This is a genomic window from Paenibacillus filicis (genome assembly GCF_038070315.1).
Taxonomy (GTDB): Bacteria; Bacillota; Bacilli; order Paenibacillales; family NBRC-103111; genus Paenibacillus_G; species Paenibacillus_G filicis.
Window position 1 is genome coordinate 115,344 of record NZ_JBBPCC010000011.1, and the last position, 56,679, is coordinate 172,022.

At 52.9% G+C, this 56,679-nt stretch carries 55 protein-coding genes, 4 tRNA genes, 1 pseudogene, 1 riboswitch and 1 other annotated feature (2 of these 62 running past the window's edge); of the genes and pseudogenes, 45 read left to right on the top strand and 15 right to left on the bottom strand.

Annotated elements, in window-relative coordinates:
• The 4 genes in view from WMW72_RS17810 to proB are tightly spaced (at most 40 nt apart) and all read right to left on the bottom strand, a layout consistent with a single transcriptional unit that may run on beyond the window.
• Positions 1-1,217 carry the 5' portion of a 2,3-diketo-5-methylthiopentyl-1-phosphate enolase gene (locus WMW72_RS17810; protein WP_341416878.1) on the bottom strand. It extends 64 nt beyond the left edge of the window, so only the first 1,217 of its 1,281 coding nucleotides appear in the window; the start codon lies at positions 1,215-1,217; its stop codon lies beyond the left edge, outside the window.
• Positions 1,218-1,242: 25 nt separating this feature from the next.
• Positions 1,243-2,112, bottom strand: a complete 870-nt coding sequence (proC, locus tag WMW72_RS17815; RefSeq protein WP_341416879.1) for a pyrroline-5-carboxylate reductase — start codon at positions 2,110-2,112, stop codon at positions 1,243-1,245.
• Positions 2,113-2,152: 40 nt separating this feature from the next.
• Positions 2,153-3,445: a glutamate-5-semialdehyde dehydrogenase gene (locus WMW72_RS17820; protein WP_341416880.1), complete on the bottom strand. Its 1,293-nt coding sequence runs from the start codon at positions 3,443-3,445 to the stop codon at positions 2,153-2,155.
• 38 nt (positions 3,446-3,483) lie between these two features.
• Positions 3,484-4,617 (bottom strand): glutamate 5-kinase, encoded by a 1,134-nt coding sequence (gene proB / locus WMW72_RS17825; RefSeq protein ID WP_341416881.1) that lies wholly within the window; start codon positions 4,615-4,617, stop codon positions 3,484-3,486.
• An 80-nt stretch (positions 4,618-4,697) separates the two neighbouring features.
• Positions 4,698-4,914: a binding site (T-box leader), on the bottom strand.
• A 296-nt stretch (positions 4,915-5,210) separates the two neighbouring features.
• Between proB and WMW72_RS17830 the strand changes: the two genes are divergently transcribed.
• A complete protein-coding gene (locus WMW72_RS17830; protein WP_341416882.1) occupies positions 5,211-5,477 on the top strand; it encodes a hypothetical protein in 267 nt (88 codons plus the stop codon).
• A gap of 156 nt (positions 5,478-5,633) precedes the next feature.
• Here the strand turns inward: WMW72_RS17830 and WMW72_RS17835 are convergent, their stop codons facing one another.
• On the bottom strand, positions 5,634-6,836 hold the full coding sequence (locus WMW72_RS17835; protein WP_341416883.1) for a pyridoxal phosphate-dependent aminotransferase: 1,203 nt from the start codon (positions 6,834-6,836) through the stop codon (positions 5,634-5,636).
• Between the two features lie 202 nt (positions 6,837-7,038).
• On the opposite strand from WMW72_RS17835, the gene WMW72_RS17840 reads away from it, so the two are divergent.
• Positions 7,039-7,839: a carbon-nitrogen family hydrolase gene (locus WMW72_RS17840; RefSeq protein WP_341416884.1), complete on the top strand. Its 801-nt coding sequence runs from the start codon at positions 7,039-7,041 to the stop codon at positions 7,837-7,839.
• Between the two features lie 126 nt (positions 7,840-7,965).
• Here the strand turns inward: WMW72_RS17840 and WMW72_RS17845 are convergent, their stop codons facing one another.
• Positions 7,966-8,907 (bottom strand): LysR family transcriptional regulator, encoded by a 942-nt coding sequence (locus WMW72_RS17845; protein ID WP_341416885.1) that lies wholly within the window; start codon positions 8,905-8,907, stop codon positions 7,966-7,968.
• Positions 8,908-9,040: 133 nt separating this feature from the next.
• On the opposite strand from WMW72_RS17845, the gene WMW72_RS17850 reads away from it, so the two are divergent.
• The 17 genes from WMW72_RS17850 (at position 9,041) to WMW72_RS17930 (ending at position 33,564) form a co-directional block, all read left to right on the top strand.
• A complete protein-coding gene (locus tag WMW72_RS17850; protein WP_341416886.1) occupies positions 9,041-9,907 on the top strand; it encodes a YitT family protein in 867 nt (288 codons plus the stop codon).
• Positions 9,908-10,111: 204 nt separating this feature from the next.
• Positions 10,112-11,530, top strand: a complete 1,419-nt coding sequence (gene leuC / locus WMW72_RS17855; RefSeq protein ID WP_341416887.1) for a 3-isopropylmalate dehydratase large subunit — start codon at positions 10,112-10,114, stop codon at positions 11,528-11,530.
• A gap of 56 nt (positions 11,531-11,586) precedes the next feature.
• A complete protein-coding gene (gene leuD, locus WMW72_RS17860) occupies positions 11,587-12,186 on the top strand; it encodes a 3-isopropylmalate dehydratase small subunit (protein ID WP_341416888.1) in 600 nt (199 codons plus the stop codon).
• Positions 12,187-12,495: 309 nt separating this feature from the next.
• Positions 12,496-13,368 carry a 3-hydroxyacyl-CoA dehydrogenase family protein gene (locus WMW72_RS17865; protein WP_341416889.1) on the top strand — a complete coding sequence of 291 codons (873 nt, stop codon included), beginning with the start codon at positions 12,496-12,498 and terminating at the stop codon, positions 13,366-13,368.
• A complete protein-coding gene (locus WMW72_RS17870) occupies positions 13,365-14,579 on the top strand; it encodes an acetate kinase (protein WP_341416890.1) in 1,215 nt (404 codons plus the stop codon). Before WMW72_RS17865 ends, WMW72_RS17870 begins: the two co-directional genes overlap by 4 nt.
• 89 nt (positions 14,580-14,668) lie before the next feature.
• Entirely contained in the window at positions 14,669-15,967 is a 1,299-nt protein-coding gene (gene asnS / locus WMW72_RS17875; RefSeq protein ID WP_341416891.1) for an asparagine--tRNA ligase, read from the top strand.
• A gap of 69 nt (positions 15,968-16,036) precedes the next feature.
• Complete coding sequence (locus WMW72_RS17880; RefSeq protein ID WP_341416892.1) at positions 16,037-16,714, top strand: DnaD domain-containing protein; 678 nt, start codon at positions 16,037-16,039, stop codon at positions 16,712-16,714.
• A gap of 285 nt (positions 16,715-16,999) precedes the next feature.
• Positions 17,000-17,854: an ABC transporter ATP-binding protein gene (locus WMW72_RS17885; protein WP_341416893.1), complete on the top strand. Its 855-nt coding sequence runs from the start codon at positions 17,000-17,002 to the stop codon at positions 17,852-17,854.
• Positions 17,832-18,926 carry an efflux RND transporter periplasmic adaptor subunit gene (locus tag WMW72_RS17890; protein ID WP_341417001.1) on the top strand — a complete coding sequence of 365 codons (1,095 nt, stop codon included), beginning with the start codon at positions 17,832-17,834 and terminating at the stop codon, positions 18,924-18,926. The genes WMW72_RS17885 and WMW72_RS17890 overlap by 23 nt, the downstream gene beginning before the upstream one ends.
• On the top strand, positions 18,926-21,865 hold the full coding sequence (locus tag WMW72_RS17895) for an ABC transporter permease (protein ID WP_341416894.1): 2,940 nt from the start codon (positions 18,926-18,928) through the stop codon (positions 21,863-21,865). Before WMW72_RS17890 ends, WMW72_RS17895 begins: the two co-directional genes overlap by 1 nt.
• A 7-nt stretch (positions 21,866-21,872) precedes the next feature.
• On the top strand, positions 21,873-22,766 hold the full coding sequence (locus tag WMW72_RS17900) for an ABC transporter ATP-binding protein (protein WP_341416895.1): 894 nt from the start codon (positions 21,873-21,875) through the stop codon (positions 22,764-22,766).
• Positions 22,767-22,807: 41 nt separating this feature from the next.
• Positions 22,808-24,286, top strand: a complete 1,479-nt coding sequence (locus WMW72_RS17905; protein ID WP_341416896.1) for an ABC transporter substrate-binding protein — start codon at positions 22,808-22,810, stop codon at positions 24,284-24,286.
• A gap of 55 nt (positions 24,287-24,341) precedes the next feature.
• Complete coding sequence (locus WMW72_RS17910) at positions 24,342-26,558, top strand: hypothetical protein (RefSeq protein ID WP_341416897.1); 2,217 nt, start codon at positions 24,342-24,344, stop codon at positions 26,556-26,558.
• 191 nt (positions 26,559-26,749) lie between these two features.
• Entirely contained in the window at positions 26,750-27,289 is a 540-nt protein-coding gene (locus WMW72_RS17915) for a GbsR/MarR family transcriptional regulator (RefSeq protein ID WP_341416898.1), read from the top strand.
• Positions 27,290-27,385: 96 nt separating this feature from the next.
• Positions 27,386-30,493 (top strand): efflux RND transporter permease subunit, encoded by a 3,108-nt coding sequence (locus WMW72_RS17920; RefSeq protein WP_341416899.1) that lies wholly within the window; start codon positions 27,386-27,388, stop codon positions 30,491-30,493.
• Between the two features lie 53 nt (positions 30,494-30,546).
• Positions 30,547-31,800, top strand: a complete 1,254-nt coding sequence (locus tag WMW72_RS17925) for an efflux RND transporter periplasmic adaptor subunit (protein ID WP_341416901.1) — start codon at positions 30,547-30,549, stop codon at positions 31,798-31,800.
• 30 nt (positions 31,801-31,830) lie between these two features.
• Positions 31,831-33,564: a hypothetical protein gene (locus WMW72_RS17930; protein ID WP_341416902.1), complete on the top strand. Its 1,734-nt coding sequence runs from the start codon at positions 31,831-31,833 to the stop codon at positions 33,562-33,564.
• 116 nt (positions 33,565-33,680) lie between these two features.
• Here the strand turns inward: WMW72_RS17930 and WMW72_RS17935 are convergent, their stop codons facing one another.
• Entirely contained in the window at positions 33,681-34,700 is a 1,020-nt protein-coding gene (locus WMW72_RS17935) for a phosphatidylinositol-specific phospholipase C/glycerophosphodiester phosphodiesterase family protein (RefSeq protein WP_341416903.1), read from the bottom strand.
• Between the two features lie 179 nt (positions 34,701-34,879).
• On the opposite strand from WMW72_RS17935, the gene WMW72_RS17940 reads away from it, so the two are divergent.
• From WMW72_RS17940 to WMW72_RS17955, 4 genes are all read left to right on the top strand, one after another.
• On the top strand, positions 34,880-35,440 hold the full coding sequence (locus tag WMW72_RS17940) for a phosphatidylglycerophosphatase A family protein (RefSeq protein ID WP_341416904.1): 561 nt from the start codon (positions 34,880-34,882) through the stop codon (positions 35,438-35,440).
• 140 nt (positions 35,441-35,580) lie between these two features.
• Positions 35,581-35,748: a hypothetical protein gene (locus WMW72_RS17945; protein WP_341417008.1), complete on the top strand. Its 168-nt coding sequence runs from the start codon at positions 35,581-35,583 to the stop codon at positions 35,746-35,748.
• A 75-nt stretch (positions 35,749-35,823) separates the two neighbouring features.
• Positions 35,824-35,897 (top strand) — tRNA-Met (locus tag WMW72_RS17950).
• 11 nt (positions 35,898-35,908) lie between these two features.
• A tRNA-Ile gene (locus tag WMW72_RS17955) sits at positions 35,909-35,982 on the top strand.
• 661 nt (positions 35,983-36,643) lie between these two features.
• A riboswitch (cyclic di-GMP riboswitch) is annotated at positions 36,644-36,725 on the bottom strand.
• A gap of 573 nt (positions 36,726-37,298) precedes the next feature.
• Here WMW72_RS17955 and WMW72_RS17960 read toward each other — a convergent pair.
• Entirely contained in the window at positions 37,299-37,532 is a 234-nt protein-coding gene (locus WMW72_RS17960) for an alpha/beta-type small acid-soluble spore protein (protein WP_341416905.1), read from the bottom strand.
• 215 nt (positions 37,533-37,747) lie between these two features.
• Here WMW72_RS17960 and WMW72_RS17965 point away from each other — a divergent pair.
• Together WMW72_RS17965 and WMW72_RS17970 are read left to right on the top strand one after the other, a co-directional pair.
• Positions 37,748-37,832 (top strand) — tRNA-Leu (locus WMW72_RS17965).
• Between the two features lie 196 nt (positions 37,833-38,028).
• The gene (locus WMW72_RS17970; RefSeq protein WP_341416906.1) at positions 38,029-38,247 is read left to right on the top strand and encodes a spore germination protein; all 219 of its coding nucleotides are present in this window, start codon (positions 38,029-38,031) and stop codon (positions 38,245-38,247) included.
• Positions 38,248-38,336: 89 nt separating this feature from the next.
• Here WMW72_RS17970 and WMW72_RS17975 read toward each other — a convergent pair whose 3' ends face one another.
• The gene (locus WMW72_RS17975) at positions 38,337-38,813 is read right to left on the bottom strand and encodes an Hsp20/alpha crystallin family protein (protein WP_341416907.1); all 477 of its coding nucleotides are present in this window, start codon (positions 38,811-38,813) and stop codon (positions 38,337-38,339) included.
• Between the two features lie 130 nt (positions 38,814-38,943).
• On the opposite strand from WMW72_RS17975, the gene WMW72_RS17980 reads away from it, so the two are divergent.
• The 7 genes and pseudogenes from WMW72_RS17980 (at position 38,944) to WMW72_RS18010 (ending at position 41,631) form a co-directional block, all read left to right on the top strand.
• Positions 38,944-39,165 carry a spore germination protein gene (locus WMW72_RS17980; RefSeq protein ID WP_341416908.1) on the top strand — a complete coding sequence of 74 codons (222 nt, stop codon included), beginning with the start codon at positions 38,944-38,946 and terminating at the stop codon, positions 39,163-39,165.
• A gap of 15 nt (positions 39,166-39,180) precedes the next feature.
• A complete protein-coding gene (locus WMW72_RS17985; RefSeq protein ID WP_341416909.1) occupies positions 39,181-39,408 on the top strand; it encodes a spore germination protein GerPB in 228 nt (75 codons plus the stop codon).
• A 22-nt stretch (positions 39,409-39,430) separates the two neighbouring features.
• The gene (gene gerPC, locus WMW72_RS17990) at positions 39,431-40,084 is read left to right on the top strand and encodes a spore germination protein GerPC (RefSeq protein ID WP_341416910.1); all 654 of its coding nucleotides are present in this window, start codon (positions 39,431-39,433) and stop codon (positions 40,082-40,084) included.
• Positions 40,038-40,244: a spore gernimation protein GerPD gene (locus tag WMW72_RS17995; protein ID WP_423227563.1), complete on the top strand. Its 207-nt coding sequence runs from the start codon at positions 40,038-40,040 to the stop codon at positions 40,242-40,244. Before gerPC ends, WMW72_RS17995 begins: the two co-directional genes overlap by 47 nt.
• Positions 40,245-40,637: a spore germination protein GerPE gene (locus tag WMW72_RS18000; protein ID WP_341416911.1), complete on the top strand. Its 393-nt coding sequence runs from the start codon at positions 40,245-40,247 to the stop codon at positions 40,635-40,637.
• A 145-nt stretch (positions 40,638-40,782) separates the two neighbouring features.
• Positions 40,783-41,176, top strand: a pseudogene (locus tag WMW72_RS18005) (VOC family protein).
• Between the two features lie 257 nt (positions 41,177-41,433).
• Positions 41,434-41,631, top strand: coding sequence for a hypothetical protein (locus tag WMW72_RS18010; RefSeq protein WP_341416912.1), 198 nt, complete (start codon positions 41,434-41,436; stop codon positions 41,629-41,631).
• Positions 41,632-41,835: 204 nt separating this feature from the next.
• Here WMW72_RS18010 and WMW72_RS18015 read toward each other — a convergent pair whose 3' ends face one another.
• Positions 41,836-42,114, bottom strand: coding sequence for a DUF3973 domain-containing protein (locus WMW72_RS18015; RefSeq protein ID WP_341416913.1), 279 nt, complete (start codon positions 42,112-42,114; stop codon positions 41,836-41,838).
• 105 nt (positions 42,115-42,219) lie between these two features.
• Here WMW72_RS18015 and WMW72_RS18020 point away from each other — a divergent pair, with 105 nt between their 5' ends.
• Entirely contained in the window at positions 42,220-42,435 is a 216-nt protein-coding gene (locus WMW72_RS18020) for a hypothetical protein (RefSeq protein WP_341416914.1), read from the top strand.
• 148 nt (positions 42,436-42,583) lie between these two features.
• Positions 42,584-42,787: a hypothetical protein gene (locus WMW72_RS18025; RefSeq protein ID WP_341416915.1), complete on the top strand. Its 204-nt coding sequence runs from the start codon at positions 42,584-42,586 to the stop codon at positions 42,785-42,787.
• Positions 42,788-42,870: 83 nt separating this feature from the next.
• Here WMW72_RS18025 and sda read toward each other — a convergent pair whose 3' ends face one another.
• Positions 42,871-43,035: a sporulation histidine kinase inhibitor Sda gene (gene sda / locus WMW72_RS35615; RefSeq protein ID WP_423227564.1), complete on the bottom strand. Its 165-nt coding sequence runs from the start codon at positions 43,033-43,035 to the stop codon at positions 42,871-42,873.
• 202 nt (positions 43,036-43,237) lie between these two features.
• Between sda and WMW72_RS18030 the strand changes: the two genes are divergently transcribed.
• Positions 43,238-43,468, top strand: coding sequence for a hypothetical protein (locus WMW72_RS18030; RefSeq protein WP_341416916.1), 231 nt, complete (start codon positions 43,238-43,240; stop codon positions 43,466-43,468).
• 209 nt (positions 43,469-43,677) lie between these two features.
• On the opposite strand, the gene WMW72_RS18035 is transcribed toward WMW72_RS18030, so the two are convergent.
• Positions 43,678-44,127, bottom strand: a complete 450-nt coding sequence (locus WMW72_RS18035) for a hypothetical protein (RefSeq protein WP_341416917.1) — start codon at positions 44,125-44,127, stop codon at positions 43,678-43,680.
• Positions 44,128-44,354: 227 nt separating this feature from the next.
• Here WMW72_RS18035 and WMW72_RS18040 point away from each other — a divergent pair, with 227 nt between their 5' ends.
• A complete protein-coding gene (locus tag WMW72_RS18040; RefSeq protein ID WP_341416918.1) occupies positions 44,355-44,999 on the top strand; it encodes a glycosyltransferase in 645 nt (214 codons plus the stop codon).
• 99 nt (positions 45,000-45,098) lie between these two features.
• Here the strand turns inward: WMW72_RS18040 and WMW72_RS18045 are convergent, their stop codons facing one another.
• Both WMW72_RS18045 and WMW72_RS18050 read right to left on the bottom strand, forming a co-directional pair.
• Positions 45,099-45,812, bottom strand: coding sequence for a DUF421 domain-containing protein (locus tag WMW72_RS18045; protein ID WP_341416919.1), 714 nt, complete (start codon positions 45,810-45,812; stop codon positions 45,099-45,101).
• A gap of 300 nt (positions 45,813-46,112) precedes the next feature.
• Positions 46,113-46,385: a hypothetical protein gene (locus tag WMW72_RS18050; RefSeq protein ID WP_341416920.1), complete on the bottom strand. Its 273-nt coding sequence runs from the start codon at positions 46,383-46,385 to the stop codon at positions 46,113-46,115.
• A 234-nt stretch (positions 46,386-46,619) separates the two neighbouring features.
• Here WMW72_RS18050 and WMW72_RS18055 point away from each other — a divergent pair, with 234 nt between their 5' ends.
• Positions 46,620-47,057, top strand: a complete 438-nt coding sequence (locus WMW72_RS18055; protein WP_341416921.1) for a hypothetical protein — start codon at positions 46,620-46,622, stop codon at positions 47,055-47,057.
• A 493-nt stretch (positions 47,058-47,550) separates the two neighbouring features.
• Positions 47,551-47,623: transfer RNA gene (locus WMW72_RS18060), tRNA-Val, on the top strand.
• Between the two features lie 24 nt (positions 47,624-47,647).
• On the opposite strand, the gene WMW72_RS18065 is transcribed toward WMW72_RS18060, so the two are convergent.
• Positions 47,648-47,857 carry a hypothetical protein gene (locus tag WMW72_RS18065; protein ID WP_341416922.1) on the bottom strand — a complete coding sequence of 70 codons (210 nt, stop codon included), beginning with the start codon at positions 47,855-47,857 and terminating at the stop codon, positions 47,648-47,650.
• Between the two features lie 307 nt (positions 47,858-48,164).
• Between WMW72_RS18065 and WMW72_RS18070 the strand changes: the two genes are divergently transcribed.
• From WMW72_RS18070 to WMW72_RS18100, 7 genes are all read left to right on the top strand, one after another.
• The gene (locus tag WMW72_RS18070) at positions 48,165-49,385 is read left to right on the top strand and encodes an MFS transporter (protein WP_341417003.1); all 1,221 of its coding nucleotides are present in this window, start codon (positions 48,165-48,167) and stop codon (positions 49,383-49,385) included.
• A gap of 43 nt (positions 49,386-49,428) precedes the next feature.
• On the top strand, positions 49,429-50,367 hold the full coding sequence (locus WMW72_RS18075) for a carbohydrate ABC transporter permease (RefSeq protein WP_341416923.1): 939 nt from the start codon (positions 49,429-49,431) through the stop codon (positions 50,365-50,367).
• 60 nt (positions 50,368-50,427) lie between these two features.
• Positions 50,428-51,216: a carbohydrate ABC transporter permease gene (locus tag WMW72_RS18080; RefSeq protein WP_341417004.1), complete on the top strand. Its 789-nt coding sequence runs from the start codon at positions 50,428-50,430 to the stop codon at positions 51,214-51,216.
• A gap of 142 nt (positions 51,217-51,358) precedes the next feature.
• Positions 51,359-52,711: an ABC transporter substrate-binding protein gene (locus WMW72_RS18085; RefSeq protein WP_423227565.1), complete on the top strand. Its 1,353-nt coding sequence runs from the start codon at positions 51,359-51,361 to the stop codon at positions 52,709-52,711.
• A gap of 78 nt (positions 52,712-52,789) precedes the next feature.
• Entirely contained in the window at positions 52,790-54,619 is a 1,830-nt protein-coding gene (locus tag WMW72_RS18090; protein ID WP_341416924.1) for a cache domain-containing sensor histidine kinase, read from the top strand.
• Positions 54,612-56,234: a response regulator transcription factor gene (locus WMW72_RS18095; RefSeq protein WP_341416925.1), complete on the top strand. Its 1,623-nt coding sequence runs from the start codon at positions 54,612-54,614 to the stop codon at positions 56,232-56,234. The genes WMW72_RS18090 and WMW72_RS18095 overlap by 8 nt, the downstream gene beginning before the upstream one ends.
• A gap of 30 nt (positions 56,235-56,264) precedes the next feature.
• A protein-coding gene (locus WMW72_RS18100) for an SDR family NAD(P)-dependent oxidoreductase (RefSeq protein ID WP_341416926.1) crosses the window boundary here: on the top strand, positions 56,265-56,679 show its 5' portion. The gene runs 311 nt beyond the window's last position; the window shows 415 of its 726 coding nt (coding positions 1-415); it begins with the start codon at positions 56,265-56,267; the stop codon falls past the right edge of the window.

Genomic DNA, 56,679 nt, shown 5'->3' on the forward strand with positions numbered 1-56,679 from the left:
GCACGCAGCGGAGCACCGGCCAGGCAAGCGTCGATGGCCTGACGGAAGGCACGTCCTCCTGCGGCCGCTCCCTTCGGGTGACCGTGTACGCCGCCTCCGGCATTCACGACCACATCATGGCCGAAGTCGCGCAGAATCCAGGGGACGAGTCCCGGATGGATGCCTGCCGATGGAACGGGGAAGCTTGTGGCCAGCGAGAGCGGCTGCTCCTGCACAGCGCCGAATGAATAGTCGGCCGCCTGCCGGGTGAGCAGCGCGTCCTTGATAGCCATATTTTCGGCTAGAGGCATGACCACGGAGCCGTAAGGCGACGGGAAGAGCACCAGATCCGCACCGGCGAGCCGCATCAGCTTACCGAGCAGCACATTGGCCGATATCCCGTGGTAGGTTGACGGATAGAAGGCGCCGGCGAGTGACGGATGCGCCATGATCGGCACGTTCACCTCGGGATGGCGGCTCAGCTCGCTGAGCGCATCAAAGCCGTAAGCGAGTACATTGAACAGGAGCGCGTTGGCACCTGCTCCGATGGCCCGCTTAGCCTGATCGACCAGACTGAAGGTGGGACCGGTCAGGTTGGCGGCATACAACAGCTTCTGTCCGGTCTCTCGCTCCGCCTGTGCGGCCGCTTCCATGCAGACTTCGACCCGGCGTTCAATCGGCGTCAGCGGATTTTCGAACAAGATCTCATCGTCCTTGATCAGATCGACGCCGCCTAGCGCTTGTTGGTAGAATTGCTCGCGAAGGGCAGGAAGGTCGTGGCCGATAACGGACTTGAAAATACTCATCAATAGAGGACGGTTCTGAACGCCGAGCAGATCGCGGACCCCTTGAAGCCCGAAGCGGGGGCCGGGAAAAGCGGCCAGGAAGGCATCCGAGAACGAAAGATCGATCAGCTTGATCTTGCCGTCCATGGACAGCTTGCCGAATACGGTGACCAGCAGCGCAGGAATATCCCGGCTGAAGTTAGCGTCGGGATACGCGATCTGAATGTCCGCGTAACGCTCTCCAGGCTGGCCGACGTCAGGTTCATGTACCGTTACATCCACAACGCGGCCCAGATGCTTCTCCATCTCCGCCTTGCGGGCTTCAGGCAGATCCGTCCAGCTGCCGACCGTCAAGCCCACGGCGATGCCGAGCGCTTTCTTCTGAAAATCAGCTTTATCGTCATAAGCGCGGTATGTCGCTACGCAATACGATTGATAGGTTGTTGAACTCAAAGCGGGCCCACCTTTGCTTGTCATCTTATTTATTGGGAGAGGCAGCCGATTGGCTCAACGCGGCGCCGATTTCCCCAGCCCGGCTGGACGAACGGAGGACTGCCTGCGCCACAGCCTCAGGAAATCCGCGGCTTGCGAGCAGATCCAGTGCGGCCTGGGTTGTGCCGTTAGGCGATGTTACCTTGCGACGCAGATCAGCCGGCTCCTCGCCAGTCGTCTCGACCATCCGGGCAGCGCCCAGCACGGTTTGCACGGTCAGACGGCGTGCTTCGTCGCGGTCCAGACCGCCTTGCACGCCGCCTTCGATCATCGCTTCCATCATATAGTAGATATAGGCAGGACCGCTGCCGGATAAGCCGGTAATGGAGTCAAGCAAGGGCTCCTCCACGATGCTGACGATCCCGGTGGAGCGGAACATCTGCTCCGCGATGCTGCGCTGCTCTTGGCTAGCTGTTGCGGAGAAGCTCAGCCCCGTTGCTCCAAGTCCGATTGTGCTGGACGTATTCGGCATCGTACGGGCTACCGGAATGGCAGGGTTGCCGAGCAGTCCGGTGATCGTGTCGATGGAGAGGCCGGCGATTACCGATACGAGCAGCTGGCGCTCAGTCAGCTGCCCCTGGAGCGCACGTATGCCTTCGATTGCGTCCTTGGGCTTGAAGGCGATCACGACGACATCCGCGTCGCGGACCGCCTGTTCCTTCTCGGCGTCCTGCAGAGAGTGGCGAACGCCGTAGGCTTGCTCCAGCTCCTGCAGACGCTCGGCATTGGAGCGGTTCGTCACGAAGATTTGCTCAGGATGAACCCCGCCGGCTTGAACGAGACCGCGAATGATCGCTTCCGCCATGGAGCCTGCTCCGACGAAGGCTATGTTCAGAGAAGACCAGGTAGTTGACACTAGGAACAGCTCCTTTGATTAGACTTTATTCTTGCTTGTGTTAACCCCGGATTTGACCCGATCCGACGATGATGTACTTGGTGGACGTCAGCGAAGGGAGGCCCATCGGTCCGCGGACGTGAAGCTTCTGTGTGCTGATGCCGATCTCAGCGCCGAAGCCGAATTCGAAGCCGTCCGTAAACCGGGTAGATGCATTATGATAAACCGCAGCGGCATCAATTTCATTGAGGAATCGGACGGCGTTAGCCTCGTCTTCCGTCACGATACACTCGGAATGCTGAGTCCCATGCGCTGTGATGTGTTCAATCGCTTGGTCGAGGTGATCCACGATCCGGATATTCAGAATATAGTCGCTGTACTCCGTATCCCAGTCTTGCTCGCTGGCTTCCTTGATGGCAGGGAATAGCTCGCGGGAAGCCGCGTCGCCGCGGAGCTCGACCTTCTGCTGAACGAACTGCTCGGCGATCGCCGCGAGATGCTTTGCCGCGAAATCGCGGTGGACCAGCATCGTCTCCATCGAGTTGCAGACGGAAGGGCGCTGAACCTTGGCATTGATGGCGATCTTCAGCGCCATATCCGGATCTGCACTGGCATCCACATACGTATGGCAGATGCCGGCTCCCGTTTCGATCACCGGTACGGACGCGTTCTTCACGACATTCTGGATGAGCGAGGCGCCGCCGCGCGGAATCAGCACGTCCAGCAGCCCGTTCAGCTTCAGCATTTCATCCGCGGAGGAACGGCTTGGGTCGAGGATGAGCTGCAACGCGTCGGCAGGCATCACGGTTTGGGCCATCGTCTCATGCAGCACCTCGACGATGCGGCGGTTCGATTCCAGCGCCGCAGAGCCGCCGCGCAGGACGACGGCATTGCCTGTCTTCAGACATAGTCCCGCTGCATCGACGGTTACATTAGGACGGGCTTCATAGATCATGCCGATGACGCCCAGCGGTACCCGCACCTTACGGATGGAAAGCCCATTGGGACGCTCGAAGCTTTCCAGCTCTTCCCCGACAGGATCGGGAAGCAGGACGACCTGGCGGAGGCCTTCAGCCATCGCGGCGATCCGGGTTTCGTTCAGCGCGATCCTGTCGAGCAGGGATGCGCTAGTACCGTTCTCGCGTCCGCGGTGCAGGTCAAGCGCATTGGCCTCGATAATGGAGGCCGCCTGTTCGACGAGAGCGTCTGCGATCCGCAGCAGAACGTTATTCTTCTGCTCAGTTGTAAGTAGGGCCAGCTTAGGAGCGGCTGCTTTGGCCAGCTGGGCTTTGCGGACAACCTCGGATAGCTGTCCGGCTTGGGAAGATTGAGTTTCAATGACATGCTGTGACATGGAAAGGACCTCCTTGGAAGTGGGCAATCGGCTCATAGTCAGGACGTTGCGGTGTCCTTGACCTTGCCGGCCGTAGATAATGTAATCCATTCGTCGCGGTGGATGACTTCCATCCGCTGTACCTCGATCCGCTTCTGCACCTCATCGGTGCTTAGGCCTGCGACAGCTTGAAGCTGCCAGGAGGCGTAATTCACGACACCGCGGCCGATCGTCCGATGCGAGACGTTGACGACCTCGATCACATCACCCGGATGGAATTCTCCGGTAACTTCGCGGACGCCCGCCGGCAGGAGACTGCGGCCTCCGGCGACGAGCGCCTTCTCCGCGCCCTCGTCCACGGTGACTGTGCCTTGCGGCTGGGAGTGAAAGCCGAGCCATTGCTTCTTCATCGGCAGACTGTTAGCCGTCGTATCGAAATAAGTCCCTTTGCCCGTGCCGTCGACGGCAAGCAAGGTGTCGCCCGGCTCGACGACGCGGCCGATGAAGAGCGGGATGCCGCCGCGCATGGAGATGCGGGCCGCTTCGAGCTTGGAGCGCATACCGCCTGTACCGACTGCGGATCCGGAGCCTCCGGCTAGCTGATATAAGTCCTCGTCGATCTCGGTAACCCGGTCGATTCGCCGGGCATTCGCGTCATTGCGCGGATCTCCGGTATACAGACCGTCGACATCGGTGATGATGACGAGCCGCTGGGCGCGGACGAGGTTGGCGACGAGCGCGGACAGCGTGTCGTTATCGCCGAATTTGAGCTCATCGACCGAGACGGTGTCATTTTCGTTGATGATGGGTACCATGCCGCGCCGGAGCAGTTCCTCCAGCGTCATCTGGGCATTATGGATTCGCTTGCGGCTGACGAAGTCGGAGCGCGTAAGCAGAATCTGTCCGACACCGATGCCATGGCGGGCGAAGGCTTCGTGGTAAGCCTGCATCAGCAGTGCCTGGCCGACAGAGGCCGAAGCTTGCTTCTCATGCAGCTGCTTAGGTCGGGACGGATAGCCGAGCTCCCGAAATCCTGCGGCTACGGCACCTGATGTGACGAGCAGTACAGGACAGCCGCGGAGGTGCAGGGAGGCGAGCTCGCTGGCGAAAAATTCGATCCTTTCCCGGTTCAGGCCGCCTTCACTGGAGGTCAGCGAGCTGCTGCCGATTTTGATCACGATCGCTTGCTGCATAGGGAATCACTCTTCTCTTCCTTATGAAATGGGAACGGGTCTGGAGGGATGGCCGTGAAAAATCAAAAAGGCCCCGTCCTATGAAGGACGGAAGCCTGTAACTTCCGCGGTACCACCTTGCTTGATGGCATACGCCACCCATCTCGGATCCCTCGTAACGGCGGGGAAACGCCGTCCAGCTCGTCGCTGGCCGTTCCGGGGCGGGTTCGGATAGTCTTCACGGTAAATTCTCGCAGCCATGGAATTTACTCTCTGAGCGTGCAGGGGCTTTCCTACTATTCCCTTCAATACGTTTTCTATCTTCTAAGAATATCATGTGCTGAAGCGGTTTGTAAAGGCAGACGGGTTATCTGCGCGGAAGTGCTGCTCTTCATAAAGATTTAAGGAAAACGTAAGATTAGCTTTGGGAAGATTTAAAGTTAATCCTCTACAATAGAAGTCGTATGGGCTGCAAGGTGTATCCAGTCATTGGACTTTCACGCTTGACGAGGCTGCAAGGCCAACTAACGGAATGGCCGTAATGAAGGAAGGAACATTTGCCGACACGGGAATTAAACAAAAAGCCGTTGGCAGATTTGGCAGAGAGGACGATCATGAACAGACAGAAGCTGCTCGATAAGGCAGAGGTATTAAAGCAGTATGAACCGTATAGCTATCAGGTCGCCTACGCCCTGCTTCGAAACGAATCGCTCGCTGTGCAAGCGGCGAAGCGGGTATTTATAGGGTTATTCGAGGACGATTTATTCTATCATCAGCTTCCGTCCGTACAGCGACTTCAAGTCAAGCAAGCTTCGATGAAGCAGGCTTTGTTAAGTTACAAGCATTCTGCCATAAACGGAGTTCATCAAGCCTCAAGCTGACGCTAGGCCAGGTGGCTGGCTCCCATCTTGGAGCTCCCGGGGGAGGTCGTCAGATGAGGGGGCTTGAGATGAAAGGCCCTCCCTAATGAAAAGACGCCGGAGTGCAGCGATGGGGAGAAGGCCTCCTTCATCACTTGCAGCCCCGGCGTTTTCTGCCTAGAACAAATTCAATGCTTCCACCCGGCGCACAGCTTCGCGCAGCCGGTCTTCCGAGCTGAGCAGGCCGAGCCGGACATAGCCTTCGCCATGCTCGCCGAAGCCGACGCCTGGAGCCACGACAATCTTGGCCTCGTTCAGCAGGCGGTCGGCGAATGATTCCGACGTGTAGCCAGTCGGTACCGGCAGCCAGGTGAAGAAGGAGCCCTTCGAGCGCTTGGCCTGCCAGCCGATACGGTCCAGCTCGGTGTACAGGGCATCGCGTCTCGAGGCGTAGACGCCGACCAGCTCGCTGACGCAATCCTGAGGTCCGGTGAGCGCCGTGGCAGCCGCCTCTTGGATGCCGCCGAACAGGCTGCAGTAATAATGATCCTGGATGAGATTGATCATCCGGACAATCTCGGGGTTGCCGAGGCAGAAGCCAACGCGCCAGCCGGCCATATTGTAAGACTTGGACAGCGTATAGAACTCGATGCCGACTTCCTTGGCACCCGGCACCTGCAGGAAGCTGACGGGTTTATGGTCTTCGAAGCCGATGGCGCCGTAAGCGAAATCGCTGGCGACGACGACGCCGTGCTGAGCAGCGAAACGGACCGTCTCCTCATAGAACGCATAGGAAGCCGTAGCGCCTGTCGGATTGTTCGGATAGTTGATAAACATGAGCTTCGCTTTATCGACGTCGTTTGGCGAAAGGGAGCCGTAGTCCGGCAGGAAGTCGTTCGACTCCTTCAGCGGCATGAAGGCCATCCGAGCTCCCGCGAGAGCGACACCCGACCAATAGTCCGGATAACCCGGATCGGGCACGAGACAAACATCGCCGGGGTTCAACAGGCATTGGGCGATTTCGACCAGGCCGGTTTTGCCGCCGAACAGAATAGCGACTTCCGTTTCAGGGTCCAGCTCGACCCCATAATCCTCACGGTAACGCTGGGCCACAGCCTGCTTCAAGAACGGGTAGCCGCTGAATGGCGGATATTTATGATACAGCGGATTTTCGGCTGCCCCCTGCAGCGCCTTGACGATATGAGGGGGAGTCGGACGGTCCGGGTTGCCTTGGCCCAGATTGATCACGTCATGTCCGGCTGCGATCTGTTCGTTTGCTTTGCGCACAAGCTTGGCGAAAAACTGGGTCGGCAGCCCTTGCAGGCGATCTGCCGGCTGCATCGGAAACGCGCTGACGACGCGTCCAGAGGTTGGATTCATAGGAATATTCACTCCATTGCTAATTTCAGTATACCTTGCAAATCCCTTATGTCGGATAGCTTTAATGTATCATGAAACCGGGGCAGTGTACACCGGGCCCGTATGGTACCTCAGACGGGAGGTTGCCTGTCTAAATGAGCATTGAAGTTGCCTTCCGCTTCCTCTATAGTTAAGAGATCATGGGATGAAGAGGATGAGAAGAATGGCTCAATCGACATGGAATGTCGCGCTGCTGCAGATGGATATCGCCATCGGAGAGCCGGAGCGCAATTACAGCAAGCTGGAGTCTTTGCTGCAGCAGGCTGTCAGCGAGGAAGGGAAGCCGGATGTCATCGTGATTCCCGAGATGTGGAATACGGGCTATGCGCTCGACCGGATTCATGAGCTTGCCGACCCTGCCGGAGAGAGAACGAAAACGCTGCTGTCAGCATTTAGCCGGGAGCATGGCGTGAACATCGTCGGAGGCTCCATCGCCGAGAAGCGGGAGGGCGGTATCTATAACACGACCTACATCTTCGATAGGGAAGGCAACGAAGCCGGCTCCTACTCCAAGATTCACCTGTTCCGCCTCATGGACGAGGAGAAATATTTACAGGCTGGAGAGAGTGTCGGGCAGCTTGAATTGGACGGCGTATCCGCAGGCAGCATGATTTGCTACGATATCCGTTTCCCTGAGCTTTCCAGGAAGCTGGCGCTTGAAGGCGTTCAAGTACTGTTCGTGCCGGCTGAATGGCCGAACCCGCGTCTTCATCACTGGCGTACCCTGCTTCAGGCGAGAGCGATTGAGAACCAGATGTTTGTCATCTCCTGCAATCGAGTCGGGATCAGCGGGACAACCGAATTTTTCGGTCACTCGATGGTTATTGACCCTTGGGGTGAGGTACTGGCCGAAGGAGACGGCAGCGAGCAGATCATCCGGGCGACGATCGATCTTGGCCTTGTGGACGAGGTACGCAAGCGCATTCCGATCTTTGAGGATAGACGCCCGGGGTTGTACAGCTGAGTGAGATAACGGTGTCCTATAAGTAATGAAGAAATCAAAAACAGCTGGCCCCGTCTGTAGACGGAACCAGCTGTTTTTTGTTGATCTATTGCAGTCATGGAAGCGGGATGGCCAACCCTGGCTTTATCATGAAGAGGAGCTGCGTTCAGTATAGGTTTGCGCCTCATCCGCCGCCATCACCTCCCGAAATGTCTCCATAAACGCCTCCACCGCCTTGGACAAATACCGGCCCTTCTTATATGCGACCACCAGAGTGCGGTAAGGACGGCTGCGAAGTGGCAGGTACACGGGAGCGAGCTCGCTCCAGCGTCCACGGGAAACCATATGGGGCACCATGGCGATGCCCATGCCGGCGGCGACGAGGGATTGCACGGTTTCGATGTTGCTGCTCTCAAAGACGATTCGCGGCATGAAGCCGGCATCGCTGCACAGCTCGACCGTAATTTGCCGGAAGCCCTGGCCTTTTTTGAGTGCGATGAAGGGCTCATTCTGCAGCAAGGCGATGTCTACAGGGACAGGAGCGGGTGACGCGGCGTACTCGGCCAGCGGATGATGCGGCGGAACGGCAAGCACAATTTCCTCTTCAATGACGGGTTCATAGGCCAGTGCGTCGTCGATCAACGGAAGCGACAGCAGGCTGATGTCCGCTTGTCCGCTAGCGGTCAGATGCTCAAGGTTGGACGTCGTTTCCTCGACCAGCACGATATCGATCTCCGGAAAACGCTGCTGAAAGACTGGCAGCACGAGCGGAAGCACATGAGCGCCTGTGATCGGCAGGCTGCCGACGACGAGCCGGCCCTTGCGCATCTGAGAGATATCCTCCATCTCCTGCTTGAGCTGCTCGACCATATCGAGAATTTTTTGCGCCTTCTCCACGAATAAGGAACCGGCATGCGTAACCTCAACGGAATTGGTGGTGCGCTGGAACAGCAGGACGCCGATTTCCTTCTCTAGCTTGGACAATTGCTGGCTCAGCGAGGGCTGCGCGATATGCAGCTTCTCGGCGGCGCGTGAAAAATTTTTGTCGATGGCGATTTGCAAGGCGTATTGAAGCTGACGAAGTTCCATACTAAGGCTAACCCCTTTCAGATGAGTCAAGTTTGTGGGAATGGATGTTCGAATTGAGTTGACAAGCATGATCATGTAAACTGGACAATAGACAAAAAGTGACAAAGTTTGTAGGAAGGCGAGGAAATCTTGTTTGGCAAAGAATCATAGAAAGCTGTCTGTCGTTGAGTTTATCAAAAGGTTTGTGTTCATCACCATCGGCGCGGTACTGATGGCCACGGCGCTGGAGCTGTTTCTGGTCCCTAACACAGTTCTGGACGGAGGCATCACCGGTATCTCCATTATGGTGGCCAAGCTGACTTCGCTACCGCTCGGTCTGTTCATCTTCGTCTTTAATATTCCTTTCCTGCTAATCGGCTACAAGCAGATCGGCAAAACGTTTGCGATTTCCACGCTGTACGGCATCTCCGCGATGTCGGTGACAACGCTTCTGCTGCATCACGCCGAACCGTTTACGAGCGAAAAGGTGCTGGCTGTGCTGTTCGGGGGCCTCATCCTCGGCTTTGGTGTCGGGCTGGTCATCCGTTACGGCGGCTCGCTGGACGGTACGGAGATCGTAGCCATTCTGTTGTCCAAGCGATTCCGTATGCCGGTCGGACAAATCATCATGATGATCAACGTCGTGATTTTTATCTTGGCCGGCTTTATCTTCGGCTGGGATTCCGCGATGTACTCGATCTTTACCTTCTATATTGCCTCCAAGGTGATGGATGTTGTCGTGGAGGGTCTCGAAGAGTCCAAGTCCGCTACCATCATCTCCGGTGAGTATGAGGAAATATCGGAAGCGATCATGAGCCGTCTTGGCCGCAGCACAACTTACATCTATGCGAAGGGCGGCTACTCCAAGGAAGATACACAGATGATCTACTGCGTCGTTACCCGTCTAGAGGTAGCGAAGCTCAAGTCCATCGTGCAGGAAATCGACCCTAAGGCGTTTATCTCCATCCAGCATGTATCCGATGTGCTCGGCGGCAATATGGAGAAGAAAAACATTCATTAAAGCAGTATGCTGCAGGCAGGCCCCTTCCCGGCGAAGAGGCCTGTCTTTTCATCGTATGGACAGAAAGGCTTATAGTTAATAATTATGAATCCTATAGATATTATATCTTGGATCAATGAAGTTGAACATGGTAGGATGTAAAGTAAGCAAGACAGCAAGCTGCAAGACCTGAGATTTATTCCTACAAGACTAGAGGTGTAACCGATGGCAAAAACAATGTTTGAGAAAATTTGGGACAATCATGTCATCCACTCCGAGCAGGGGAAACCGAGCATCATCTACATCGACCTGCACTTGGTTCATGAAGTAACGAGCCCGCAGGCGTTCGAAGGCCTCCGGCTGGCTGGCCGTCAGGTGCGCCGTCCCGACCGGACGTTCGCAACGATGGACCACAACGTTCCGACCAAGGACCGTTATAACATCACAGACCCGATCTCCAAGCAGCAGATCGATACGCTGTCCAAGAACTGTGCGGACTTCGGCGTCAAGCTGTTCGACCTGGACAGCATCGACCAAGGCGTCGTGCACGTTATGGGTCCTGAAGTCGGCCTGACTCATCCGGGTAAAACGATCGTTTGCGGCGACAGCCACACGTCCACGCATGGCGCATTCGGCGCGCTCGCTTTCGGTATCGGTACGAGCGAAGTGGAGCACGTGCTCGCTACGCAATGCTTGCAGCAATCCAAGGCTAAGACGCTGGAAGTTCGCATCAACGGCAGCCTGAATCCGGGCGTAACGGCGAAGGACTTGATTCTGGGCGTTATCGCCAAATACGGCACCGACTTTGCAACAGGCTATGTCATCGAGTATACGGGCGAAGCGATCCGCTCCCTGTCGATGGAAGAGCGCATGACTGTCTGTAACATGTCGATCGAGGGCGGCGCACGTGCCGGACTGATCGCTCCTGACGAGACCACGTTCGAATATCTTCGCGGACGCGACTATGTACCGCAAGGAGAAGCTTTCGACCAGGCTGTAGCAGAATGGAAGAAGCTGACGACGGACGAAGGCGCTGTCTATGATTGGGTTGTTGAATTCGACGCCGAAAGCCTGATTCCGCAAGTGACCTGGGGAACAAGCCCTGGCATGGGTACGGACATCACGAGCAACGTGCCGAATCCTGCTGACTTCACGACCGAGAACGAGCGCAAGGCTGCCGAGAAGGCCATCGAATACATGGGTCTGACACCAGGCACGCCGATGAGCGAAATCGAAATCGACTATGTCTTTATCGGATCCTGTACGAACGGACGGATCGAAGACCTTCGCGCAGCGGCTAGCGTCGCTCAAGGCCATAAGGTATCTTCGAATGTCACTGCGATCGTCGTTCCGGGCTCCGGACGCGTGAAAATCCAAGCTGAGAAGGAAGGCCTGGACAAAATTTTCACCGAAGCCGGATTCGAATGGCGCGATGCAGGCTGCTCGATGTGCCTCGCGATGAACCCCGATGTGCTTCAACCGGGACAACGCTGCGCGTCGACGTCCAACCGTAACTTCGAAGGCCGTCAAGGCCGTGACGGACGTACGCATCTCGTCTCGCCTGCTATGGCTGCTGCCGCTGCCATCAAAGGCCGTTTCACTGATGTGCGTGACTGGGAGTTCAAAGTTAAACAAGAAGCGTAATTCGCTGATATAGCATTTATCATTACCATTTTCCAGATAGTAAGGAGCAGACCGACATGGAAGCTTTCAAGCAGCATACCGGACTCGTAGGCCCGGTCGACCGCGTGAATGTCGATACGGACGCGATTATTCCCAAACAATTTTTGAAGCGCATCGAGCGCTCGGGCTTCGGCCAATTCCTGTTCTTCGAATGGCGTTTCACCAACAAGGGTGAAGTGATTCCTGACTTCAGCCTGAATCAGCCGCGCTTCCAAGGTGCATCGGTGCTGATTTCGCGCGCCAACTTCGGTTGTGGATCGTCCCGCGAGCATGCGCCGTGGGCGATTCAGGACTATGGATTCAAAGTGGTGATCGCTCCGTCGTTCGCCGATATTTTCTACAACAACTGCTTCAAGAATGGCATTCTGCCAATTAAGCTGAGCGAGGAGCAGGTCGAGGATCTGTTTCAGCGCACGGCAGCCGAAGAAGGCTACAAGCTGACGGTCGATCTGGAGAACAACACGATTACGGATGCTCAAGGTCTGCACATCGATTTCCAACTTGACGAGCACCGCCGTCAATTCTTGCTGCTCGGGTTGGACGATATCGGTCTGACGCTGCAGCATGCCGACAAAATCGCTGTGTATGAAGAGGCTCGCGAAGCTCTCCAGGCGTAATTACAGATCTGAAGCAAGCCCGCCTTTCGTTGGCCTATCAACGAATAGGCGGGCTTTTTGTGTGAAGCGTCAATGAGTCGTGGTGTTTGTCCTGAGTGGCCGTCCTTTCGACCCTGTGTAAGACGCTAATTCCAATCGAAGTGTTAGCGTCTTACAGATGGCCGACCGGACCTGAGTATTGTCGAATGTTAGGCGAATTCAATAAATTGTCCCGGTTTGGACGTCAAGGTGTGACATTTGCTTTAGGAAATTGACCAGCCATTGTGTATAATATCACTGGATAGGTGCATGAAGGGAGAGAGACATACGATGGGATTCACAAAAATTGGTGTCGTCGGAGCCGGAACGATGGGCCAAGGCATTGCAGAAATGCTGGCTGCCAAGGGACTCGACGTTCTGCTGGTAGAGCGTACGCCCGAGCGTCTCGAGCAAGCATGGGGACAAATCGAAATCAGCCTGGATAAGCAATTAGAGAAATGGGCGATTACGGTTTCTGAAAAAAAGTTAATATTATCTAAAATCCAAAAGGTGACGGACTGGGGCCGCCTGGCGGAATGCGATATGGTGATTGAATCGGTTACCGAGGATTTGGAGCTGAAGAAGCAGGTTTTTGTCAGACTCGATGAGCTTTGCCCGCCGGAGGTGCTGCTCGCGAGTAATACATCGACGCTCAGCTTGACAGAGATGGCTGCCGAGACGAAGCTCCCGGAGCGGGTGATCGGACTTCACTTTCTATATCCGGTATCCAAAATTCATCTGGTGGAAATCATCCGTGCTGTCAAGACGAGCGAGGAAACCTTCGAGAAGACCAAGCAGTTCGTTGAGGAGACGATCCAGAAGCGGGGCATTCAGGTCAACGAGTCCCCGGGCTTCGTCACGACGCGGCTGATCTGCATTCTGATCAATGAAGCGATGCATGCTTTGTCGGAGCGGGTCGCATCGGCCGAGGATATCGACAGCGCGATGCGCATCGGCTACGACTTTCACTACGGACCGCTGGAGATGGCGGACCGGTTCGGTCTTGACGCGGTACTTGCGGCGATGGAACGGATGTTCCGTGAGTTCGGCGAGCTGAAGTACCGGCCTTCGTTCCTGCTCAAGCAGATGGTGCGGGCAGGGCATCTCGGGACGAAGACAGGCCAAGGATTTTTCCGCTACGATAAGGATGGTGACCGGCTGTGATTGTACTCGTTATTAATGCAGGTAGCTCCTCGTTGAAGTTTCAGCTGTACAATATGGAGAATGAAGCCGTCCTCGCGAAGGGGAAGGTAGAACGGATCGGGATGGATTCGGCAATACTCACCTACGAGCCTGAAGGCAAGCAGGATATCCGCGAGGTCCGGGAAATTCTGGAGCATACGACGGCTATCCGCCGCGTGCTGGATATGCTGGCGCATCCGGAATTCGGCGTGCTGAAATCGGTCCGGGATATTCAAGCCGTCGGCCACCGCGTCGTCCATGGAGGAGAATCATTCTCAAGCTCCGTGCTGGTCGACGACCGGGTGAAACAGGAAATCAAGCGTTTATTCGACCTGGCGCCGCTGCACAATCCGGCACATATGCTCGGCATTCAAGCGGTCGAAACCAATATGCCGGGAGTTCCGCAAGCGGTTGTGTTCGATACGGCGTTCCACCAGACGATGCCTTCTGCGGCTTATTTGTACCCTATTCCGATGGTACTGTACAAGAAGCATAAGATCCGCCGATATGGATTCCATGGAACCTCGCATGCGTATGTGAGCGAACGGGCTGCCGCCTATTTGGGCCGGCCGATCGAGGAGTTAAAGCTCGTCACCTGCCACATCGGCAATGGAGCCAGCTGCGCGGCTGTGCTGCATGGCAAGTCTGTCGATACGAGCATGGGCATGACCCCGCTCGAAGGACTGATGATGGGGACACGCAGCGGAGACATCGATCCGGCTATCGTGCCTTTTGCCATGTCCAAGGAGGAGCTGACGCTATCCGAAGTGAACTCGATGCTGAACAAGCACAGCGGCTTGATGGCGATCTCCGGGATCAGCAGCGATATGCGTGAAGTGACCCAGGCCATGCAGGATGGGGATAAAAATGCGGCGCTGGCCTTCGAAATGTACGAATACCGGCTGCGCAAATGTATCGGCGCCTATGCGGCAGCGATGAACGGGATTGACGCTATCGTCTTCACCGCAGGCGTTGGTGAAAACTCGGCCGCCCTCCGCGCGGCGGTGTGCCGGAATCTGACCTTCCTCGGTCTGCGACTGGATGAGGAAGCTAATGCGCGCCGGTCCCAGGAGGACCGCATGATTTCGACGGCCGATTCACGGGTACAGGTGCTGGTCGTGCCTACCAATGAGGAGCTGGTTATCGCCCGCGATACGTACGAGTTGATTTTGCATAGCAATCCGGTACAATAACCTATAGAATGAGAAGAGAGCGCAGGTCGAACGTTTGTTCACTTGCGCTCCTTGATTCCAGGCACAAATAAGCTGGGAGGAATGGCGGAATGAGCCGTAATTTGGTTATGATCCGTGAGGCGGATCGGTATGTAGAACAATCAGTCACCATTGGGTGCTGGCTTCACAATATGCGATCGAGCGGCAAAATCCGTTTTCTGCAGCTGCGTGACGGCTCGGGGTACATACAGGGAGTCGTTGTGAAGAATGAAGTTTCGGAGCAGGTTTGGGAGGATACAGGGAAGCTGACTCAGGAAAGCTCGCTCTATGTAACGGGCATCATCCGTGAGGATACCCGGAGCAAGGGGGGCTTTGAGCTAAGCGTCATGGGCGTCGAGGTGATTCAACTGGCCAACGATTATCCAATTACTCCCAAGGAGCACGGGGTCGATTATTTGATGGACCACCGTCATCTCTGGATCCGGACGCCGCGGCAGCGGGCGATTCTCGTCGTTCGTGCACAGATTATCCGCGCGGTGCAGCAATTCTTCGATGAGCGCGGCTTCCAGCTGGTAGATCCGCCGATCCTGACACCGTCGTCCTGCGAGGGAACGACGAACCTGTTCCATACGAAATACTTCGACGAGGACGCCTATCTGACGCAGAGCGGCCAGCTCTATATGGAGGCGGCTGCGATGGCGCTGGGTCGGGTATATTCCTTCGGGCCGACCTTCCGCGCGGAGAAGTCGAAAACCCGCCGCCACTTGATCGAATTCTGGATGATCGAGCCGGAGATGGCCTTCGTCACCCATGAGCAGAATTTGGACATTCAAGAGCAGTTCATCACCCATGTCGTGCAATCTGTATTGGCGAATTGCCGCAAGGAATTGGAGACGCTGGAGCGGGATTTGTCCAAGCTTGAAGGCATTCAAGCGCCATTCCCGAGGATTACGTACGACGAGGCCGTGCAGTTCCTGAAGAACAACGGGCATGAGTTCGAATGGGGCGAGGACTTTGGCGCACCTCATGAAACGGCGATCGCTCAAAGCTATGACAAGCCGGTTTTCATCACGCATTATCCGACGGAGATCAAGGCTTTCTATATGAAGCCTGATCCGGACCGCCCTGAGGTAGTGCTGTGTGCGGATATGATTGCGCCAGAGGGCTACGGGGAAATTATTGGCGGCAGCCAGCGTATCGACGACCCGGACCTCATGGAGGAACGATTCCGGCAGCATGAGTTGTCGAAGGAAGCTTACCAATGGTATTTGGACCTAAGGACATACGGCTCGGTGCCGCATTCCGGGTTCGGGCTCGGTTTGGAGCGCACGGTGGCCTGGATCTGCGGACTCGACCATGTGCGGGAGACGATTCCTTTCCCGCGTCTTCTGAACCGGCTGTATCCTTAACCGGTGGTTAAATAAATCGGGTGGAGTATAGCGCTGCGGGAACGAAGAGGCAGGGAAGGAGACGGGAGCTTGAGAGGAAACGAACGGGAGCTTGAGGAGCTGTCTGCGATACTGCTGGGCGGATGGTCAGACGGACATGCAGAAATTCCTTATTGGCTGCTCCGCTATTATCCGCGGCTGAGGCTTTCTGAAGCGGATGTGATGCTGATCATCCATATGATGACGTTCAAGCAGAAGGAAGACAAGGATTTTCCGACACCGGAGGAGCTGCAGTCGAGGATGTCGATTCCCCATGACAAGGTGATCGCCATTCTTCAGAAGCTGTTGCTCCAAGGCTTGCTGCGGATCGATGAGACCAAAGATCCCTTAACCGGTATTCACAACGAGGCGTATAACTGGACGCCGCTGCTGGAGCAACTGGCGGCTATCCGCGCCGAGGAATGGATCGAGGAACGGGCGAGCAAGAAGCTGGCGGCCGCCGTTCGCGGTGAGAGGAAGGATATATTTTCCATATTCGAACGGGAATTCGGCCGTCCGCTCACTCCGATGGAGCTGGAGTCCATCGCCGGGTGGCTGGATAAGGACGGACATCCGGAGACGCTCATTCTGGCCGGGTTGAAGGAAGCGGTATTTGCCGGGAAGATTCATTTCCGCTATATCGATCGTATTTTGCTCGAATGGCAGCGAAATCGTATTACGACAGTCGAACAGGCCAAGGAGCATTCCCAAAAATTCAGAAGCCGATGAACATGAGGTAAAGCTTTGGGCAGGCAGGCATCCGTCTTCGTTGACGGGTGCCTATTTCTATTTCAGTTTTATTCATATCTGGCTTCTTATCTTGTTACCGCCTGGTTCGTTTAGGAAATCTTAAGATTTCTGCAAGGTCTCCTTTGGATTGCTTCTGTATAATAAAAAAGTCAGGAAGCTGGAAGCTCTTATTAAATATTCCATCTCCGCTGTAACCTTTTGACGGTATTCATCGTCTATAAGGGTGAGTCTTTTTGTCGAATTTCAAGTAAAGGAGGGGGCAGCATGGTCCGATGGCTGCGCAAAAAGAAACAGCAAGCAGAGCCGGCAGCACCTTCAGGGACTTCGGGCGAGAAGAAACCGGGCCCATCCGGACAGGAGGAGCTGCACACGCTAGAGGCTGCGCCGGCGCTGCAGGCGCAGCTTGCCGGAACGGCGCCTCAACTGCCTGTGATCGATACGAGTGTGCCTCTGCTGACCGTGTCAGGTGTGGAGCGTTCGTTTCCCGTAGGAGGTGGGCAGCTTCATGTGCTCAAGGGCATCGATATGTCGCTGTATCCGATGCAGCTGGCGATGCTGAAGGGAAGATCGGGCTCCGGGAAGACTACGCTGCTGAATTTGATTGGCGGGCTGGATCAGCCGAATAAGGGGGAGATCCGGTTCAAGGAGCATTTGTTCCATCAATGCGGGGATAACGAGCGGACATACATACGAAGGAAAGAAATCGGCTTTATTTTTCAGTCATTTGCACTTATGCCGTTGTTGTCCGCCTGGGAGAATGTCGAGTTGTCCATGCGGATGGCCGGAATTCCGAGATCCCAATGGAAGCCGCGCGTGACCCACTGTCTCGAGCTTGTCGGACTCGCGAAGCGGATGCATCACCGTCCCTTCGAGCTGTCAGGCGGCGAACAGCAGCGTGTCGCGATTGCCAAGGCGATCGCGCACAAGCCGAGCCTGCTGCTCGCCGATGAGCCGACGGCTGAGCTGGACTCCCAGATGGGTGCCCAGGTCATGAGCGTGTTCCGGGACATCATCGAGACCGAGCGCATGACGATTTGTATGACAACGCATGATCCGACAATAATGGAGGTTGCCGACCGTGTCTTCGAAATGGTGGATGGTAAATTTGTCAATAGCTAAAAAAACTGCAAAACCCGCAGCATTCGCCTGCCTGGCGCTGTCGCTGGCCGTTACGTCGGGATGTTCGCTGCTGCCCAAGGAGCAAGAGGAAGAAACGATTCCGGTCATTCAGGCGCCGAAGTTAACCAAGAAGCCCGATTATCCCGTCAAAACCGGGACATTGGAGCTGACGGCGCGTGGCTCCGGCAAGCTGATGGCTACCGTGGAAGAGGATCTGTATTTCACGGATGAGACGAGTCGCAGGATCAAGAACCTGCTGGTCAAAAGCGGGGACAACGTCGAGCAGGGCCAGGTCATCGCTGAATTGGATGTGACCGAGCTTGAGAGCGAGCTGAAGCAGAAGCGGCTGCAGACGCGCAAGGATGAGCTGACGATGATCGAAACACTCCGCAATGCCGACGGGAAGAGCGCCGAGGAAGTGGAGCAGGCGAAAATCACTTTCGAGCTGGAGCGTGAGAAGCTGAATAAGCTGGAGAACACCATCTCGAAGGCGAAGCTGACAGCTCCATTCTCCGGAACCATCGTCTCCCTGTATATGAAGAAGGGTGACTCGGTTAAGGCCTACGATGCGGTCGCAACGATCGCGGATCTGTCGCAGCTGACTGTAGCGGCTACACTGAGCGCCGATGATCTGAAGAAAGTGGCCGTTGGCATGGACGTTCTCGTCGATATCAACGCTCTGGGACAGCATAAGGGCAAGGTTCAGAAGCTGCCAAGTCCGAAGAAAGATGGAAACAACAACGGCAACGGAGGTTACCCGGACGGTTATCCGGGAAATGGACAGAAGCAGCCGGATTCCATTGAAAATTATTTGATCGTGAAGCTGGATCAGTTCCCCGAAGCTGTGGACCGCGGCCGGCCTCTGAGCGTAACCGTCATTACCCAGCGCAAGGAAAATGCGATTCTGATCCCTCTCACGGCCCTCCGCTCCTACTCCGGGCGCAATTATGTACAGGTCTTGGAAGCGAACGGCAGCAAGCGGGAAGTGGACGTGGAGCTGGGTCAGCAAACCCCTACAGAGGTTGAGATTGTGAAGGGTCTGACGCCGGGGCAGAAAGTAGTGGGTCGCTAATGCCGATGCTTCGGTTTCTAATCCGGAAGATGTGGAATACCCGGTGGCTGACGCTTAGCACGCTGATCGGCCTGATTATGGCCGTCGCGTTTACGACGAGCATCCCGATGTATGCGGATGGCTCACTCAAGCGTGTCGTTGCCAAGACGCTGGAGGAGAAGAGCAACGGCCTGCCTGCAGGCTCCGTGATGATCCGCTATCAGGCCAGTGGCAGTGACCGGGCTGACCTCAGCGATGTGAAGGCGGTAGATGGTTATATCCAAGATGAGCTTCCCCGGCAAATCGGGTTCCCTCATGAAGCCTATGTGCGTACGTACTCCATCAGAGGCTCTCAGGTTTCACCGGAGGATCCTTCCAAGGTGGACGCCAGCAAGCGCCGTCAGATGACGCTGCTCGCCCAGTCCGGGCTGAAAGAGCAGGTAGAGCTTACTCAGGGCTCCTGGTTCGGCGAACAGCCTCAGAACGGAACGATCGAGGTTGTGATGTTTGAGGAGGCGCTTTACCGAGCGGACATGCGGGTTGGGGATGTATTCAATTATCCGATTGCCGGCGGGCTTGGGATAGCTCCGGTCAAAATCAAAATCGTCGGTGCCTACAAACCGCTGGATGACAGCAATCCTTATTGGTATCAAGGACTTGAAGGTCTGCTTACCTCGGCATTCATGAGTGAGGCGGGGTTTCAGGATTACATAATGACGAATAAGAAAATACCGCTGAATCTGGCGAATTGGTACTATGCGTTCGATTTGCGTGAAATTCAGACGAGTCAGCTGTCAGGACTGGAGAGCAAGCTGGAACGGCTGGGTATGACGTTGTTCCAACTGCTGAAGAATACGCGCGTCGACGTTTCGTTCATCCCGCTGCTGCAGGAATTCAAGGTGCAGAGCGTCCAGCTGCAGGTCATGCTGTTTACACTGGCGGCCCCGATGATTGCCATGGTCTTCTATTACATTGTGATGAATGCCAGACAGTCGCTCGACCGGCAGCGTACTGTGATTGCCGTGATTCGAAGCCGGGGCGGCAGTACGGGGCAGATTATCTGGATTTACCTGCTGGAGGGCTTGCTGCTGGGAGGAGTGTCCCTGGTGCTAGGTCCGCTGCTAGGCTGGTTCATGGCCAAGAGTATCGGCTCGTCCAGCGGATTCCTTACCTTCGTCGATCGCAAGGCTGTGCCGGTAGGCTTGTCTTCAGAAGCGATGCTGTATGGGGGCGGGGCAGTCGCCATAGCTATATTTGCAAGTGTCATTCCAGCGATTGTCTTCGCCCGGGCCTCGATCGTCAGTTACAAGCAGAAGCTGGCGAGATCGGACAAAAAACCATTCTGGCAAAAATGGTTTTTGGATGTTGTGCTTCTTGGTGTGGTCGGCTATGGCTACTACCTGTTCGGACAACGCCAAGATTTATTCAGCCAGACGGGTATGACGACGGACCAGCTGCAGGTTCATCCGCTACTGTTCTTCATCCCGGCGCTGTCCATCATTGCACTGGGCTTATTCTTCCTGAGGCTGTTCCCATGGCTGCTGCGCATCGGCAACTGGCTGGGCAAGCGCCTGCTGCCGGTGCCGGTATACTTGACGCTGACCCAGCTCAGCCGATCCTCCACCGCCTATTATCCGTTGATGATTTTATTGATTCTTACGCTCGGTCTGGGTATTTATAATGCCTCGGCCGCCCGGACGATCGATCTGAACTCGACAGACCGGATCCTGTACGCGTACGGAACCGACGTGATCATGCGCGCCGATTGGGTGGCTGTCTCCGACGAGATGCCCAAGGATAAGCCTTCAGGCGGTCAAGGACAGGGTGGTCAAGGCGGCTCTGGAGGGTCCGGGGGGGCTGGAGGATCTGGTGGTCAAGGCGGCTCCGGGGGTTCTGGAGGCTCTGGAGGTGCAGGCGGACCAGGCGGTCCGCCGGGAGGCGGCAATCAGCCTCCTCCGAAGCTCCGATATATCGAGCCGCCGTTCGAGTTGTTCCGTGAGCTGGAAGGCGTCGAGCATGCCGCGCGTGTGATGACGCTGAAGAGCAGTGCCGTCGTCTCCGGCAAATCCATCGGCCAAGGCATGCTGATGGGAATCGACAATGTCGACTTTGCCGAGGTTGGCTGGTTCCGGAAGGATTTATTCAAGATCCATCAGAATCAATATTTGAATTTGCTCGGTCAGTACGAGCAGGCGGTTATTATTCCAACCAAGCTGGCCGAGAAGCATCAGATAAAACCCGGAGATCTGATGAGCATCACGATCTCCGGACAGCCGGTTGAGTTCGTCGTCGTGGCTACGGTGCCATACTGGCCGAGTCAATATCCGGACGAAACACCGTTTTTCATCGCCAATCTGGAGTATATCTACGATCAGGCTCCCATTCAGCCGTATGACGTATGGCTGAAGATGAAGGACGGGGCCAAGGTGGCACCGATGCTGGAGGCATTGAAGGACAAGAATGTAGACATCGCGACTGTGAAGGATGTGCGCAACGAGCTGATTATTCAGAAGAAGCATCCGGCCAGGGGCGGCGTCTTCGGTATCTTGAGCCTGGGTTTCCTGGTGTCCGTCTTCGTCTCGCTGATCGGTTATGTGCTCTACTGGTTTTTCAATCTGTCGAGCCGGGTCGTGCAGTTCGGCGTGCTGAGGGCGATGGGTTTATCCCGGCGTCAATTGACTGGCATGCTGCTGCTCGAGCAAGTGTTCACAGCGGGACTTGCCATTGCGCTGGGCTTCGGGATCGGAAAGCTGACGAGTTATCTCTTCTTGCCTTTCCTGCAGACCGCAGAAAATGTAAAGACCCAGGTGCCGCCATTCCGCGTAATCTTCGACTCGCGTGATACGAGTCAGTTGTATGTCGTGGTCGGCGTGATGATGCTCACAGGTGCCAGCCTCCTGTTCCTGCACATCCGGCGCTTGCGCGTGCATCAGGCTGTGAAGCTTGGAGAGGAGAAGTGATGCTGCAGTGATTCAGTGCGAAGGACTCGTCAAAATATATAAGACCGACGACCTGGAGGTCGTCGCACTGCAGGGCCTGAATATCGAGGTCGCTCCCGGTGAGATGATGGCTATCATCGGGAACAGCGGCAGCGGCAAGTCGACGCTGCTGAATATTCTGGGAGGGCTAGACCGTCCTTCCGCCGGTCAGGTACAGGTTGGCGAATGGAATTTGCTCAAGATTACCGACGAGGAGCTCGTTAAATACAAGCGTAAGACGGTTGGTTTTATCTGGCAGAATAACGCTAGAAACTTGATCCCTTATCTGACAGCACTGGAAAACGTAGAGATGCCGATGATGCTGAGTGGCTCCTATGACCGTGCCTACGCCCGCCAGCTGCTGGAGTGGGTCGGATTGAAGGACCGGGTTCATAACAAGCTCCAGCAGCTCTCCGGGGGCGAGCAGCAGCGGGTGGCGATTGCCATCTCGCTGGCTAATCGTCCGTCGCTGCTGCTGGCGGATGAGCCGACCGGCTCGGTGGATACGCGAACATCGGATATGATCATGGACATTTTCCGCCGGCTGAACAAGGAGCTCGGGGTTACGATCGTGATCGTTACCCATGATATGACGCTCGCCGGAAAGGTGGACCGCGTCGTCGCGATTCGGGACGGCATGACCAGCACCGAGTTCATCAAGCGCAATCCGAATCTGGATCAGACGGAAGCGGAGACTGCGACGGCGCTTGGGGGCGTGCATGAAGAATATGTCGTGCTCGACCGCGTAGGGAGGCTGCAAATTCCAGCGGCGTATCTGAAGTCACTCGGCATTGAAGGCAAGGCCACGATGGAATTCGACGGGGAACAGATTATTATCAAGACACCAAAATCGCTTGACGGGCAGACAGACGAAAATTCGTGATAAAGAGAGATCAGCCAAACTGAATCGGAGGGTAAAGAAGGATGAACAAGCGATTAAAACAGACGATGCTGGCGACGCTCAGCGTAGGACTTATGGTGCCTGTACTGCAGGCTTGCACGAAAACGAGCAATACGGATGACAAAAGCGAGAAGGTGCTGCGGATCGCCACCACGATGTATGCGGGCCCGGGCGATGAATATTTCCGCCAGCGCTTTACCGAGCTCTATGAATTTGCGAATAAAAATGTCAAGATCGAAATCATCCCCACGATGGATGACCGCTATATGTACGGCTTTGGGCGTCCTGACCCGAATGAGAAGCAGAAGGACCCCGCTGAGAAGCTGAAGGAGCTGATGACAGGGGACAATCCGCCTGATGTCGTCATGTTCGGTTATGAGCAGCTGCCGGACCTGATCGGAGATAACTTGCTGGCTCAGCTTGACCCTATGATTACGAGTAGCAAATTCGATACGGCAGATATCGTGCCAGCTGTCTTGGATGGCATCAAGAAGGCAGGAGACGGCAAGATCTACGGTCTTTCTCCAACCTTCAGCTCTTCGGCGGTCATTTACAATAAAAAAATGTTCGACGAAGCCGGCGTTACCTATCCAACCGACAAAATGACCTGGCAGGAGGTCTTCGATCTGGCGCGTCGTCTGGCTAAAGGCGAAGGGCAGGAACGTAAGTATGGCTTCTCCTTCTCTACCTATAACACGGGCGGGGATATCTATTACGCCACCCAGCCTTACTCCATGCCTCTCCAGCTCAACACGTTCGACGATAAGGCGGAGAAAATGACCGTCAATACGGATCAATGGGAGAATGTCTGGAAGACGCTCATTCAGCTCAAAACCGAAAAGCTCTTGCCGGAGCCGCTCGATATGAGTAAGATGCAGATGCAGGGGCCGGAGGATTACAATCCGTTCCAGCATGATGACTTCTTGTCGGGGCGCACCGCGATGGCGATTGTGCATTACGGAGACCTCGACCGTATCAACAATGCGATGAAGAACGGGCAAAATGTCAAGGGCTTTACTCCGTTCGACTGGGATGTCGTAACCCTGCCGATTCACCAGGAAGCGCCTGACGTAGGTGCGTATATTGGCATGGAGAGCGTGATGGGCGTCAATGCCAAGTCCGCAAATGCGGCCGAGGCCTGGAAGTATATTCAGTTCATCAATGGTGAGGACTGGGCCAAGCTGAAGGCAAGCAGTAATTATAATATTGTATCGCGCCAAAAGTATATTAAGAAAAAAGACGGTATGGACTATAACATGAAGGCCTTCACGACTCTGCTGCCTGCGCCGATGAGTGATGATAACAAGCTATACCGGACCAATCAAAACCTGTATCAGGTTAACAATATCGGAGCCCGGTTGTTCCAGGAAGCGGCGGATGGCAAGAAATCCGTACGTGATGCCTTGAAGCAGTGGGAAACCGAAGGCAATCAGATGCTTCAGAAGATCAAAGAGAACCCTAACGCACCGATGGATATGCCTATGGTGGGCCGAGCAGGCTAACCGCTTCATTCAGGACCAGCTATTCCAACACGTCTAGAGGAGGATTACAACAAAGATGAACATAAGACGCAAACGAATTCAGCGGGCCAGTCTCTGGCTCCTTGCCTCTACGATCGCGCTCGGCAGCGCCGTCCCCGCCTTTGCGGCGGACGGCACAGGAGGAGGGGCTTCGGCCTCTACCGTCTTGTCTACAGGCACTGCGCCTCCGATCGGCCAGGTCGCCGTTACGGCGACCAGTACGTTTGAACTCAAAAATCTGTATATGATGCCGGAGCAGGGCAACAAGACGGTTACCTTCACCCTGACCGTGAATAACAACGGAACCAGCGATCTGCAATTTATCGATTATTGGGTACGGCTGCGTACCAAATCGGGCAATCAGATTACCGTTAAGGTGCTTCCGCAGGACAAGGAGAAGAACCGGATAACGCCCAAGTCCAGTCAGGATATCGGATTCTATGCCACCGTCAATGAAACGACAGAATTGAATGATCTTATTTTCGACGTGATCAAGTGGGATTTTAGCCAAGCCAATTTTGAGCGGGTCATCGGTCAAATTCCGGTCCCGGATACGTACAGCATCGTAACGGGTGCCGGAAGCTCGCAGACGATTTCTATGAATAACAATCCGGTCAGCACAACCGTAGAGAAGGTCTACGTGGGTAAGAACGAGAAAAATTATACGCCGACGATCAAGCTGAAGATGAACAATACGGGCAGTAGGAGCGTAACGATTCCGACTTACCAATATTTGATTCGCACGGCCGAAGGATACATGTACCCGCTGAACGCCAAGGGTACCAAGGAGCTTATCATCAATCCCCAGACGACCAAGGATATTGAGCTTACCGGCTCGGTTCCAATATCGCTGAAGGTAGAGGATTGGCAGCTGGTCATTATCCAGAACGCACCGGAACTGAAGCTCAACTTGCCGGTTGCATTTTTTACCTTGCCGAAGGTATCGGATCCAGATAGCGTAGGAACGGGACAGAAACATGATTTCACAATCAAGGATGGCTCGTACACCGCTGAGCTGAATTCGATTCAGCGCACGCCTTGGGAGGATCAGGATATTCTGGCCGCCACGTTGACGCTAGGGAACAAGGGGGAGGAGTCACTTCCGCTTCCGGCTCTCACGGGTTACTTCATGCTGGATGATAACATCAAGGTGGAGGCCAAGCTAGTCCGGACGGATAAGGTGATTGGTCTAGCTTCAGGCGGCAGTCTTCAATATCAGTTTATCGCCAAGGTGCCTTACACGTATGACTTTGCCAAAGCCAAACTGGTGCTGCAGGAGAAAGCAGGCGGCAGCACCGGGACGGGGAAAGACGGGGGCTCCGGCGGCAGCGGGGATTCCGGTACGACGAACGAGGATCTGCTCGAGTTCGTTCACAGCTCTGAGTTGATGAGCATTCCGCTCAATAACGTCGGAGAAACCTATAAGGTCACGAGCGTAGGGCGCAGCACCGGGTACAAGGTGCGCAGTCTGACGACTTATTCGGGCGATACAGCGGATACAATTGCGGTGCAGCTGGAAGCAAACAATCTGGAGAAGCGCGCAGCTTCCGCACCAAAACTGGTTACTTACTTGAAGTCGGCAGACGGGACGGTGCTCCCTACCGCCAATCCGGAGATCAAGAATAAAATTATACCTGGTGGATCAACTGTGTTTTTCTTGACCGCCCAGGTTCCCAAAAGCTTCTCTAGGGAAGGGCTGCAGCTTCTGATCGGCGATGCGATTACGCAGGACAAGCTCAGCGTGGACAAGGAAGTGCCGGATGCTTATGTCAATGCCGCTTCGTTCTGGCTGCCGGCGGAGAATAACGAAGTCAAGACGAAGGCCCGAGATATCGAGGTTGGACCATACAAGTTTTCGATGAGCAAGATTCATACTCGTGGAGATCAATCGGGTATTCAATTGTATTTCGATTATGAACTGACGAAGAATATGCTCAGCGAAACTAGTCTGGAAGGCCGCAAGCTGACGCTTTCAATTGAAGACCGCGAAGATAAGGCGAAGTTCTCTTGGGATATGGATTTGGCGAAATTCGAGGAACAAAGTACGGGGAATGGGACCGACCCGTCCCAGAATACCGAGGGTCAGATCAAGCTAGGTAAGAAAGAGAAGTTCAAACTAACCAAGAATAATAGCGAATTTATCTATCTGGTCAGCTACTTGAAGGATTATGATCTGAAGGTATATGAAACCTTCAACGGCCAGAAAAAGCTGCTGGCCTCCCAAAAAATCACCTGGTTTGAAACCACGGACTAATTCATTTTGACAATTAAATGAGTTTAGCATGAAACCGTTCCGGCCTTGGATACGTAAAAACCAGGCAGGGGCGGTTTCTTGTTTTCAATCTTATTTTCAGAATTTATTTGACAAAACCTGGTCCCGGGCATTACGTTATTATCGTTAACAACTTTCTTAACGATCTAAATCTACATAATTGAGGAGACAAGATGAACCCTACACCGCATTCGTTTACGGAGCTGAAACGCACGGTCAGCCTAGGAATGTCCCAATCCTTCGAATCGGAAGGCTTCAGCCCCTTGGTCGGGAAAATTTTCGGTGTGCTGTTGTTCGCTTCGGAGCCTGTGAGTTTGCAGTCGTTGGCTGAACAGCTCGGGGTTAGCAAGGCAGCCGTTAGCGTTCAGGTTCGAACCTTGGAGCGCAACTCCATGTGTCAGAAGCTGACGGCAAGCAGCGACCGCAAAGACTATTACTACATCGCTGACGATGTGAACGCGGCTGCCCTGCGCTCTACGAAGCAGAAGATGCAGGATATGACCCAGCAGGTTCAATCCACACTGGCATCCATTCAAGATTTGTCAGATATTTCGGTTGACGAGCTTGATTCCTATAACGCAGCCAAACGGAGGTTTGCTGAGTCTGTGGCGATGTACCGGCTGATTACATCCAAGCTGGAGGGGCTGGAGGAGGAATGGCTGCAGGTACGCCGGGAGCTGTATGAAGAGTTGGATGGCAATTCCGCAACCTGATGCGGCATATCTTTCAAAGTTTTTTACATAAGCTTGAAGGGTTTGGTAAAAAAGCCGCGTCTAAGTTGTCAGCAATTCTAATGGAGGAGTAGAGAGATGAATCAACTAACAAATTTTTCCATGAAGAACATCACGGCAGTTATCATTATTGTTCTTCTCTTGTTCGGCGCCGGGACCTATGCCTCGACGACGCTGAAGGTCGAGAGCATGCCGGACATTTCATTCCCTGTAGTCCTCATCAATACCCAGTATACGGCACCTCCGAAGGACGTGCTAGATGGAGTCACTGAGCCTCTGGAGAAGGCTGTAGGCAATCTGGAGGGGCTTAAGAAGATGACCTCCAGCTCCAGTGACAACTTCTCACAAATCGTTCTGGAGCTGGAGCAATCGGTGAAAACCGACGACGCCAAACGCGATGTGGAAAGTTTGATTTCCAACGTAAAACTGCCGCAAGGGTCAGAAAAGCCTAAAGTAACGACCTTCGGTTTTGCCTCCCAGCCGGTTTACTACCTGTCGTTATACGCACAGAACGGCATGGGTCAGCAGGAGCTCGACAAGCTGTACAAGGATGTGATCGAGCCAGGCTTTGCTACGATCAAAGGCATCGACCATATTGATTCGATCGGCAATCAGGAATCGGTGCTGACGATGAAGCTCAACGGCAATGCGATCAATAACTACGGCTTGACGCCATATCAGGTATCGCAGAGCATCAAGACTGCACTTGCCACAAGTCCTGCGGGAACGGTTGACTTCAATGGCAATGAGCAGATGGTCCGGGTCAAGAGCGATCTGAATACCATCTATAATCTGGATAATATGAAAATCAGCACACATTCGGGGTCGACTGTGCTGCTCAAGGATATCGCAAAGGTCGAAGCGATTACAGAATCAACCTTCATCTCCCGGTTGAACGGCCAACCGGCCATCGGCGTGCGACTGTATAAGACTAAGAATGCCAATGCGGTCGAGTTCGGCAACGAAGCTGACAAGATGATGGAAGCTTGGAAGCAGCAGTACCCGAATATCAAATTTCAGGCCATTTATAACAGTGCTAATGATATTAAAGAATCCATCAACGGGATGCTGAAGGAAGGCGCACTGGGAGCATTGCTGGCATCCATCATGATCTTGCTCTTCTTAAGAAATGTTCGGATGACGATCATCGTTTTGGTCTCAATTCCGTTATCTATGCTCATTACCTTGATGATTATGGCTCCACTCGGCATTTCACTTAATATTATGACGCTCGGCGGGATGGCTATCGCGATCGGCCGGGTTGTCGACGATAGTATCGTCGTTATCGAAAATATTTACAGTCAGCTTCAAAAGGCCCAAGAGCGCAACGAGTCGGTGATCAAACTAGCTACCGCACAGGTAGCCTCGGCTATTACGTCCTCGACGATTACGACAGTCGGCGTATTTGCTCCGATCGCATTCGTCAGCGGCGTTCTCGGTGAAGTGTTCCGTCCATTCGCGATCACGCTCAGCGTCGCGCTCTTGTCCTCGCTGATCGTGGCCGTAACGGTGATTCCGATGCTGGCTAAGCTGCTCGTACTTGGCAGCAAAAACATCAAAGCACATGATGAGGCTGCGGTCGGCAAAGTATCCAAAGGATATAAGAAGGCGCTGGTCTGGTCTCTGAACCACCGGATCACGACGGTTTTAATCTCCTTGCTGATTCTCGTGATTTCCATTGCTGGCACGGTGCCTTTCCTCGCCCAAAGTTTTATGCCGGAAAGCGATTCGGATAAAATGATGACTTTCTCGATCAAAATGCCCCGGGAAACGACCATTGAGTCCATGAATGAAAAGGTCAAAGAAATTGAAGCCATCATGTTTGCCTCCAAAGATCCGGCTGGACAGCCTACATTTGATTATGTAGAATCTTCGATCGGTTACCATGGAAGCAACGACCGTGTTCCTTATCGTTCCTCGTTCTTCGCTGTTGCTTCGGCTGCTTCGAATGCGAAGGCTGTTGCACAGGAGTTTAAGAAGAAGATCGCGGATGTGCTGCCTGCCGGTTCCGAAACCGAGGGGTCCGTCCTTAGCATGGATGGGGGCGGCAGCGGCGGCGCTGACTTCAACTATATGCTGAAGGGCGACGACTTGTTGTACTTACAACAAGCTGCCAAGCTAGTCAAGGATAAGATGAAAGAATTTCCTGAGCTTCTCGATGTGAAGGACAGCTTGAGCGAATCCAAGATGGAAGTCGAGATCAGTGTCGATCAGAACAAAGCCAGGCTGCTCGGCCTATCTTCCGCTCAAATTATGGAAGGCGTCGCGATCTGGCTGGCTGAGGAAAAGATTGGTGACTTGAAGTTCGACAATACCAAGTTTAAGACGAAGGTATTGGTTGATCCGAGCTTTAAAAATTCCGTGGATAAAATCGGACGCTTCACAATCACGACACCAACGGGCTCCAAGGTTGCGCTGAATGAAGTAGCCAAGGTTAATCAGATCGAAGCGCCTGCTACGATCACAAGGGATCAAAAGGTTCAGTATGTAAGTGTTAGTGCGAAGATCGATTCCAAGGATAAGACCGGGGTTAGCTTTAAGGTGATGCAGGAACTGACTAAGCTCGAGCTTCCTTCCGGCGTACGAGCGGAAGTTAAAGGCGTAACGGACGATATTCAGGAAAGCTTCCAGCAGATGTTCGTTGCGATGCTGGCTTCCATCTTCATCGTTTATCTGATCATGGTGCTTGCCTTCGGCAACGGCAGCGCGCCGTTCGCGATCCTGTTCTCGCTTCCGCTCGCTGCCATTGGCGGTCTGATTGCCTTGCTGATTACAGGGGAATCGATTAACGTTACGTCTCTCATCGGCTTCCTGATGCTGATTGGCGTCGTCGTAACCAATGCCATCGTTCTGATCGACCGGGTGCAGCAGCTTCGCGAGGAGGGGCATTCGGTTCGCGAGGCGTTACTTGAGGCAGGGATGACACGTCTTCGCCCGATTATTATGACGGCCGGAGCCACGATCATCGCCCTGATGCCTCTGGCACTCGGTTTCTCCAAGGGAGCGATTATCTCCAAGGGGCTTGCGGTTGTTGTTATTGGCGGTCTGACGACTTCCACTCTGTTGACACTCGTTGTCGTTCCGGTTATTTATGACCTCATTGAAGGAATCAAACGCCGTTTCTCGCGCAGATTCCGTAAAAATAAAGCGGCCGTCGATGCGAACGTCACATCCGCTACCCATTAATCCTATAAGCACAGATAGGCAGATACAGATATAGGGAAAAGGAGACTCGATCCATGAATCCGACTAAGAGAAACAGATTGAACCCCAGCGCCAAGGTGGTAAGCGCCGTCGTCATCAGCACGGCGCTGCTGGCAGGCTGCTCAGCGCAGCCTGCAGCCCAGCCAGCCCCTGCGGCCGAATCGCAAGTGAAAACGATCAAGGTGGCTCCTGTGGAGAAGAAAAAAATCGGCGAGCCTCTGGAGCAGGTGGCGGACGTGTCCGCCTCCGTGCAGATGGATGTCGTCTCCAAGGTCAACGGCGATGTGCTTCAACTTCTGAAGAAGCGGGGCGATTACGTCGAGAAGGACGAGGTGCTGTTCCGCATCGATCCGACGGACCTGCAGATCCAGAAGGAGAAGGCTCAGATTGCCGTCAGTGGCACCCAGCAGCAGATGGAGAAGGCGCGCAAGGATCTGGCGGACGGCAAGCAGGATGCCAAGGACGGCATCGCCAAGCTGGAGGCAGCGCTGAATGATGCGGACAAAAACTACAGCAAGCTGCGCAACGACTACGATCTCGGTCTGGTGACCAAGATTCAGCTCGAGCAAACCGAGACGCAGGTAAGCAACTTGAAGCGGGATCTGGAAGCCGCCAAGCGCAAGCTGCAGACGCTGGAGAATACGAACTCTCTCTCCCAACTGGAGCAAGGACTACAGACAGCGAACGTGTCGCTGCGCGAGCTGGACCGCAGCTTGAACAACACGGAGGTCAAGGCAACGGTCAGCGGCGTGCTGACTGACCTGCCGGTCGAGGTCGGCATGACCTTGAATCCGGGCAGCCATGCGGCAACGATTCAACGGCTCGATCCGGTTAAGATTAAGGCGGAGCTGACAGAGGAAGCCGCTGCACTGATCCGCGGCAAGCAGGAGCTGAACTTTTACGTGCCGGGTGTGACGGATCGGATCAAGGCGAAGGTCAGCTACCTGGCCGATGTTCTGGGTGCTCAGTCCAAGTCCTATGCACTGGAGCTGGAGGTGCCGAACGCGGACCGCAAGCTGAAGCCGGGGACGAAGGCGCAGATCCTGCTTACCGAAGAGCAGGACCAGGTCGTCGTGACGGTGCCGTCGCTTAGCGTCGTTCGCGAGGGCGGCGACACATATGTGTTTGTGCTGACTGGCGGCGATACGGCGGAGAAACGCAAGGTCCAGCTCGGACGCTTGAACGAAACGATTCAAGAAGTGCTCTCCGGGGTTAAAGAAGGCGAGCAGCTCATCATATCGGGTCAAAACCAACTCAAAGACAAAGAAAAAGTACAGCTCGCGAAGTAAGCGCAGGGCGACTTGACAGGAGGAAAACAAGTGAACCGCAAACTGAAAGTAACCACAGCATCCATTGCCATCTCCGTCTCTCTTCTCGGCGCAGGGTTGTCCGCCTACGCGGCGGACGCTCCGGCCGAAGCATCGGTACCGGAGGTCGCCGCACCTGCGGTTATCTCCTATAAATTAACCGACCTGCTGGATGTGGAAATCAAGGGAGCACTCAATGAACGCGTGGACGGAGGCACCCGCCTCGGCGTCATCGTCCGGATGACGAATCATGCGGCAGGGATTACGCGAGTGCCCGATTATGAAGTGCGTGTGCAGACGAAGGAAGGCGTGGAATACACGCTGAAGCCGAGCGCGGCCAATGCGAGGTCCCTGCAGCCCAAGGCGACGACCGAGCTGAGCTATCTGGCCGTCATAGATCGTACCGATGAGGTATCGCTCGCTCAGGTCAACTGGACTGACGTCGACTACTACGTATATCCCAAGAAAGAGACGCCAATCATCAGCGTACCTATCCAGGGAGACGCCTGGAAGGGCAGCGATACGGCGATCACGGATCCGACCGCGGTCAAGAAATGGTCCGAGTCATTCAAAATCCCGGGGATCATCTCCCCGGTTCAATATACGCCAGTGGCGATCAATAAGGAATCGACGGAGAAAGGAACCGTGTACGTCGTGCAATTGCTCGCGTACAACCCGACGGATAAGCGCGAGACTTTGCCGGCGTTCGGTATCGACGGCAAGGGAGGCGGCAAGGTATTTACCGGAGCCCGTGTGGAGAAGGACGCGATCGTACTGGAGCCAAAGGCCGAGAAATATGTCCATTACGCAATCCCAACGGATCAAGATACGGTCCTGCAGAGTCTGAACGTGCTGACGCCGGAGTCGTTCGCGGAGGCAGGAGCAGCGGGCGTTACGGTGACCACCTTCAAGGTAGGCCGCTTGAACCTATTGCTTCCTGGTGAAGGACCGGGTACGAGCTTCGCTGCTTACACCTTGGGTCATTCTATTGTTTTCGACGAACGAAGCAAGCTGATCAACCCCGATCTGGCGGTGTCGGTCGTCGAGTACACCCTGCATGAGAACAAGGAAGATGGGAACAGGAACGTAACTGCGAAGTTCAAGCTGACGAACAAGTCGGCGAAGCCTCTGGCCGTGCCTGTGTTCCAGGCTGACCTGGTGAGCCGGGATGGCTACGAGTATGCAGGCAGCCGTCAGGCGACCCAGACGGCTGCGGTGCTGCCAAGCTCCTCGCTCACCATCAGCTACTCGTTCACGCTGCCGGTTTCCGAGAAGGGCGACGGATTAGTACTGAAGGTACAGGATGCCGTAACAGCGGCTCCGTACAAAACGACAATCGCCGCGATCTCGACAAACCTGCAAGAAGCGAAGAAGGACGAATGGAGCCTGTATCCGTTCCAGGTGAAGGTCAAGAACTGGAACTTGACCTCCGATTTTGGAATGAACACGCAATACCAATATGTATACCGGCTGAAGCTGGACCTGAATATTACCCGCGACGAGCAGGTGCAGCTCGATGCCTCCTTCCCGACGCTGCTGGTGGAGCTGTATGATTCGCATGACCGGCTCGTAGGCCGCGGCAATGCAAGCCTGTACGGAGCGAACCGGCTGGTGAATGGGGACAATACGATCTCGCTGAGCGGTGCATCCGACAGCCTGGATGTGCGTCATAAAGTCAAGATCTATGAGAGCTTCCAGACACCAACGGGCGAAGGCAAGCGTCTGCTGACTCAATTTAATCAATAAGGAAACAGGCTATCATTCATCTTTATACAAGCTGCATGAGCATATGAAATAAGCCGCCTTGAAGGGCGGCTTTGCTGTAACTGCAGCAGTCTGCAGTGATGTCCAATGTGGATCGCCTATGCGGAACTTCGGCCGGATTGGAGCCAATCTTTCATTTTATCCAGCAGCCAAGTCATCCAGGGGGCATTCTGCTGCTGGGGGATGGGCATTAATGTCGGGGATTGCGAACCGTCGGTAGGCTCGGTTTCATACCTTGTCAGCATATCGCTTAGCGGAAGGGACACGGCTGTTTTTCGCCCGATAGGAGCCGACTGGTCCGTATAGACGCCATGAACGCCCATATCCCGCAGGCGTTCCCATTCTTTGGGCTCGTTCACTGTATGCGTATAGACCACTGCGCCTGCTGCCTTCAGACTGCTGATCCATCCTGCCTCAGCTCTTTCGAACGGCATTGCCAGCGCTTGAACACCCAGTGTGCGCACCTCCTTCAAGACCTCATCATGACTGAGCGAGGACAAGTACAGGGAGAATAGAAAGGATGGAAATGGATAGATCGATCTCACCTGCCGGATCATCTCCGGTGTATACAGCTCCGGGACGATTCGGTTCAGCAGGTCTGGGTCTACGGACTTGGCGGCGTTGACCAGCAATCTGAATTGCTTCTCAACAAGCCGTGAATCGGTTTCCTTGGTATCCGTAATGAGATAGGCCTCCGGGTAGTCTTTAAGCAAGCTGAGCAGCTCCGAGACATCCATCGGATGGTACCGATTCAGGATCAGTCTTGCTTTGAATTGCTCCAATGACATCGGTGAATCGATCATTTTCTCGGAAGCAAGGGGCTGACGAAGCTTTTTCGTCAAATAGTCGGACCAATCATGCCGGGCGACCAGCTGGTCATCGGTGGTCAGGATCAGATCGGCTTCGAAAACGCGAAATCCTCTTTCATAATTAGTTATAAAGGCTTCGCGCGAATTGGAGATATCCACGCCGTCGATTTGGCCCATGCCATGGGCGATGTACCTATACCGGGTCCAAGAATCTTGCGCATGTGCAGGTACGGATGATAATCCAAGCAGTAAGCTGAGCGCAAGGGAGACAAGTCCCCATGTCTTCATAACTGACCTATAGCGTAACATCCGGTTCACTCCTTCTTGCTTGATCATATATGTTTAAACAGGCTGAGGAAAAATGTAACAGCTCGCTGTCAAAATGGGCGGAGCTCCACAAGTTGCATGTCGTCATACCGCATCACAACCGTACAAGCGGTCTCATAGAATGGTATAATAGAAGCACTTCTCTCAAAGGGGCGATACGTATGACTCGACAAGTCCACAGCCAGGAAATCAGAGCTGCCGTTTATCAGAAACTTCAAGAACGTGGCGTCACCATAGAGGATGTAGCCTTGATTGTCAGAGAGATGCAAAGTCCGTATCATCCCGATCTGACCTTGGAGGACTGTATGAATGCCGTTCATGCGGTACTGCAGAAGCGGGAGCTTCAGCATGCGATCTTAGTCGGGATAGAGCTGGATGTGCTTGCCGAGAAAGGCATGCTCTCTGAGCCTATTCAATCGATCATAGCTTCGGATGAAGGATTATTCGGATGCGACGAGACGCTTGCACTCGGCTCTGTGTTTGGATACGGTAGCATCGCGGTGACGACTTTTGGTCATCTGGATAAGCAGAAGATTGGAATTATCCGCAAGCTTGATACAAAAACAGGCGATGGTGTCCATACGTTTCTGGACGATCTGGTAGCCAGCATCGCCGCTTCGGCCTCAAGCCGGATCGCCCATCATCAGCGGGATCAGCAGGAACGGGATAGCGTAGTGCCCTTCTCGCCAGTTCAGGATATTCCTGAGGAAAACGCAGGCTGACAGGACAGGCAGAAGAAGCGAGCCCTCTTATTTCCTTCATCTCCCTTACTATTCGGAAGCTCCCTTTGAAATAAGGGGGCTTCTTTCTGGTTACACTACGCCTGTGACTTTATGATCAGATTTTACAGCGGGGTGTGAACATGGTGAAATGGATCTATTGGGTGAAGCTGTATGAGAGCAAATTTCAGGCAGGCTGCCTAGCCAAGCGGATGGAAGAAGACTGGTGGATCTATGGCTACGAATGCCCTGCGGAGGTCGAAGTTTTTCGGTCGACGAAAGGAAGGTTCGGTGTCCGGTACATTGTGTAAAATATTTCTTGACTATGGGGCCTGGGTTGGTGTATATTTATTTTTGTCGCTGTCCGAGGACAGCATTTATAATGACGCGGGGTGGAGCAGCCCGGTAGCTCGTCGGGCTCATAACCCGAAGGCCGCAGGTTCAAATCCTGCCCCCGCAATAAGTTTGTCAGGGCCCTTAGCTCAGTTGGTTAGAGCGGTCGGCTCATAACCGATTGGTCGGGGGTTCGAGTCCCTCAGGGCCCATAGTCAAGAAGAACCCCCTCGCTCTAAGCGAGGGGGTTTTTTATTGCTGGGGTTAGCTAATGGTTGCTTTTAAATCGAAGGATGGAATAAAAGTGCTAAGGCATGAGGGGATCTTAAAGGTTCCGTACTGCAGAAAACGGTTATGTAGAGGGTTGATGAATGCGCGCTGCGTTGGTTTGAAGGCCGCGGCCGTCAAGGTTAATCGAAGGGACATCAGCACGTCAGAACAATCCGAGGTACTCACTACATATCGGCAGGAACTGCATGATGGATAAGCCAGAGGCTTTAAGCAAGACTGTCTTTCCCCGACAGAGTCTTCTGTGGGAGCCCGGGGAAATCAGCTTTTCCTTCGTACGGACATGCCTGAAGAGCCTGGGGCTGGCGAACGGAAGGGTCTGTTCTGATAGCTTCTGCTTCTTGCTGCCAGCGGACGTTGGGTGGTCTCTCTCTTACGATTTAGATAGGTATTATGTACTGAGGCTGAGGCTGGATCAACCTTCGTCGATTCTAAGACTAGATGATCTGCTTTCCACCGGTTAAACGACTCTTCCGAGATACCCAATTGAAGGATGATGTTTTCACCATGAATCGTCTGCTTCATTTTGGTGCCTCCTGACTTTTGAAATTTTTCACAACTTAAAACAAATGCCACCTTTCCCGAAGAAAGGTGGCCCGGTTGCACTACTAGCTCCCTCGAATCCAAGTGCCCAGATACAGATTCGAGTTCATTGCTCTACCTGTTCCTATCATAACAAATTGCACGGGGAAATTCTGTTTATTTTCACACGAAGTTACTATTTCCTTACAATTAGGAACAAAATGCTGTTCAAATGATGGATCCGTCATTTTTTATTCCTCAAGCCGTATAAACCCGATCCCAGAGGGCTATGCTATCCATCGGGGCTTGTCGTTCGACCCGGCCTGATTAAGTCCTTCCCATAGCGGGTAAAAGAAGAAATCACACGCATGTGGAGGAACGCGCATGAATCACTTTTCCAATTTCGATGAAGCCTTTAATTATTTAAAAGCGATGCAAGCCGGGCGGGAGGAAGGACCCACCGGCTCTTCTCTAGGCAGGAATAGAGGCGGCGGAGAGGAATGGGATCGCTCCAGGGACAAGCTCAAACGGAATATACGAGCCTCTAATCGTCCTGGTTCTATTGGGGAGCAGCAGCTTCAGTAACATTCAGGATAGCGAGATGCGATTGTATGCTTTCCTGTGGAGATAGCAAGAAACCCGCCTGCGGCAACAGACGGGTACATGTCATCTTTACAGCTGGTTTAGACTCAGCTTACTGTTGTGACTAAATCAAGGACTAGCGGTTGCTTGAATATTGGCCGGACAATTGCTGCTCGGCAATTTGGACCAATCTGCGGGTAATGTGGCCGCCGATTGCGCCTGTATCGCGAGTTGCTACGTATCCGTAATACCCGTCCTGCGGGATTTGAATACCAAGCTCTTGTGCAACTTCGTACTTCAGTTGGGCTAATGCTGATGCAGCTTGTTGAACGACCAGTTGATTGTTGGAACGACCTTGACCTGTAGCCATACCTGAAATCCCTCCTGGATTTATCTTCATTGACTTGTATCCGCCAATGTAGGGATATGTTCCCCGTCAGGAAGGGTTATTATGCAAAAGTTTTCAAGCTTTTCAGGGATTACGAACAAGTTTGTTCTGTTTGCCGTCTTCAATTGCAAGTCTTGCTTTCTCATGAATAAGCAGGATATAATAAGCCCAAGTCGGCTAGGATGACTAATGAATGTGCCGGGATGGCGGAATAGGCAGACGCAACAGACTTAAAATCTGTCGGGAGTTTCTCCCGTACCGGTTCGAGTCCGGTTCTCGGCATTATAGCTGTTGCAAGAAAGGAAATCGTATGCTCTCGTGGAGACGGGACGCATGCGATTTTTTTTATTTGAAGAAGCAGGGGCGGGGATGTTAGTGGAATTTTCAAGATTTTCCCCGCCTATCGGCATGTCCGCCGGGATGATTTCTAGAATGCGGTCATATACTTAACCACAAGACAGGGAAGGAGAGAATCAGAATGCCTTCGATTATTCTGGCTCCGATCAAAGTTACAGGCAATGATGGAGAATTGGTATTCGGCGATGTTTTGCAGGTCACACCGAAAAGCACGTCGAAGACGGCATCGGGAGCCGGGGGCGGCAACACCGGTGATTTCAGCGCAACCTTCACGCTGCTCAGCTTTACGAATACGATTGATCCGGATATCTTCGACAGCAACAATGCGGGCAATAATTAGTTGTTCTTAGGCGCTATAGGAAAAAGCACACGCTCCGTGTCACGGCGATCCGGAGGACGTGTGCTTTTTGCTTGCGCCTAATGTGCGGATTAGAATCGGACATCAATCTCGTAGAAGGGATGCTCTGACGATTGCTTGCGCATATGGAGCTGGAGAATGCCATTGCGGTAGACGGCTTTGCAGCTGCTCGCATTGACCAGACTCGGGAGACGGACCATCTGGCTTTTGTCTTGAGGCAGACCTTCCAGGCGCAGGGTACTTACATTGAGCAGCACCCTGATTTTACGCGCTTGGGCTTTATCGGGAATGTGGACCTTGACGATGATGTTTCGATGCGTGTCGAAAACCTCCGTATGAAAATGATGCTTGAGTCCTTGAGTCTGGGCTTGCGGCATCGCCTGCTTCATCACATCCTTGATGTAGCCGTCGACCCAGGATAAATCACCGGGAATCTCCGAAGCTGGGGGGAAGGGCATTTTTCCTCCAAAAAATTGCTCGAACTGCTTCCAGTTCATATCGAAATAGGGGTTGGAATTGGAGGGTTGGGATGGGTTGGGCCCGCTCATAAGCAATCACTCCTTTGGTGCCATTATATGATGCCGGCAGGAAGCGCATGATTGAAATTGGCCGGAAATACATACTTTGCCCTCGCACGTCATATATTGAAACAAATCCATGCGAAACAGGTGTTGCCTCATGCCGGCTATCGTGGGCGCCATCAAGATCAACAACGTCAGCGCGGGCTCCATCGTGCATATTGGAGATTCCGTCCAGCTCGCCCCGCAGTCCGTAGCCAAAACCTTCGCGGGAGCGGGGTCCTTCAACACAGGCGACAACCTGCGTGTCTATAATTATGTCAGTACGACCAATACGTATGATAATGATGTGCTGGATTCGAATATCGCCCTTACGAACTAAGGCAGGTGGTAGGCATTGGCGAATTGGACGGTTCATCAAAGCATCGTGATTCATCAGATGAAAATTGGCGCCGTGAACAACTCTTCCGTCCTTCAGATCGGTACGGCCGGGGCCATCCGATCCTTATCCAATTTATACAACACAGGGGGATTTACAGGGCCTGCTCCTGAGCTGGGTATGGCAGGAGCTGCGGAAGAGCAATCGCCATTGCCGTTGGTGCCGCTTCCGGTCCCGTCCCGTTAAATGTAAAACGGAGGAATAAGCCATGGGCCTGAATTCGAATTTCGAGACCTATTTCCAGCAGCTCCATTCTTATCTGAAATGGCAAACGGATCGGATTCGGTATCTGGAAAGCAGGCTTGACCGGATGGAAAAGGAGCTGGAGCAGGTTAAAAATCAGGATCGGATTCATATCGATAAAATCGAATATAATTTCGACCAGCTAAAGGTAGAGACTTTGGAAGGCACGCTGAATGTCGGCATGTCCCCGGCTGGACTGGGTGGACAAAGCATCGATGACCTAGCGGTGGGCGGCAAGACGATCACGACCAATACGTCCAGATCGGAAGCCTTCGAGCGAATTCAGAAGCAGGTGAACAGTTATCTGGATCAGCAGCTGCCGGGAGAGCTAACTCAGCTCCAAGAGCAATACCAGCTGAAGAAGGAAGAGGGACTCGTTCAGAAAATAGCCCTTGATTTGCAGGGGCAGACCGGGCAGCGTATCGAGTATTATATGGAGACCGTCGCCGGCCCGGCCCCGCGCTCCATCACCCCGGAGCAGGAACGAGTCGTTGCGGATGATGTGATCAACGATATCCGGGCGGGTCTTGACCAATATGTATTAAAGCTTCAGCAACAAGGAGGAGGATCGGATGCGGCAGGACAATCCGGAGGAGATTTATCTGCAGGTGGAAAATAAAGTGCTTAGTGTCGGAGATATCAATCTGGACGGCGTGGCGAGTGCCTCGTTGTTTCTCATCGGGGATGCAGATACGATCATGCTGTCGTCGGTCTTCGACACACCGCCGGAGTCGCTCATTATCGGACCGGCTAAAATCATCGCCTCGGGAGAGGCCTAGATGACGGCGGATCGGGAGCGAACAAGCCGCGTCCAGTACATGAAGGTGTACAGCGTAGGCTATGCTTCGGCCTTATTCATCGGCGATTTATACGAATTCATCCCAGAAGCGCTGGTGCTTGCCATCCAGCGCGAAATCAGTCGGTTTTCCGGTTCGGAAGGGGAGCTGGAGGCTTATCCCTTGTTCTCCGTCCCCCTCCCTCAACCGCTGCCGTTCCCGCTAACACGATTGGAGGTTGTCAACACGATTCCGGAGATCAGGGTAGGCACCATACGGGTATTGGCGGTCTCTACCTCTTGTTCGCTCCATGTAGGCCGACTGCATCATACGAAAGCACAGTCCCGGGTGAAAAATATCCGGGAGAAGCAGACCGCATCGATCATCAAGCCCTAGAACGAAGCCATCCGGGCACGGAATTGGCTTCTTTTTAATGCGGGCTTGCAGCTTCTGGACGTGATATAATACGGGGAAGGGCGACCGTATGCGCTTCGCCAAGGAAGCATGGAGACGGAGATCAGCAAATAAGGGAGTGAAGAGGTTGGCACGCACTAGATTGGAGCATGTCGGAGTGATGGTCCGGGATATGGACGCTTCGATTCGATTTTATGAAGAAATCGTCGGGTTGACCTGCAAGGGGCTTCTAGACCATACGAATGGAGTCATCAAGCTGGCTTTCCTGGGCTTTGGCGAGCAGGGAGAGACAGAGCTGGAGCTCGTCCAAGGGTATAACGATAGCTTGCCCGCTGGAGGGCAAGGTTCACCATATCGCTTTCACCGTAGATGATATCGAGGAGGAATTCGAGAGAATCCGGGGGCTAGGACATGTCCGTCTCATCGATCAGGAGATTACGACACTGCCCAACGGATCGCGCTATTTCTTTTTCCATGGACCGGATGGAGAATGGATCGAGTTCTTCCAATCTACCAGGTAGGTGCACCGATGCCTACAAGTGGAAAGAGGGATCAGCCTCAGCCGGCCAGGATCAATTGCCTCGGCTGCAAGCATTTTTTTGTAACCTGGGATCCCAGCTTTCCTAGAGGCTGCCGCTCCTACGGAGTCAAAACAAGCGAGATGCCTTCAGTCCTGGTACAGCGGTCATCCGGCCAGCCGTGCTTAGCCTTTGAGAAGAAGTAAGGGGCAGCTATTCAGAGGTCTGGAAGCCTCTCAGAGCGAAAGGGGGGAGCATGCATGCTGTTCAGCAAGCAGCAGAAGAAGTTGATGCTTGAAGTCCTGTTGAAGGAAAAACGGCGAATTTTCTCCAGGCATAAGGGAGAGCTGCTCGATAAAACGATCGCAGATCTGTCGCAGATGGTGCGCAACGAAGAAATCAATACGGCAGAGCTGAAGGATAATGTCATCGACTGGAGCTCCCATAAGAAGCGCTGAAGGTTCATCCGAGCTAAGGGCATCCCATGGCGGGATGCCTTTTCCGGCGCGGTAGTTCCATATAGAGGGAGGCATGCTGTTATGAATAAGCCGGCACGCAGGGGCAGAGGCGTAACCTCTGTATGGCGTACTGGTCGGGGAAAAGCCTTGGGCGTGGCAACGGCTGGGGTCGGGCTATGGGTCTGGGATGCTCTGAAGGGGCTGTCATACGCCTGTGCGTGCGAAGGAGAGGAGCCCCTCATGGGATGGCAAGGTTGGCTGTCCTTGGGTTTCGTCGTAGCTGTCGGTCTGGGGATGCTTGTCTTCTCTGTGATGCTCGCGTTCAGGGTTTGGATGAGCAAAAGGAAATAAATCGCTAACCGCGAGGCAAAAACCTGCGGGGTAGCGGGTGTCTAGCAAGACATGGAAGCCTGTCTTGAATATAAGCAGATTTTCCCGGCTATTCATAGGGTGAAGCAGCTTGCATGCGATGCAGTAGAACATGACAACGTCTCCTTTGCGGCTTGCATTCAACTACTATCACAATATGTATGATTTCGTGGGATTATGTCAGCTTGACGTATTCTTACATCGAAAGGAAGATGATTCATGATGTCGGATAAGATCGAGACATACAAGGAAAGCTGGAGGCACGTAGAGGCCACTCTACCGGATGCAGCTGTGCAGGCATTGGTTACAGAGCTGCTGGAGGAGATGGAGCGCCTGGCGGGCGAGAATAAGCGTCTGAAGACGGCTCTGCTCAAAGCAACCACGGCACAGAAGCCGGCGATGTCGACCAAGCTAAGCGAAGCGCTAAGAGAGTAGGGAAGGCCGGTTAGAGGCATACAGATTGTCCTGACTTGTCACACAAATGTAATCTTTTCGCCAACGGGAAATGACATTATCTGCAGCCCGCCCATGCTATGATAAGGACACGCTTAGGAAAACTAAGTGAACCTAGGGAGGGATCTACATGGGAGAAGAAGAAAACGTAGTACTGTCTGGCGAAGAGAATGCTGAGGAAGTAGTCGCAGAAGAAGCTGAGGAGTCGGCTTCCGACGAAGTGGAATCGGTTACAGAAGAAGTAGCAAGCGAAGAGGAAGCGGCGGAGCAGGAAGTGGCAGCCAGTGAAGAAGAGTCGGAAGAGGAAGCTTCCGAGTCCGAAGAGACAGAATAGCAGATCCCCAATCCCTTCTCCTTCAACATTTCAATAACGAGACACAAGACCTGCTCATGAAAATGGGCAGGTCTTTTTTCTGGCTATGTATCCAAGGCTCGGGAGCTTGGAACGGAGTCCGGCGGCGAAATCAGCCCGCGTTGCGTGATTTCTTCCCACAAGGTCATCAGGAATTCTTTGTCGAGCCCGTAATGGAGTGCCTCTATGTAGATTTGCATTAACAGGTCGTCATTTAATTTTTTCAACATCCATCACTTCCGTCTCTCCATATGTTCCTTTCATTCTACGACGAAAATGTTAAGACTTTTCACCTATACATGTTAAAAATTTATGAGCTTCTGAAGTGGGATCAAATGCTCTCCGCTTCACTCTCTCTCATACGTCTAAGGCTTGTTTCGGCTGAATATACTGAGATCAAGTGTTTGGATGCTGACTGAGGGGGGAAGAGGTATGAAACGTAAGACGGCAGCATGGCTCGGAGCAGGGTTGTTCGGGGGGCTTATGCTTTCCATCGCAGGTGTTCTGTATGCCCAGTTGAATAACCTGTTGTTTCCCGGTCTGGCTCTGGTGGGGGGCATGTTTGTGCTATGCATGGGCCTGCTCTGGCTATCAGAAAAGGAAGATACTGCAGAAGCTGAGGAAGGCAGCCTTGCCAAAAAGCGTCAGCGTGCAAGGAGTTAAGCGTTAAGCAGGCCGGAGGAAAGGCTTCACCTGAATATCCAGCCCAGACGAGGGCATGAAGCGTTTCGGCAGAAGGCCTGCCGGAAAGAAGATGAGAAGCCTTCTTCCAGTCTCGTCAGGGCTGGCACGGACTCTCTTATACAGGGTCGTACTTCTGGCAGAAAGAAGATCAGCTTGAAGCGGGGGTCAGGGAGAACCGTACCCGAAGACTAAGGGATAATCTGAACGGTCGTATAGGATAGCATATAGGAATCGTAGGTAATGAACTTGTCGTAGGTGACCCCATTCACGATGAATAATCCATCTTCGGTCACCTTAATGCTGGAATAGCTAACCCAGTCGGGATATCCCTCGTACACTTGATCGACTGTTTTCAAGTAGAGCGTCTGGGTCCGGAATGGGCCGGGGTTGGGTTCTCCGCTTCTAACCGCTACGGGAACAGCACTGAATTCGGTACCTTCAATCGTAACTTCATAAACCGAACCGTATTCATTTTCATATGAGAACGACGTGCTTGTGTAGGAACTTAGATCGGGAAAGGAATAATAAATGGCTTTGTCGATGTGGAGAAGCCTTGGCTGCTGCGCGCTTGCCACAGGGACACTGACCAGCAGAGCAATCACAATCATCCATACGGTTGCAATCCATCTTGTTTTCATCTCTTCACTCCTCATGTTTGATACGATACGTATCAATGTTAATGGAACGCAAATGGGATATAAAGGGACTTAAAAACCATTTTATGTAAATTAGTTTTTACAATATTTAATTATAATCAAATTTATCGGGGATACGAATGATTGCTCTCGAGGCGAATAGTTTTTTTGGGATTTGTTTAAACTACAACCAGTCCGTCCCAATTAACAAGCTAGAAGAGGAGACATTCATGAAGAACAAATTTCTATGGTCGCTGGTCGTCATTATGGGCCTCTCGTTTGGTGTAGGATCCGTACAAGGCTCGGCCAACGAGGGTACATCCGCAACATGCTGGAGTCCAGCCAAGGTACAACTGCAAAGCCAATTAAGGAAGCTCTGGATTGACCATACCGTGTGGACCAGCCGCTATATCGTAAGCGCCGTTGCTGGATTACCGGATCAGAAGCTTGTCTTGGACAGGCTCCTTAAAAATCAGCAAGACCTGGGCGATGCGATTAAGCCGTATTATGGAGAACAGGCAGGCAATAAGCTGGGTGAGCTGCTGAGAGAGCATATTCTCCTCGCAGGGAAAGTAGTTGATGCGGCCAAAAGCGGCAACCAGGCGAATTTAAACAAATACAATAAAGAATGGTACCGAAATGCCGACGATATCGCGAAGTTTCTGAGCGGGGCTAACCCCAACTGGTCACAGAAGGATCTTCAGGACCTATTATATATGCATCTGAAGTTTGTGGCCGATCAGGCGACCGCAAGGATCAAAAAAGATTGGAAAGCGGATATCGATGCCTTCGATCAAGGCGAGGATCATATTCTGAAGCTGTCCGATACGCTGGCAGAAGGGATTATCAAGCAATTTCCAGATAAGTTTAAATGAGCAGAGCGGACAAGCTGAATAGTTGGACTTGAGTAAATAGGGGTCATACTTAGCCCGTGTTCTTCGTTAGGAGGAGCATGGGCTTTTGTATGAAAAGGATCAGTTTTCTTGATCGATGGGTCGCTTTAGGCCATCGTCATAAAAGTCGAGGATCAGCTTGCCGCTTGTACTTTTGACCGCATAAAAAACGTCATCAATCCGCTTCTTTCTTTTGTCTAATTCGGTCTCGAGCCATCGTTGCGACACTTCATGCTGGGTCAGATTCTCCTTGATGAGTTGGCCATCCATAATCAATTCGATGGGGAAATTTTTCGTACTCTTGGCGCTCCTATGTAAATCCTCAAGGGTCACATTCCGGTACTGCGGTTTCTTTAACACCGACAACTTTCCGTTATCCTCCATGACCGCATATTCGACTTCCTCGATGTCGAAGATATCTTTCTCTCGCAGCGACTGATTCAGCGCATCCAGCGAACACTTGATCTTTTTCATATTTTGCTCGAGAATTTTGCCTCCTTCGATTAAGATCGTCGGTGAACTCGTAATCCATTTTCTCGCTTTTCTGCTCTGGAGGGACAGCACCGAAATACCAAAGGATATGGCCGTAATCACAGCCAAAGATATAAAGAAGTGCGCGGATTGGATTTTCACATTAAACGCGAGGTTAGCCGCCATCGAACCTAATGTTATCCCCGTTACAAAATCGTGAAACGTCATATTGGATAGCATCTGTTTGCCCAATATCCTCGCAATAATCAACAGCATCGCGAAAGCAGCGATAGTTCGGAAAAAAGTGTAAATATACTCATTCATGGGATGTACTCCTTGTCCACAGGAATTGCTTTTAAGATCTAGTTTTCCCTCGTTTCTTTCTTTAAACACAATCCTTAGGAAAACTTAGGAAAACAATCAACGATTGCGAGTTAGCACGTGGCCGTTGGGAGGGGGAGCTGAAGCCTTTAGGAGTGATGATGCATATTCGACTGTGGCTTGTGGGGCTGCCCGGCAGGTGCGGCTGCTCCAGTTGTTCTAGGATCTTGCCTTCCGCTCCCATATATGTTTTTTGACAGTGAATGTGTGAAATACGCGGTACATAAACAGCTTCGCCGGCCTTCAGATATCTGGATTGGAGATATGATGATTCGCTACTTCCAGAGTGGTAGCCGGGATATTATACCTATGACCAACGGAATCTAAGGATTCTCCCGCTTGGGCTTGATGTTGAGCGAAATACAGGTTGCTCGGATCTTCTTCGCTTCGGAAAAATGGATAGTAAAACGGGGAGAAGAAGTATGGAAACAGGAAGCGACCCGGGAAGAAAGGATGCGGGAAGGGCCGGAACGGGGGACGAAAACCAAAGCCACCACGCGTAAATGCGCGATTCATTGAACAAAACCTCCATGTTGTAAATAGCGATGATATTTCTAAGTGGGAGGATGATGGGTACAATATCATCACTCCTTCCTAACGTTCTATAGTATACTACCAATTAATTAATTCCGGAAGTTTTATGTATTTTTTAGTAATATTTAACTATTTACTACCATGGGTATTACTGGTATATTAGTATATAAATGCTAGGCGCCTGCATTTATCATACAAACGGAGGTAGGAGAATACGTGAAAACTGTAAAACGACGCTTAGGTGTACTTTTATTTGCACTTGTCTTTATGCTTAGTTTATCATCGAGTGCCTTTGCTGATACTAATGTATTGTTGCTTCATCCAAACGGCACTACTGATAATCCGTATGTTATATCGTCCACAGGGACTAATGGATATACAGCGATATGGATTCAGCCTCCGACGACAACCCATTATACAATACAGATTAATTCAATTAATAGCTTCCCGAGTACAACTTACTATTATGTGCATCTAGCGCCACAAGCTTGGCCCGTAGGATCAACGCATGGTTTTCATGACATTCCACAATCCGTACTTAATAGTTTACCCAAAAATGAAGTTCTCAATATATCAGTAATTGCTTGGATAGATACAGGTGGAGGCGGTTGGTTGCCCAACGGTCTCGACAATCAGAAATTTATTGTCAGATAAAAATAAGTACCTCCCGAGTTAATCGGGGCTGATCCCGTAACGTGAGACAACTCAAAACACCTTCAAGAGAATGCTTCTATGTCGTAAGATGTGGAGGACAACTTGAAGGTGTTTTTACGTTAGCAAAACAAGAGTTAGTTACCGTTGAATTTATGAACGCCGTTAGACAGGCTGGTGTAAATGTGAGCGAGATTCTGGAGGTGGTTTGAAACCTTCAAGAGTACATCATTTACTATAACTCAATTCGTATTCAAACGAACTAGATAGCCATTCGCCGGTTGATTTCTAACGATTGGCCGCTTAACTTGCAAAGAATTTTGATCCCTGATTCACAAACGGGGGCCAGTCCCCCACAGTACCGACTAAGTTCTTTTTTATGCAGCTTGCCGTTTTCAATCAAGCCTGTTATAACATGGTTTAAGTCTTGACATATTCTAGGCAACTTGATATTATATTAATTATTCGAGCAAGGAACTTTATAGATTTTTAACTTGACTTGTTAGCTCAGCTGGGAGAGCACCATCTTGACAGGGTGGGGGTCAGTGGTTCGAGCCCACTACAGGTCATAAAGAAGAAGAGACTCTTGATAATCAAGGGTCTTTTTTGTTTGACAAAAACCAATTTGTTTTGCGGGTAATTGCAATTTTTCTGTTTATTATTACTCGCTTCTCTCTAGCAGAAGCAAAATATTTGATAACTTCTTTGTCTGGAAATCGTTCAAACAAGCTAAGATAATAAGAACCCGCATAGGTTTTTTCTTTTAAGTCACTGTAGATAGTTGAAGTCCTCCAGCTTATCATAAGAAGAAATTTCTCCTCGATAATCGATACTCCCCTTTTCTTGGGCTATACATTCCATAATACTCCTTGGATTGCAAAACAGACCCGTCGTCTGCAATGATGGGTCTTTTAATGATGAACTTTTGAGGACCCCCCAAAAAAAAAACCAAAAGTCAAAATACTACAATAGAAAATCAATATAGCGTCACAAGAGCGACCACTGTTTTCCCTATAATAAGGGAGAACACAAGGAATGAAGCAGCAAGAGAAGGGAGAGGTTTCAATTGGTTATTTTCCATCATCCGGCAGGAGGGGATGGCCGAGCATCATGAATACGGAGCAGAAGGCTAATCCGACGATGTATTCCGTCCTGTTTGCCGTGAGCATGGCCCATCTGATCAACGATGCGCTGCAGGCGGTCATTCCCGCCTCGTATCCGATCCTGCGGGATTCGCTTGGTTTGTCTTACACCCAGATCGGAATCATCACGTTTATTTTGTTTTTTTCTTCGTCGGTCATGCAGCCGTTCGTCGGGATGTATGCCGATGCCCGGCCGTCGCCCAGGCTGATGCCGATTGGGATGGCGATTGCCCTGCTGGGCATGGTCGGCATCGCGCTCGCACCGGGCTATGGGATGATGCTGCTGGCGGTTGCTTGTATGGGGATCGCCTCGGCGATGTTTCACCCGGAGGGATCGCGGATCGCTTACTTGGCCGCTGGTCCGCGTAGAGGGTTGGCGCAGTCGATTTTTCAGGTCGGCGGGAATTCGGGCAGTGCGCTGGCTCCGCTGATGACGGCGCTTATTTTCTTCCCGTTCGGGCAGATGGGGGCGATGTGGTTCACCTTGATCGCAGCAGTCGGTATTGCCCTCCAATGGCGCGTAGCGCGCTGGTACGGAGAGCAGCTTGCGCGGAGTCCGCGCAAAAAGCCGCAATCCGCTGCGCAGCCGCAGAAGGATACCGCCAGACGCGTACAATTCGCGATCCTGATCATTATTTTGATCGCCTTTGCCCGGTCCTGGTTCGGCTCCAGCATCACGAGTTATTTTTCATTTTATCTCATTGAGCATTTTCAGATGACCGTCCCGCAGGCTCAGGTGTATCTGTTTATCTACATGGGCGCGGGTATTATCGGCACATTCTTCGGCGGGGCGCTTTCGGACAAGATCGGGAGGAAAAACGTCATTCTGCTGTCCGTGCTGGGTGCAGCTCCGTTTGCCATCCTGCTGCCGCATGCCGGGGAGATGATGATTTATCCGCTGCTGTTTATCCTCGGACTGATCAATCACAGCAGCTTCTCTGTGACGATCGTCTACGTGCAGGAGCTGGTGCCCGGCAAAGTCGGCACGGTGTCGGGACTGATCACCGGTTTGTCCTTCGGGCTCGGGGCCATCGGCGCTGTGGCGCTTGGGGGATTGATCGACATGACGTCACTGACGCTGGTCATCACGGCCTGCTCGTTTATGCCGCTGCTCGGCGCGATCGGTCTGCTGCTGCCCTCCGACAAGGTTGTACGCGGGTGGCGGAGTCAAGCGGGGATTGGCGGGTAACGGCAGGGCCGTCCATACTATATTCTGATTCGGGGTGATCGCAATGAACTACAATTCTTCGGTCGCATCGGCTGAGAGGCCGGTTGTCCGGCGCCGTATCGGCTCGCTGCGGTGGATGGAATCGCTGACGGGGCTGCTGTTCGTAAGTCCGATGCTGATCGGCGTGACCGTGCTGACGTTAATGCCGATTATGGCGACCATCGTGCTAAGCTTTGCCGACTGGAACTTTGTCGCGGGTATTCAGGGACTCCACTGGGTAGGCTTCGATAACTTCCAAACGCTCGCAAGTGACGAAACCTTCCTGAAATCGATGAGCAATAACGCCGTTTTCCTGCTTACGGTACCGATTTACATGGCGATCTCGCTGCTGCTGGCGATCTTGATCAACAAGCACGTCTACTTGAAAAGCTTCTTCAAGGTCGCTTATTTCATGCCTTATATTTCAAGCGTAGTGGCCGTGGCTACGGTGTGGATGGTGCTGTTCAATCCGTCCTCCGGTCCGGTCAACCAATTTCTGACGGCGCTGGGTATGGAGAATCCGCCCAAGTGGATTGCCGATCCCGCATACGCACTGCCTTCCCTGATGATGGTGTCCGTGTGGGTTTCGATCGGGTTTAATATGATTATTTATATGGCCGGCTTGCAGAGTATTCCGAATGATCTGTACGAAGCGGCGTCCATTGATGGGGCCAACGGGTGGGTCCGGTTTCAGAAAATTACGCTCCCGCTGTTATCGCCGACGACCTTTTTCCTGCTCGTCTCCGGCATCATCGCGACCTTTAAGGTATTCGATCTCATTGCCGTGCTGACCAAGGGCGGCCCGCTGAAGTCCACGACGATGATGGTCTGGTATCTGTACGAGACGGCATTCATTAACTTGAAGATCGGGTACGCTTCTTCCATGGCGATGGTGCTGTTTATGTGCGTGCTGGCTATTACGCTGCTCCAGTGGATCGGACAGAAGAAATGGGTCAATTACTAGAGAGGAGGCAGGCCGGTGAAGGCAGCATATGATTTACCTAAGATCACCATAACGGTCATTATGTTTGGATTCAGCCTATTGTTTCTGATGCCGTTCTTTTGGATGGTCTCCGCATCATTCAAGCTGGAGGCGGAAGTGTTCAATTTTCCGATCCAATGGATTCCTGAGCACTGGAATGCTTGGCCCAATTACAAGGAAGTCTGGTTCGGCCAATATCCGTTCTATATTTATTATTGGAATTCCATTAAACTAAGCGTACTGACGACGCTGCTGTCGTGTACCATTTCCAGCCTCGCGGCCTATGGCTTCTCGAAGATTCAATTTCCGGCGGGAAAATGGCTGTTTCTGATCGTGCTTGCCACATACATGGTACCTAGCCAGGCCATTCTCATTCCGCAGTTTATTTTGTACCGTTCCATCGGGTTATTCGACAGCCATTTCGGATTGATTGTGCTCAGCAGTTTCAGCGTGCTTGGTACATTTATGCTGCGGCAGTTTTTCATGGGCATTCATAACGAATTTATTGAGTCGGCCAAGATTGAGGGAGCGGGGCATTGGAAAATATTTTGGCTGATCGCGCTTCCGCTGGTCCGTCCCGCAGTAGCGACTTATGCGATATTGCGGTTCATCTGGACGTGGAACGACTACCAGAACCCACTGATCTTCCTGCGCACTGACAAGCTGTATACGATTCAACTGGCGATGCAGAAGTTTTCGACCATCAACGGGGAATTTTACTCCTTGATCATGGCGGCTGCGGTATCGGCGATCTTCCCTCTGCTAATCGTGTTTATTATCGGGCAAAAAAGCGTCATCGAAGGCATTGCCTTAGGGGGAGTGAAGGGATAATCGTTCTGCACGGCCATGCATAGCGAATACAGAAAGGTCAAAATAGTAGATAGAAAAGTCAAGATTGTTTCATGGCTCCGCGTGAGCGGGTTGTTATAATGAGCCTATTATGAAAGCGCTATTATGATATGGAGGGGTTACATTGAAAAAGAACGCCTTAACCGTCATTGCATGCAGTACGCTCTCTCTAAGCCTGCTGGCCGGGTGCTCCGGCGGGATCACCGAACCCACGGGCTCCAAAGGTCCGGTGACCATCCGGTTTTTCACCCATGGTACGGAAAGCTTGTACAACTGGAGCCAGACGCTGCCGGCCTTCGAAAAAAAATATCCGGACATTAAGATCGAGCTCGTACAATTAAGCGAGAAAGGCGAGACGCTGGAGGCTAACCGGAAGCTGGACCTGGCTGCTTCGTCAGGCGAGGCGATGGATGTGCTCATGCTGTCCGATCCGGCCGGGTTCGCTCAGCGTGTTGCGATCGGGATGGCCGCTCCGATGGATGAATTCATCGCCAAGGAGGGTTTGAAGGTCAATGAGGAATACAAGGTCGATACGAAGTTCAAGGGTAAATACTACGCGCTGCCGACCAAGCTGAATCCATGGTATGTCGTGCTCAATAAGGACCATCTGGATCAAGCCGGACTTCCGGTGCCCAAGGATTGGACCTGGGATGAATTTATGGATTACGCCAAAAAGCTGACCAAAGGGGAAGGGCCGAGCAAGCGTTACGGTGCATTCTTCCACGGACCGACGGACGGCGGCTTTATGGAATTCCTGAAGCTGGAGCTCGGCAACCAGCCGAAAAACATGGAGTATCTGAAGGCCGATGGCACCTCCAATATGGACAGTCCGCTGTTCCGCAAGACGCTGGAAATTTTCATGAAAATGGAGAAGGAAGACAAATCGCTGACGCCTTATGCGGATCGGATCTCCCAGAAGCTGGCGTACCGTCCGGCGTTCTTTAACCAGAATGCCAGCATGGTGTTAATGGGCAGCTGGTTTACGGCTGAGCTCGGAGGAACGGATCAATTCCCGCTTAATTTTAACGTGGCGGTGGCTCCGTATCCGAAGAACGCACCTGGGGACCCTAGCGGATATGCGCCGTTTATTACCGACTATATGGCCATTGCGGCCAGTTCCAAGTATAAGGAAGAGGCGTACAAGTTTATCCGCTGGTATACGACGGAAGGGCAGATTGTGCAGGGCAAGCAGATTCCGGCTTGGAGTAAGGTGAAGTCCGATGAAATGGATAAAATCATCGACCTGATCCTGAGCAAAACGAAAAGCCCGGAAAAAGTGGACAAGGACTCGATCAAGAAGGTCGTGGCCAGCTTCAAATCCGGCGAGCAGGTGCCGCCGGTCACGTATCAGGCCGAAATAAACAAGGCGATTCAAGAGGAATTCGAGAAGCTGGTCTTCGGCAAGCAGGATATCGACGCGACGGTGAAAAACTCGCAGGACCGTGTACAGAAACTGATTGACACGAACAAAAAATAAACGGCTATAATAGAAGCGTCAACGGGGCCGGCGGCAGTGACAGTCACGGCTCCCTTGCATCATGAGGGAGGATCGCCTATGCGCAACGATTGGTCTAGCTTACTGCGGCCCCGCACGCTTCGCTTTAAATTAATGATCGCATCAATCGGATGTATTCTGATTCCGGCCTGTATTACGATTTTGATTTACAATTATTTAACACGAGACACCGTCAAGGAACAGGCGGTATCCAATGCCAACGAGTCGCTGAAGCTGGTGGACGGCTATGTCACGAATACGATGAAATTCATGCTGTACATCGCCAATTACATTCAGATCGATGCTGAAATTAACGCCATTCTGAAAAAAAACGCAGCAGGCACCCCCTACGAGGGCGAGGATGCCGACTACCAGCAGTTTACGGACGTTTCCAAAATCACAAGCAAGATCGGCAATATTACGGTCGTTGGGGAAAAATGCTTTGTAACCATCCTGCTGACCAACGGGATGTATTATACGAATTATCCGGCTTATGAGTATAATCCGAAGCTGATCTTCAAGGAGCCTTGGTTCGGAGAGCTGGAGGGATTAAACGGTTTTCAATCGTATTGGGTCGGCACCACGCCCACCTCGTTCCTATCGGAGAGGCTCGTCCGTAATGATTATCAGATTTCGGTAGCCCGGACGCTGCGCCAGGGCAGCCTGGAGATCTACGGCTACGTGATCGTGACGGTCTTGGAAAATCAGCTGAACCCGATCTTGAAGAATTTGTCGCCCGATCAGGAGACGCTGCTGCTGGATGCGTCGGACCGTGTTCTATCCCACCGGGACAGCCGTAAAATCGGCACTTACTTTCCTTATGTCAAGCAGGCACTTGAGGCGGGAGGCAAAGATATTATTGCGATCGATGCTGAGGACTACTTGCTCACAACCCGTCAGCTGGGTGTGACCAACTGGAAGCTTGTCTCGTTCTCCCCGTACAAGAAGGCCATTTTCAAGGTCGATTCGATTTTTAAGAAGATGTTTATCTTTCAGCTTGGCTCCTTTATCGTGTTTCTGCTGCTGCTGCTTTATTTGCTGAGAGCCTTTACGAAGCCGCTTGTTCGTCTGGGCCGGGTTGCGGCTACGGTGCGGCGGGGCAATCTGGAGGTCAGGTCGAACATCCGTGGGAATGATGAGATCGGCCTGCTCGGCATCTCCATCGACCAGATGCTGGACCGCATCAAGGATATGATCGCCGAGATTACGCTGACGCAGGCGCGCAAGCGCAAGGCGGAGCTGGCTATGCTGCAGGCGCAGATCAATCCGCATTTTCTGTTCAATGTGCTGAATTCGATCCGGATGAAAGTGATGGGACGAGGGGACCGGGATAGCGCCGAGATGATCAGCTCGCTATCCAAGCTGCTCCGGATGACGATCTCCCAGGACAAAGACCTCATTCCTTTCCATGAAGAGGTTGAAATCATCATCCATTACGTGCAGCTGATGGATATGCGGCAGAAGGAAAAGGTACATCTGGAGATCGATGTCGCTGCAGACGTGCTTATGCAGAAGGTTCCGCGGTTCTTCCTTCAACCGGTCATTGAAAACGCTCTCTTGCACGGGTTGAACCAATGCGCAGGCACAATCACTCTGAGGGCCTATGCCAACGAGCGGCAGTTTGTCATTGTTGTGGAAGATACCGGGCAGGGGATGGAGACGCATAAGCTGGCCGCTCTTCGCCAGAGAATGCTGACAGGCGCTATTGGAGCAGGGGAGGAACAGGAAGCAGGACAGCATCTCTCCAGCATCGGCCTCGCCAATGTGTGCGAACGGATGCGGATGACGTTTGGCGACGCTTTTGAGATGAAGGTGGACAGCGAGATCGGGCAGGGCACAACGGTGGCGATGTATGTGCCCAAGGAAGCGGAGGGGCGAAGCGATGTATAAAGTGATGCTGGTCGATGATGATTATCCTGTTCTGGAGCTGTTGTCCGGCGTGATAGATTGGCATAAGCACGGTATGCGGCTGATTGGCGTTCATGAGAATGGCGCCAGCGCGCTGGAAGCGTCCGAGCAGGAAATGCCCGACATCCTGATTACCGACATCGGCATGCCGAAGCTCAACGGTCTGGAGCTCATCAAGGCGCTGAAGGACCGCAAGCCGAACATCCGGGCGGCCGTCTTGTCCTGCCACAATGAGTTTCATTATGCCCAGCAGGCGGTCAAGCTGCACGTTCAAGACTATTTGCTCAAAGATACATTTGATCCGTCCGACCTGGAGAAGCTGCTCATTCAGTTCAAGGCAAGTCTGGAGCATGAGCAGAAGCTGGACATGGAGCAGACGAAGCTGCTGAGCCTCGTGGACCGCAGCAAGGAAATGATGAAGGAGAAGTTTATCCGTCATACGATTCATGAGCCGATCTGGGACCGGGTCAAATGGGAAACGGAGGCCCGGGCTTTCGATCTCGTGTTTGAAGGAGCGGCCTGCCTGCCCGTCATGGGTTTTATAACCGATTACAAGGGCGCTGTGAAGCGTTTTGGAACGGAAGAGACGTTAAGCTTCGCCATAACCAATATCATCATGGAAGTGCAGGCGAAGACGGGCTTAAGGACGGTTCATGCGAATTACGGAACCAGGACAAGCTTTATGCTTCATTTGTTTACCCCGTCGCTTAAGGTGAGCCCGTATGAGCAAGCGACCCGGCTCATGAGCGCTATCCAGCAGGAGATACGACGTACCTTGAAAATATCGATGAGCTGGCTCATCGGAGGTATTTGCAGCAGCCCGGAGGAGCTGAGGAGCGGTCTCAGAGGGCTGCTCGACAGTAAAGCGCAATGCTTCTACATGGAAGAGAGCGCGATCGCTAGACAAGCCGCCTCAGCTGCCGGCAAAGGGGATATTTTCGCCTTGTACGACCAGGCGAGCGAGCAGCTGCGGGAGCTGATTGTCGATAAGAAGGAAACGGAGCTGAAGCAAGCCGTCCAGTGGTGGATGGGGTATATCAGGGAGCAGATATGTCCGCCGGAAATCGCCAAGGATTGGGTACTGAAGCTGCTGCTTGACCTGAAGCTGAAGCTGCAATCACTGCAGTATTTTCGTTCCCATTATTCGATGGACGTGCTGCACAAGGATATTTTGGAAATCGGCACTTTATTCGAATTAGAGCGATGGCTGAACGATTGCTTCCGCAGCATCATGTCGTTGACCGGGGAGATCGCGGATCAAAGCAAATGCAAGTCTGTGCTTGATGCGCTGCAGTACGTCGCCGTCAATCTCGATAAACGCATCAGCTTGGAGGAAATGGCAGAGCAGCTTTATTTGAACCCGAGCTACTTCAGCCGTCTGTTCAAGCGGGAGACGGGAGAGACCTTCATCGAATATGTCACCCGTATGAAAATGGAGAGGGCGAAGGAGCTGCTGGACTTGACCCAGGAGCCGATGTGCGTCATCTGCGAATGTCTCGGATATGATAGCCAAAGCTATTTTATCAAAATTTTTAAAGCGTACAATGGGGCGACACCCGTGGAATACAGAAAGAAAAAGTCAATGCTGCAAGCCTAATGACAGGAGATATATCAGGGAGGAATAGCGATGACTAAACTAGCTTGTGTGACGGGAGCGGACAGAGGACTTGGCTTCGAGCTAACTAAACAATTGCTCGAGCAGGAATATACGGTATTCGCAGGGAAGTTTTTAAAGGAATGGGATTGGCTGGACAGGGCGGTCCCGGAACACGGCGGCAGACTAATTCCTATCGAGATGGACGTCTCCGACGATGAGAGCGTGAAGTCTGCGGGTAAGCTGATCGCTGAGCATACGGGGAAGCTGGATCTGCTGATTAACAATGCGGGAATCGCAGGAGGCAAGGATTACGAAATTTTCAGCGAGCTGGATCTTGGAGTATTTATGAAAATGTACAACGTCAACGCGCTCGGACCACTCCGGGTGACCAGTGCGCTAAGCCATCTGCTGATCGCAGGCGAGGATAAGCTGGTCGTCAACATTT

What these genes read in the sequence shown, in the direction of transcription:
- WMW72_RS17820 (WP_341416880.1), bottom strand. Translation starts at nt 3,445, where the DNA reads ATGTCACAGCATGTCATTGAAACTCAATCTTCCCAAGCCGGACAGCTA.
- proB (WP_341416881.1), bottom strand. Translation starts at nt 4,617, where the DNA reads ATGCAGCAAGCGATCGTGATCAAAATCGGCAGCAGCTCGCTGACCTCC.
- WMW72_RS17830 (WP_341416882.1), top strand. Translation starts at nt 5,211, where the DNA reads ATGAACAGACAGAAGCTGCTCGATAAGGCAGAGGTATTAAAGCAGTAT.
- WMW72_RS17835 (WP_341416883.1), bottom strand. Translation starts at nt 6,836, where the DNA reads ATGAATCCAACCTCTGGACGCGTCGTCAGCGCGTTTCCGATGCAGCCG.
- WMW72_RS17840 (WP_341416884.1), top strand. Translation starts at nt 7,039, where the DNA reads ATGGCTCAATCGACATGGAATGTCGCGCTGCTGCAGATGGATATCGCC.
- WMW72_RS17845 (WP_341416885.1), bottom strand. Translation starts at nt 8,907, where the DNA reads ATGGAACTTCGTCAGCTTCAATACGCCTTGCAAATCGCCATCGACAAA.
- leuC (WP_341416887.1), top strand. Translation starts at nt 10,112, where the DNA reads ATGGCAAAAACAATGTTTGAGAAAATTTGGGACAATCATGTCATCCAC.
- leuD (WP_341416888.1), top strand. Translation starts at nt 11,587, where the DNA reads ATGGAAGCTTTCAAGCAGCATACCGGACTCGTAGGCCCGGTCGACCGC.
- WMW72_RS17865 (WP_341416889.1), top strand. Translation starts at nt 12,496, where the DNA reads ATGGGATTCACAAAAATTGGTGTCGTCGGAGCCGGAACGATGGGCCAA.
- asnS (WP_341416891.1), top strand. Translation starts at nt 14,669, where the DNA reads ATGAGCCGTAATTTGGTTATGATCCGTGAGGCGGATCGGTATGTAGAA.
- WMW72_RS17885 (WP_341416893.1), top strand. Translation starts at nt 17,000, where the DNA reads ATGGTCCGATGGCTGCGCAAAAAGAAACAGCAAGCAGAGCCGGCAGCA.
- WMW72_RS17890 (WP_341417001.1), top strand. Translation starts at nt 17,832, where the DNA reads ATGGTAAATTTGTCAATAGCTAAAAAAACTGCAAAACCCGCAGCATTC.
- WMW72_RS17895 (WP_341416894.1), top strand. Translation starts at nt 18,926, where the DNA reads ATGCCGATGCTTCGGTTTCTAATCCGGAAGATGTGGAATACCCGGTGG.
- WMW72_RS17905 (WP_341416896.1), top strand. Translation starts at nt 22,808, where the DNA reads ATGAACAAGCGATTAAAACAGACGATGCTGGCGACGCTCAGCGTAGGA.
- WMW72_RS17910 (WP_341416897.1), top strand. Translation starts at nt 24,342, where the DNA reads ATGAACATAAGACGCAAACGAATTCAGCGGGCCAGTCTCTGGCTCCTT.
- WMW72_RS17915 (WP_341416898.1), top strand. Translation starts at nt 26,750, where the DNA reads ATGAACCCTACACCGCATTCGTTTACGGAGCTGAAACGCACGGTCAGC.
- WMW72_RS17920 (WP_341416899.1), top strand. Translation starts at nt 27,386, where the DNA reads ATGAATCAACTAACAAATTTTTCCATGAAGAACATCACGGCAGTTATC.
- WMW72_RS17925 (WP_341416901.1), top strand. Translation starts at nt 30,547, where the DNA reads ATGAATCCGACTAAGAGAAACAGATTGAACCCCAGCGCCAAGGTGGTA.
- WMW72_RS17935 (WP_341416903.1), bottom strand. Translation starts at nt 34,700, where the DNA reads ATGTTACGCTATAGGTCAGTTATGAAGACATGGGGACTTGTCTCCCTT.
- WMW72_RS17940 (WP_341416904.1), top strand. Translation starts at nt 34,880, where the DNA reads ATGACTCGACAAGTCCACAGCCAGGAAATCAGAGCTGCCGTTTATCAG.
- WMW72_RS17945 (WP_341417008.1), top strand. Translation starts at nt 35,581, where the DNA reads ATGGTGAAATGGATCTATTGGGTGAAGCTGTATGAGAGCAAATTTCAG.
- WMW72_RS17960 (WP_341416905.1), bottom strand. Translation starts at nt 37,532, where the DNA reads ATGGCTACAGGTCAAGGTCGTTCCAACAATCAACTGGTCGTTCAACAA.
- WMW72_RS17970 (WP_341416906.1), top strand. Translation starts at nt 38,029, where the DNA reads ATGCCTTCGATTATTCTGGCTCCGATCAAAGTTACAGGCAATGATGGA.
- WMW72_RS17975 (WP_341416907.1), bottom strand. Translation starts at nt 38,813, where the DNA reads ATGAGCGGGCCCAACCCATCCCAACCCTCCAATTCCAACCCCTATTTC.
- WMW72_RS17980 (WP_341416908.1), top strand. Translation starts at nt 38,944, where the DNA reads ATGCCGGCTATCGTGGGCGCCATCAAGATCAACAACGTCAGCGCGGGC.
- gerPC (WP_341416910.1), top strand. Translation starts at nt 39,431, where the DNA reads ATGGGCCTGAATTCGAATTTCGAGACCTATTTCCAGCAGCTCCATTCT.
- WMW72_RS17995 (WP_423227563.1), top strand. Translation starts at nt 40,038, where the DNA reads ATGCGGCAGGACAATCCGGAGGAGATTTATCTGCAGGTGGAAAATAAA.
- WMW72_RS18000 (WP_341416911.1), top strand. Translation starts at nt 40,245, where the DNA reads ATGACGGCGGATCGGGAGCGAACAAGCCGCGTCCAGTACATGAAGGTG.
- WMW72_RS18010 (WP_341416912.1), top strand. Translation starts at nt 41,434, where the DNA reads ATGCTGTTCAGCAAGCAGCAGAAGAAGTTGATGCTTGAAGTCCTGTTG.
- WMW72_RS18015 (WP_341416913.1), bottom strand. Translation starts at nt 42,114, where the DNA reads ATGTTCTACTGCATCGCATGCAAGCTGCTTCACCCTATGAATAGCCGG.
- WMW72_RS18020 (WP_341416914.1), top strand. Translation starts at nt 42,220, where the DNA reads ATGATGTCGGATAAGATCGAGACATACAAGGAAAGCTGGAGGCACGTA.
- WMW72_RS18025 (WP_341416915.1), top strand. Translation starts at nt 42,584, where the DNA reads ATGGGAGAAGAAGAAAACGTAGTACTGTCTGGCGAAGAGAATGCTGAG.
- sda (WP_423227564.1), bottom strand. Translation starts at nt 43,035, where the DNA reads ATGTTGAAAAAATTAAATGACGACCTGTTAATGCAAATCTACATAGAG.
- WMW72_RS18030 (WP_341416916.1), top strand. Translation starts at nt 43,238, where the DNA reads ATGAAACGTAAGACGGCAGCATGGCTCGGAGCAGGGTTGTTCGGGGGG.
- WMW72_RS18035 (WP_341416917.1), bottom strand. Translation starts at nt 44,127, where the DNA reads ATGAAAACAAGATGGATTGCAACCGTATGGATGATTGTGATTGCTCTG.
- WMW72_RS18040 (WP_341416918.1), top strand. Translation starts at nt 44,355, where the DNA reads ATGAAGAACAAATTTCTATGGTCGCTGGTCGTCATTATGGGCCTCTCG.
- WMW72_RS18045 (WP_341416919.1), bottom strand. Translation starts at nt 45,812, where the DNA reads ATGAATGAGTATATTTACACTTTTTTCCGAACTATCGCTGCTTTCGCG.
- WMW72_RS18050 (WP_341416920.1), bottom strand. Translation starts at nt 46,385, where the DNA reads ATGAATCGCGCATTTACGCGTGGTGGCTTTGGTTTTCGTCCCCCGTTC.
- WMW72_RS18065 (WP_341416922.1), bottom strand. Translation starts at nt 47,857, where the DNA reads ATGATAAGCTGGAGGACTTCAACTATCTACAGTGACTTAAAAGAAAAA.
- WMW72_RS18070 (WP_341417003.1), top strand. Translation starts at nt 48,165, where the DNA reads ATGAATACGGAGCAGAAGGCTAATCCGACGATGTATTCCGTCCTGTTT.
- WMW72_RS18075 (WP_341416923.1), top strand. Translation starts at nt 49,429, where the DNA reads ATGAACTACAATTCTTCGGTCGCATCGGCTGAGAGGCCGGTTGTCCGG.
- WMW72_RS18080 (WP_341417004.1), top strand. Translation starts at nt 50,428, where the DNA reads ATGTTTGGATTCAGCCTATTGTTTCTGATGCCGTTCTTTTGGATGGTC.
- WMW72_RS18090 (WP_341416924.1), top strand. Translation starts at nt 52,790, where the DNA reads ATGCGCAACGATTGGTCTAGCTTACTGCGGCCCCGCACGCTTCGCTTT.
- WMW72_RS18095 (WP_341416925.1), top strand. Translation starts at nt 54,612, where the DNA reads ATGTATAAAGTGATGCTGGTCGATGATGATTATCCTGTTCTGGAGCTG.